The sequence below is a fragment of the Crocosphaera chwakensis CCY0110 genome, from assembly GCF_000169335.1.
GTDB classification, from domain to species: Bacteria; Cyanobacteriota; Cyanobacteriia; order Cyanobacteriales; family Microcystaceae; genus Crocosphaera; species Crocosphaera chwakensis.
On sequence record NZ_AAXW01000010.1, the window covers coordinates 1 to 57671 of the forward strand.

General features: G+C 37.2%; 59 protein-coding genes, 1 tRNA gene and 3 pseudogenes (1 of these 63 running past the window's edge). 31 read left to right on the plus strand and 32 right to left on the minus strand.

Going from position 1 to position 57671, the window contains the following annotated elements:
- Positions 1-547: 547 nt before the first annotated feature.
- Entirely contained in the window at positions 548-817 is a 270-nt protein-coding gene (rpsO, locus tag CY0110_RS08185; RefSeq protein ID WP_008274922.1) for a 30S ribosomal protein S15, read from the plus strand.
- A gap of 144 nt (positions 818-961) precedes the next feature.
- Here rpsO and chlG read toward each other — a convergent pair whose 3' ends face one another.
- The 4 genes from chlG to CY0110_RS08205 form a co-directional block, all read right to left on the minus strand.
- Positions 962-1942: a chlorophyll synthase ChlG gene (gene chlG, locus CY0110_RS08190; protein ID WP_008274923.1), complete on the minus strand. Its 981-nt coding sequence runs from the start codon at positions 1940-1942 to the stop codon at positions 962-964.
- A gap of 135 nt (positions 1943-2077) precedes the next feature.
- Complete coding sequence (locus CY0110_RS08195) at positions 2078-2647, minus strand: hypothetical protein (RefSeq protein ID WP_008274924.1); 570 nt, start codon at positions 2645-2647, stop codon at positions 2078-2080.
- Positions 2644-3318, minus strand: a complete 675-nt coding sequence (locus tag CY0110_RS08200; protein ID WP_008274925.1) for a ParA family protein — start codon at positions 3316-3318, stop codon at positions 2644-2646. The genes CY0110_RS08195 and CY0110_RS08200 overlap by 4 nt, the downstream gene beginning before the upstream one ends.
- 68 nt (positions 3319-3386) lie before the next feature.
- Entirely contained in the window at positions 3387-4619 is a 1233-nt protein-coding gene (locus tag CY0110_RS08205; protein WP_008274926.1) for a site-2 protease family protein, read from the minus strand.
- 562 nt (positions 4620-5181) lie between these two features.
- Here CY0110_RS08205 and hemE point away from each other — a divergent pair.
- Both hemE and CY0110_RS30825 read left to right on the plus strand, forming a co-directional pair.
- On the plus strand, positions 5182-6246 hold the full coding sequence (gene hemE, locus CY0110_RS08210) for a uroporphyrinogen decarboxylase (protein WP_008274927.1): 1065 nt from the start codon (positions 5182-5184) through the stop codon (positions 6244-6246).
- 73 nt (positions 6247-6319) lie between these two features.
- Positions 6320-6544: a hypothetical protein gene (locus CY0110_RS30825; RefSeq protein ID WP_008274928.1), complete on the plus strand. Its 225-nt coding sequence runs from the start codon at positions 6320-6322 to the stop codon at positions 6542-6544.
- A gap of 7 nt (positions 6545-6551) precedes the next feature.
- On the opposite strand, the gene CY0110_RS08220 is transcribed toward CY0110_RS30825, so the two are convergent.
- The gene (locus tag CY0110_RS08220; protein WP_035798884.1) at positions 6552-7016 is read right to left on the minus strand and encodes a single-stranded DNA-binding protein; all 465 of its coding nucleotides are present in this window, start codon (positions 7014-7016) and stop codon (positions 6552-6554) included.
- A 138-nt stretch (positions 7017-7154) separates the two neighbouring features.
- Here CY0110_RS08220 and CY0110_RS08225 point away from each other — a divergent pair, with 138 nt between their 5' ends.
- The 5 genes from CY0110_RS08225 to CY0110_RS08245 all read left to right on the plus strand — a co-directional run bounded on the left by CY0110_RS08225 (position 7155) and on the right by CY0110_RS08245 (position 9396).
- Entirely contained in the window at positions 7155-7430 is a 276-nt protein-coding gene (locus tag CY0110_RS08225) for a hypothetical protein (protein ID WP_008274930.1), read from the plus strand.
- 85 nt (positions 7431-7515) lie between these two features.
- Positions 7516-8226 carry a cytochrome b/b6 domain-containing protein gene (locus CY0110_RS08230; RefSeq protein ID WP_008274931.1) on the plus strand — a complete coding sequence of 237 codons (711 nt, stop codon included), beginning with the start codon at positions 7516-7518 and terminating at the stop codon, positions 8224-8226.
- Positions 8227-8333: 107 nt separating this feature from the next.
- Positions 8334-8717, plus strand: coding sequence for a hypothetical protein (locus CY0110_RS08235; RefSeq protein ID WP_008274932.1), 384 nt, complete (start codon positions 8334-8336; stop codon positions 8715-8717).
- A gap of 65 nt (positions 8718-8782) precedes the next feature.
- Positions 8783-9145, plus strand: a complete 363-nt coding sequence (locus CY0110_RS08240) for a SpoIIAA family protein (protein ID WP_008274933.1) — start codon at positions 8783-8785, stop codon at positions 9143-9145.
- A gap of 56 nt (positions 9146-9201) precedes the next feature.
- Positions 9202-9396, plus strand: coding sequence for a hypothetical protein (locus CY0110_RS08245; RefSeq protein WP_008274934.1), 195 nt, complete (start codon positions 9202-9204; stop codon positions 9394-9396).
- A 4-nt stretch (positions 9397-9400) separates the two neighbouring features.
- Here CY0110_RS08245 and coaBC read toward each other — a convergent pair whose 3' ends face one another.
- The 3 genes from coaBC to CY0110_RS08260 all read right to left on the minus strand — a co-directional run bounded on the left by coaBC (position 9401) and on the right by CY0110_RS08260 (position 11670).
- Positions 9401-10630 (minus strand): bifunctional phosphopantothenoylcysteine decarboxylase/phosphopantothenate--cysteine ligase CoaBC, encoded by a 1230-nt coding sequence (coaBC, locus tag CY0110_RS08250; protein ID WP_008274935.1) that lies wholly within the window; start codon positions 10628-10630, stop codon positions 9401-9403.
- A 2-nt stretch (positions 10631-10632) separates the two neighbouring features.
- On the minus strand, positions 10633-10845 hold the full coding sequence (gene isiD / locus CY0110_RS08255; RefSeq protein WP_008274936.1) for a protein IsiD: 213 nt from the start codon (positions 10843-10845) through the stop codon (positions 10633-10635).
- A gap of 201 nt (positions 10846-11046) precedes the next feature.
- Entirely contained in the window at positions 11047-11670 is a 624-nt protein-coding gene (locus CY0110_RS08260; protein WP_008274937.1) for a M23 family metallopeptidase, read from the minus strand.
- Positions 11671-11865: 195 nt separating this feature from the next.
- Here CY0110_RS08260 and CY0110_RS08265 point away from each other — a divergent pair, with 195 nt between their 5' ends.
- The 5 genes from CY0110_RS08265 to CY0110_RS08285 all read left to right on the plus strand — a co-directional run bounded on the left by CY0110_RS08265 (position 11866) and on the right by CY0110_RS08285 (position 19590).
- Complete coding sequence (locus tag CY0110_RS08265; RefSeq protein WP_008274938.1) at positions 11866-12240, plus strand: hypothetical protein; 375 nt, start codon at positions 11866-11868, stop codon at positions 12238-12240.
- A 33-nt stretch (positions 12241-12273) separates the two neighbouring features.
- Positions 12274-12738: a peptide-methionine (S)-S-oxide reductase MsrA gene (gene msrA, locus CY0110_RS08270; protein WP_008274939.1), complete on the plus strand. Its 465-nt coding sequence runs from the start codon at positions 12274-12276 to the stop codon at positions 12736-12738.
- Positions 12739-13074: 336 nt separating this feature from the next.
- Entirely contained in the window at positions 13075-15294 is a 2220-nt protein-coding gene (locus CY0110_RS08275; RefSeq protein WP_008274940.1) for a PhoX family protein, read from the plus strand.
- 186 nt (positions 15295-15480) lie between these two features.
- Positions 15481-17190, plus strand: coding sequence for a GAF domain-containing sensor histidine kinase (locus CY0110_RS08280; protein ID WP_008274941.1), 1710 nt, complete (start codon positions 15481-15483; stop codon positions 17188-17190).
- Positions 17191-17325: 135 nt separating this feature from the next.
- A complete protein-coding gene (locus CY0110_RS08285) occupies positions 17326-19590 on the plus strand; it encodes a GumC family protein (protein WP_008274942.1) in 2265 nt (754 codons plus the stop codon).
- A 107-nt stretch (positions 19591-19697) separates the two neighbouring features.
- Here the strand turns inward: CY0110_RS08285 and CY0110_RS08290 are convergent, their stop codons facing one another.
- Positions 19698-20177: a BON domain-containing protein gene (locus tag CY0110_RS08290; protein ID WP_008274943.1), complete on the minus strand. Its 480-nt coding sequence runs from the start codon at positions 20175-20177 to the stop codon at positions 19698-19700.
- 355 nt (positions 20178-20532) lie between these two features.
- On the opposite strand from CY0110_RS08290, the gene CY0110_RS08295 reads away from it, so the two are divergent.
- The 3 genes and pseudogenes from CY0110_RS08295 to CY0110_RS31630 all read left to right on the plus strand — a co-directional run.
- Complete coding sequence (locus tag CY0110_RS08295; protein WP_008274944.1) at positions 20533-21555, plus strand: daunorubicin resistance protein DrrA family ABC transporter ATP-binding protein; 1023 nt, start codon at positions 20533-20535, stop codon at positions 21553-21555.
- A gap of 74 nt (positions 21556-21629) precedes the next feature.
- Positions 21630-22520 (plus strand): ABC transporter permease, encoded by an 891-nt coding sequence (locus tag CY0110_RS08300; protein WP_008274945.1) that lies wholly within the window; start codon positions 21630-21632, stop codon positions 22518-22520.
- 113 nt (positions 22521-22633) lie between these two features.
- Positions 22634-22753, plus strand: a pseudogene (locus CY0110_RS31630) (hypothetical protein); the annotation flags it as partial.
- Here the strand turns inward: CY0110_RS31630 and CY0110_RS08305 are convergent.
- Positions 22712-23041, minus strand: coding sequence for an immunity 53 family protein (locus CY0110_RS08305; protein ID WP_008274946.1), 330 nt, complete (start codon positions 23039-23041; stop codon positions 22712-22714). The pseudogene CY0110_RS31630 and the gene CY0110_RS08305 sit on opposite strands and share 42 nt — an antisense overlap.
- A gap of 176 nt (positions 23042-23217) precedes the next feature.
- Complete coding sequence (gene uvrC, locus CY0110_RS08310; protein ID WP_008274947.1) at positions 23218-25050, minus strand: excinuclease ABC subunit UvrC; 1833 nt, start codon at positions 25048-25050, stop codon at positions 23218-23220.
- A gap of 229 nt (positions 25051-25279) precedes the next feature.
- Between uvrC and CY0110_RS08315 the strand changes: the two genes are divergently transcribed.
- Positions 25280-26875 (plus strand): choice-of-anchor W domain-containing protein, encoded by a 1596-nt coding sequence (locus CY0110_RS08315; RefSeq protein WP_008274948.1) that lies wholly within the window; start codon positions 25280-25282, stop codon positions 26873-26875.
- A 176-nt stretch (positions 26876-27051) separates the two neighbouring features.
- On the opposite strand, the gene CY0110_RS08320 is transcribed toward CY0110_RS08315, so the two are convergent.
- Together CY0110_RS08320 and CY0110_RS08325 are read right to left on the minus strand one after the other, a co-directional pair.
- Positions 27052-27861, minus strand: coding sequence for a hypothetical protein (locus CY0110_RS08320; protein ID WP_008274949.1), 810 nt, complete (start codon positions 27859-27861; stop codon positions 27052-27054).
- Between the two features lie 596 nt (positions 27862-28457).
- Entirely contained in the window at positions 28458-29459 is a 1002-nt protein-coding gene (locus tag CY0110_RS08325) for a lysylphosphatidylglycerol synthase domain-containing protein (RefSeq protein WP_008274950.1), read from the minus strand.
- Between the two features lie 265 nt (positions 29460-29724).
- Between CY0110_RS08325 and CY0110_RS08330 the strand changes: the two genes are divergently transcribed.
- Complete coding sequence (locus CY0110_RS08330; protein ID WP_008274952.1) at positions 29725-30747, plus strand: long-chain acyl-[acyl-carrier-protein] reductase; 1023 nt, start codon at positions 29725-29727, stop codon at positions 30745-30747.
- A 124-nt stretch (positions 30748-30871) separates the two neighbouring features.
- A complete protein-coding gene (locus CY0110_RS08335; protein WP_008274953.1) occupies positions 30872-31849 on the plus strand; it encodes a J domain-containing protein in 978 nt (325 codons plus the stop codon).
- 231 nt (positions 31850-32080) lie between these two features.
- Here CY0110_RS08335 and CY0110_RS08340 read toward each other — a convergent pair whose 3' ends face one another.
- The 5 genes from CY0110_RS08340 to petC all read right to left on the minus strand — a co-directional run bounded on the left by CY0110_RS08340 (position 32081) and on the right by petC (position 36583).
- On the minus strand, positions 32081-32890 hold the full coding sequence (locus tag CY0110_RS08340) for a metal ABC transporter permease (RefSeq protein ID WP_198139125.1): 810 nt from the start codon (positions 32888-32890) through the stop codon (positions 32081-32083).
- 86 nt (positions 32891-32976) lie between these two features.
- Positions 32977-33756: a metal ABC transporter ATP-binding protein gene (locus tag CY0110_RS08345; protein WP_008274955.1), complete on the minus strand. Its 780-nt coding sequence runs from the start codon at positions 33754-33756 to the stop codon at positions 32977-32979.
- A 12-nt stretch (positions 33757-33768) separates the two neighbouring features.
- The gene (locus CY0110_RS08350) at positions 33769-34728 is read right to left on the minus strand and encodes a metal ABC transporter solute-binding protein, Zn/Mn family (protein ID WP_008274956.1); all 960 of its coding nucleotides are present in this window, start codon (positions 34726-34728) and stop codon (positions 33769-33771) included.
- A gap of 225 nt (positions 34729-34953) precedes the next feature.
- On the minus strand, positions 34954-35928 hold the full coding sequence (petA, locus tag CY0110_RS08355; RefSeq protein ID WP_008274957.1) for a cytochrome f: 975 nt from the start codon (positions 35926-35928) through the stop codon (positions 34954-34956).
- A 112-nt stretch (positions 35929-36040) separates the two neighbouring features.
- On the minus strand, positions 36041-36583 hold the full coding sequence (gene petC, locus CY0110_RS08360; protein ID WP_008274958.1) for a cytochrome b6-f complex iron-sulfur subunit: 543 nt from the start codon (positions 36581-36583) through the stop codon (positions 36041-36043).
- Between the two features lie 459 nt (positions 36584-37042).
- Between petC and psbV the strand changes: the two genes are divergently transcribed.
- On the plus strand, positions 37043-37525 hold the full coding sequence (gene psbV / locus CY0110_RS08365) for a photosystem II cytochrome c-550 (protein ID WP_198139127.1): 483 nt from the start codon (positions 37043-37045) through the stop codon (positions 37523-37525).
- Between the two features lie 165 nt (positions 37526-37690).
- A pseudogene (locus CY0110_RS08370) lies at positions 37691-38391 on the plus strand (rhomboid family intramembrane serine protease).
- Between the two features lie 509 nt (positions 38392-38900).
- Here CY0110_RS08370 and CY0110_RS08375 read toward each other — a convergent pair.
- Positions 38901-39245 (minus strand): PilZ domain-containing protein, encoded by a 345-nt coding sequence (locus CY0110_RS08375; RefSeq protein WP_008274963.1) that lies wholly within the window; start codon positions 39243-39245, stop codon positions 38901-38903.
- Between the two features lie 204 nt (positions 39246-39449).
- Here CY0110_RS08375 and CY0110_RS28500 point away from each other — a divergent pair, with 204 nt between their 5' ends.
- Both CY0110_RS28500 and CY0110_RS08385 read left to right on the plus strand, forming a co-directional pair.
- Positions 39450-39608 (plus strand): YqaE/Pmp3 family membrane protein, encoded by a 159-nt coding sequence (locus CY0110_RS28500; RefSeq protein ID WP_008274964.1) that lies wholly within the window; start codon positions 39450-39452, stop codon positions 39606-39608.
- 416 nt (positions 39609-40024) lie between these two features.
- Positions 40025-41611, plus strand: coding sequence for a serine/threonine protein kinase (locus tag CY0110_RS08385; protein WP_008274965.1), 1587 nt, complete (start codon positions 40025-40027; stop codon positions 41609-41611).
- Between the two features lie 12 nt (positions 41612-41623).
- Here the strand turns inward: CY0110_RS08385 and CY0110_RS08390 are convergent, their stop codons facing one another.
- The 4 genes from CY0110_RS08390 to CY0110_RS27915 all read right to left on the minus strand — a co-directional run bounded on the left by CY0110_RS08390 (position 41624) and on the right by CY0110_RS27915 (position 43994).
- A complete protein-coding gene (locus CY0110_RS08390; RefSeq protein ID WP_008274966.1) occupies positions 41624-41944 on the minus strand; it encodes a slr1957 family protein in 321 nt (106 codons plus the stop codon).
- A gap of 151 nt (positions 41945-42095) precedes the next feature.
- Complete coding sequence (locus tag CY0110_RS08395; RefSeq protein ID WP_008274967.1) at positions 42096-42662, minus strand: 5-formyltetrahydrofolate cyclo-ligase; 567 nt, start codon at positions 42660-42662, stop codon at positions 42096-42098.
- A gap of 63 nt (positions 42663-42725) precedes the next feature.
- Entirely contained in the window at positions 42726-43190 is a 465-nt protein-coding gene (locus CY0110_RS08400) for a DNA phosphorothioation-associated protein 4 (protein WP_008274968.1), read from the minus strand.
- A gap of 9 nt (positions 43191-43199) precedes the next feature.
- Positions 43200-43994, minus strand: coding sequence for a TIR domain-containing protein (locus CY0110_RS27915; protein WP_008274969.1), 795 nt, complete (start codon positions 43992-43994; stop codon positions 43200-43202).
- 182 nt (positions 43995-44176) lie between these two features.
- Between CY0110_RS27915 and CY0110_RS08410 the strand changes: the two genes are divergently transcribed.
- Together CY0110_RS08410 and CY0110_RS08415 are read left to right on the plus strand one after the other, a co-directional pair.
- Positions 44177-44701 carry a GNAT family N-acetyltransferase gene (locus tag CY0110_RS08410; protein WP_008274971.1) on the plus strand — a complete coding sequence of 175 codons (525 nt, stop codon included), beginning with the start codon at positions 44177-44179 and terminating at the stop codon, positions 44699-44701.
- Positions 44702-44735: 34 nt separating this feature from the next.
- A tRNA-Pro gene (locus CY0110_RS08415) sits at positions 44736-44809 on the plus strand.
- Positions 44810-44850: 41 nt separating this feature from the next.
- On the opposite strand, the gene hisH is transcribed toward CY0110_RS08415, so the two are convergent.
- From hisH to grrA (CY0110_RS08435), 4 genes are all read right to left on the minus strand, one after another.
- Positions 44851-45480: an imidazole glycerol phosphate synthase subunit HisH gene (gene hisH / locus CY0110_RS08420; RefSeq protein ID WP_008274972.1), complete on the minus strand. Its 630-nt coding sequence runs from the start codon at positions 45478-45480 to the stop codon at positions 44851-44853.
- Positions 45481-45620: 140 nt separating this feature from the next.
- A complete protein-coding gene (gene grrM, locus CY0110_RS08425) occupies positions 45621-46805 on the minus strand; it encodes a cyclophane-forming radical SAM/SPASM peptide maturase GrrM/OscB (RefSeq protein WP_008274973.1) in 1185 nt (394 codons plus the stop codon).
- Between the two features lie 8 nt (positions 46806-46813).
- Positions 46814-47212: a GrrA/OscA1 family cyclophane-containing rSAM-modified RiPP gene (gene grrA, locus CY0110_RS08430; protein WP_008274974.1), complete on the minus strand. Its 399-nt coding sequence runs from the start codon at positions 47210-47212 to the stop codon at positions 46814-46816.
- A gap of 67 nt (positions 47213-47279) precedes the next feature.
- Positions 47280-47576, minus strand: a complete 297-nt coding sequence (gene grrA / locus CY0110_RS08435) for a GrrA/OscA1 family cyclophane-containing rSAM-modified RiPP (RefSeq protein ID WP_232285699.1) — start codon at positions 47574-47576, stop codon at positions 47280-47282.
- 154 nt (positions 47577-47730) lie between these two features.
- Between grrA (CY0110_RS08435) and grrP the strand changes: the two genes are divergently transcribed.
- Together grrP and CY0110_RS08445 are read left to right on the plus strand one after the other, a co-directional pair.
- Positions 47731-48627: an extracellular substrate binding-like orphan protein GrrP gene (gene grrP, locus CY0110_RS08440; protein WP_232285700.1), complete on the plus strand. Its 897-nt coding sequence runs from the start codon at positions 47731-47733 to the stop codon at positions 48625-48627.
- Positions 48628-48849: 222 nt separating this feature from the next.
- Positions 48850-49566: a PEP-CTERM sorting domain-containing protein gene (locus CY0110_RS08445; protein ID WP_008274977.1), complete on the plus strand. Its 717-nt coding sequence runs from the start codon at positions 48850-48852 to the stop codon at positions 49564-49566.
- Between the two features lie 62 nt (positions 49567-49628).
- Here the strand turns inward: CY0110_RS08445 and panB are convergent, their stop codons facing one another.
- The 3 genes from panB to CY0110_RS08460 all read right to left on the minus strand — a co-directional run bounded on the left by panB (position 49629) and on the right by CY0110_RS08460 (position 51957).
- Complete coding sequence (gene panB / locus CY0110_RS08450) at positions 49629-50408, minus strand: 3-methyl-2-oxobutanoate hydroxymethyltransferase (protein WP_008274978.1); 780 nt, start codon at positions 50406-50408, stop codon at positions 49629-49631.
- A gap of 72 nt (positions 50409-50480) precedes the next feature.
- Entirely contained in the window at positions 50481-51170 is a 690-nt protein-coding gene (gene bchM / locus CY0110_RS08455) for a magnesium protoporphyrin IX methyltransferase (protein WP_035798909.1), read from the minus strand.
- Between the two features lie 61 nt (positions 51171-51231).
- Positions 51232-51957, minus strand: coding sequence for a Stp1/IreP family PP2C-type Ser/Thr phosphatase (locus CY0110_RS08460; protein ID WP_008274980.1), 726 nt, complete (start codon positions 51955-51957; stop codon positions 51232-51234).
- Between the two features lie 202 nt (positions 51958-52159).
- Between CY0110_RS08460 and CY0110_RS08465 the strand changes: the two are divergent.
- A pseudogene (locus CY0110_RS08465) lies at positions 52160-52432 on the plus strand (four helix bundle protein); the annotation flags it as partial.
- A gap of 161 nt (positions 52433-52593) precedes the next feature.
- On the opposite strand, the gene CY0110_RS30830 reads toward CY0110_RS08465, so the two are convergent.
- Complete coding sequence (locus CY0110_RS30830) at positions 52594-53154, minus strand: PEP-CTERM sorting domain-containing protein (RefSeq protein WP_008274982.1); 561 nt, start codon at positions 53152-53154, stop codon at positions 52594-52596.
- 80 nt (positions 53155-53234) lie between these two features.
- Positions 53235-54761 (minus strand): IS5-like element ISCysp17 family transposase, encoded by a 1527-nt coding sequence (locus CY0110_RS08475; RefSeq protein WP_008274984.1) that lies wholly within the window; start codon positions 54759-54761, stop codon positions 53235-53237.
- Between the two features lie 1123 nt (positions 54762-55884).
- Here CY0110_RS08475 and CY0110_RS08480 point away from each other — a divergent pair.
- The 3 genes from CY0110_RS08480 to gmk all read left to right on the plus strand — a co-directional run.
- The gene (locus tag CY0110_RS08480) at positions 55885-57000 is read left to right on the plus strand and encodes a glycosyltransferase family 4 protein (protein ID WP_008274987.1); all 1116 of its coding nucleotides are present in this window, start codon (positions 55885-55887) and stop codon (positions 56998-57000) included.
- A gap of 179 nt (positions 57001-57179) precedes the next feature.
- Positions 57180-57452 carry an extracellular matrix/biofilm regulator RemA gene (remA, locus tag CY0110_RS08485; RefSeq protein ID WP_008274988.1) on the plus strand — a complete coding sequence of 91 codons (273 nt, stop codon included), beginning with the start codon at positions 57180-57182 and terminating at the stop codon, positions 57450-57452.
- Between the two features lie 20 nt (positions 57453-57472).
- Positions 57473-57671, plus strand: the 5' portion of a protein-coding gene (gmk, locus tag CY0110_RS08490) for a guanylate kinase (RefSeq protein ID WP_008274989.1). 356 nt of this gene lie beyond the right edge of the window; only the first 199 of its 555 coding nucleotides appear in the window; it begins with the start codon at positions 57473-57475; its stop codon lies beyond the right edge, outside the window.

Below are 57671 nucleotides of genomic sequence, written 5' to 3' on the forward strand. Positions count from 1 at the left end.
AATAATTCCCTAACCGAACGGTTTGATTATTGGTAATATCGGGTAGAATAAAATCAGGAGCTTTACTTCCTAATAAAATTTCGTTAGTGGCAGGAATGGGTAAAAAGTTATTAAAAAAACGTTGATTAAATAAACCTGTAAAATCTGTAGATGTTAACATGATTTTATTTTTCCATTGATCAATAGAGGCTCAACTTAACAGTTTTTGTTAAAAAATTAGAGGGTAAAAGCGCACTAGAGAGTGCAACACCCATGGGCATATCTTCATCATTTTCACTCATGGTATTGAGGGAAAATGAATCCAGCAAACTATCTGAGCCATATAAGTTATGATAAACAGTCTCTAACTGATTGAGAATGACTTGTGACTTCAGGACACTAATTAGGCAAACGAGCCATTAAGTTTACTTGTTCTCATCCAAGATGGCAATATACGCGAAATTTGTATCACGTTTCATTCAACCAAGATAATTAATAGGGATAAGGGTAGTTAGATCAAAAAATAAATGATATTATAAAAGGCTGCAGCATTTATTGAATAAATTCTATGAGTTTGACCGCTAGCGAAAAACAAATCCTGATCAGTGAATACCAAGTTCACGAAACTGATACCGGTTCAGCCGATTTACAAGTGGCTATCCTTACCAAACGCATTACCCAATTAACCGATCATTTAAAGCAAAATCCTAAAGACCATGCTTCCCGTCGAGGACTACTCAAAATGATTGGTCGTCGCCGACGCTTATTAGCCTATATTAACGGTAAAGATTCCAATCGTTATCAAACCCTTATTAAACGTCTTGGGATTCGTCGTTAGAAAAGGTACGAGGAAGTCTGTATGAAGTCAGAAGTTCCTCGCTCCGCTCCGGCGTGAATGCACAGAAGTCAGAAGTTAGAAGTTTAATTTACAGTTGACATTTCATTCATTGTTCCTCTTCTGTTCTGCTTCTTTTGACTATAGCTAGACTCCTGCATTGCCTAAAGCTAATCCAGCTACCAGCATTCCCAAAACTAAAAAGGGTTGCGCGCTGGCTTGGTATTTCACATCATTTTCCAAAGGATCTCGCAAGAAATACATATCTTGAAAGGTGATTTGAGGAATGACCAATAAGAGCAAAATGGCAGCATAGAGATTTTGATGGATGTAAATTAAATAAGCCCCAATTCCTGCTTGAAAGACATCAATCATAATCACACATACCCACGCTGCGGTATTGATCCCAAACATGACAGGCAGGGATTTTAACCCCAGTTGGCGATCGCCTTCAACACTTTTAAAGTCATTAACCACTGCAATACCTAAGCCAGCCAAACTATAAAATAGGGTCAAAATAACAATAGTCCAGTTTAACTCCCCAAATAAAGCATGGCCAGCCCACCAGGGTAAGGCAATATAACTGGCTCCTAGAGCATAATTGCCTAACCAGCCATTTTGCTTTAACTTCAAAGGTGGAGCTGAATAAATATAAGCCAAGAATGCTCCGCCTAAAGTTAAACACAACATAATGGGAAAGTCATGGCCAACCCATCGATCTAATCCATAACTTAACCCTAGTCCCAACCCCAGTAACAATAAAATTTGTGTCACTACCTGGGGAACGGAAATGGCTCCTGAAGGAATGGGACGATAAGGTTCATTAATCGCGTCAATTTCGCGATCATAGAAATCATTAAGGGTTTGGGTATAGCCAGCCATCAACGGGCCCGATAACAGCATACAAGAGGCTGCCAGCAAAAAGTTTTCTAAGTTCCAGTTGTAATTTCCCGATGAGGCTGCCCCACAGACTACCCCCCAAATCAAAGGTATCCAAGTAATGGGCTTCATTAACTGTAAGCGTAACTTCCAAATAGAAGTTTCTCCAGAATTAGCTCCTTTCATTCCCAATAATTGACGGGTTTTGCTGCTTTTTTCATTAATCTTGGATGAAGTTGAATCAGACATAAGTTAATGGATAATTAATAATGGATGATCAATTAATTTTCAAGGTAACAAGAAACACGGACTTGTTTAAAAAAGGTAAGAATTGAGCATTTCAACTAACAAAAGCATTAAATCCTATATTCAAAACTTGCTTTATTAATCAAACCAGCCAATATCTTCATTGGTCAATGGTTTGCTGGCTGAAGCAGGAGCGGCAAAAGGTTCTAACTCTTTAGCTTGCCGAGTTAAAGCTGTTTCTTTTACTTGCAATTCTTGTCGAGCCGGAGCAGTGGGAACCAGGGGTTTAGGTTCTTCTTGTAGTTTGGCCTGTAAAGAAGCGATTAATTCATTTTTTTCGGCTAATTCTACTGCCAACTCTTCTTTTTGTTGCAGTTGCGTATAAAGTTTTTCCACCAATTGTTTTTGTTCGTTTAATTGGGATTGATAGTCTTCTGCATCTTTTAATTCGTTTTGCAAACGCCTACTTAATTCTCTTTCATCTTTAATTTCAGTTTCTAAGGTTTTGACTTGATTTTGTAAGCTATTGACTTGTTTTTGTTCTTGCTGTAAAGCCTGGTTTAATTCAGTGATGAGTTCATCTAATTGGGCTTTCGTCATACGAGTGCGATTGATAGGAACTGTAGGCATTTGACCTGTTTGAGAAGCGTTTTCTGAGTTGTTTTTGGCTTCTTCTCGTATTAAATCTGATAATTCTTTTTTTGTCATAATTGATTCCAATCCCGTTGTAATTCTTCGACGACTCTGCGATAATCTGCTTGAGCTTCTTTGGCATTTTTGCCACGCCATTCGGTAATAGGAACCCCTTCTAAAACGGCTCTTTCGTGGGCTTTGTATTGACGCACAAAGGCATGGCAAGCAGGAATTCCCAACTCGAGTAAGGTGTTTTGAGCCTCTAGGGTTTCTTTTAAACTGCGAGAGTCTACTTTTGTTAATAATACCCGATGAGCGACCTTTAACGGCATGACTGCCGTTTTGACAGTTTCGATAAGTGCAGTTAAATCCATGGCCGCCGGCGGTGTGGGCAGAATAATATAATCGGCACAGGTGATGACTGAGTTTAGGGCTTCAGACCGTAAGGCCGGAGGAGTATCTACAACAATTAGATCATATTCTTGTACTTTACGCAGTTTTTGCAGGATTTGGGGGTTATTTTCTTCAGTTAAATCAAAATCCATACCCTCCTTTCCTCGTTGCGTCCACCAACTGGCTGAACCCTGTGGGTCAGCATCTACCAGTAAAACGTCTTGTTTTTCAGCTAAAATAGCGGCTACATTCACCGCCGTTGTGGTTTTACCCACACCCCCTTTCCCATTAATGATGGCAATAATGGTGGTTTGGGGAGAGTTTGATTCTGATGCAGAATTCTCCTTGCTCATGTTGCCCTATATCAACCCATTGAGCTATTATCTCATCTCTTGTTCCAATAATTTTCCTGAGTTCTTACTCAGGTGTCAATGGTTTTCACGATCGCGGGTAATTGTAAATAACTGGGATAAGTCCCTTCTTCTTTAATACGTTTAATTTCTGTTTCAGGAATGGGTAACTGATTATAAGTTGCGATCGCTTTGACAATATCCCCCCGATCAATAATTCCTGCTACAGCACCAGCAGGGGACAACACAGTAATATAACGCTCATTGATAGCTTCTAGCTTTTCAATAATGGTAACAACAGAAGTTTTTTCAGTCACTGAGGGAATGGTATTTAAAGGATGAACAATGTCCCATAATGTCATGGTATCCCACTGACTGCGTTCAATCGATTGTAAGTCTTCGATGACAATTAATCCTCGATACCGTCCTTCTGATGCAGCAAAATAGACCATAACATCATGAAGTTCTGTGAGTAAATAGTCTTGGGCAAATTGAGTTATGGTTAGATGAGCATTAATAACGCGAAACTCACGAGTCATAACATCAATGGCTGTAATCGTTAAGAGACTTTCTTGTAATTGAGTGATGCGTTGATAATTTTCTGCATTCCGTCGTACAAACCAACCGATAAAGACTATCCACAGTCCGCTTAAGCTACCGGTTAAGAGGATTAAAAATAGACCTAAACTAATACCCAACCAACCGATTAATTGACCACTAGCGGCCGCCCATCGCACCCCTGTAAAGCGATCGCCTTTTAGTTTCCAGACAATCGCTTTCAGCACTTGTCCCCCATCTAACGGTAGACCCGGAATTAAATTAAAAATCCCTAGCACTAAGTTAATTCTAGCGATATCTTCGATCATATAGACCGATAAACCCCGCACTGTATCTAAGTTTTCACGGGACGGAAGAGTATATAAGAGGGTAAATAGAAGAACCGATAATCCTAAACTCACCAATGGACCGGCAATGGCTACCCAAAACGCTCCGATGGGGTTTTCTGATTCTTTTTCGATAGCTGCGACTCCTCCAAACATAAACAAGGTTATGGAGTTAACATTGATGCCTTGAGCTAAGGCCACTAAACTATGACCTAATTCATGGAGAAGTACCGATATAAAGAGCAATAAAGCCAGCATTAGTCCTGCAATCCAGGCTAACCACCAGAGATTTCCCACTAAGTTAAGTTGGGTGATTTCTTGAGAATTAACGAGAGTAACTAATCCCAAAATAAAGAACCAAGAAGAGTCAATATAAAGGGGAATAGCCAATAAAGAACCAATTTGCCATTTTCCGTCCATGATCAAAGGGAATGTAATTTTTTTATTTTTCTTAACAATTTTTAGCTAATGCTTTGCTATTTTCTAAAATAAAGTCCTCATTATTATTTTAACCTAAATCAGTCTTGCTCTAATATTTAGGGTAGGCTATGCCCACTTTTCTTGAAATTACTGATTTTTGAAAAATCATAAATAGTAAAACCTCCTAACTATATTGGCAATTGACTAGAAAGTTTTGCTCCATATAAAAGTCTAAAAACTTCATATTCTTCAGCAGGTAATGAAACCAATCTTTTGAGGATCTTCTAGAGTAAAAAAACAATTAATTATCATTTTATTACGGAAAATGAATGACTAAATAAAGTGTTTTCTGAAGAGTTCAGTTTTGTCACAAAAAATCGAATAGTTAATAATTAATAATTATTCTGCTTCTGCCTTCTGTACGATAGCGCCGGAACGGAGTAAGGAACTTCTGACTCCTGACTCCTAAATTTTAATAATAAACATTCGTTACAAATGCTATAACACTTGCCACCCCTAATGATAGGCTGAACAATGCACGCTTATTACTGGGGAAGCCATAATGACAGGAGCTAACGATACACCCTATCTTCTTCGTGCTGCACGGGGAGAAATCTTAGATCGTCCACCTGTTTGGATGATGCGACAAGCTGGACGCTATATGAAAGTATATCGGGATTTACGGGAAAAATACCCCAGTTTTCGTGAAAGATCCGAAAATCCTGACCTTGCCATCGAAATTTCTCTGCAACCTTGGCGAGCGTTTCAACCGGATGGGGTCATCATGTTCTCTGATATTTTAACCCCTTTACCTGGAATGGGTATCCCTTTCGATATTGTCGAAAGCAAAGGGCCTGTTATTGATCCCCCTATTCGTACTAAAGAACAAGTGGATAACTTACGTCCTTTAGATCCAGAAGAGTCCTTACCCTTCATCAAAACTATCTTACAAAGTTTACGTCAAGAAGTGGGTAATCAATCCACTGTGTTAGGATTTGTGGGATCACCCTGGACGTTGGCTGCTTATGCTATTGAAGGAAAAAGTTCTAAGAATTATGCCATCATCAAAAGTATGGCCTTTTCTCAACCTGAGATTCTACATAGTTTTTTGAGCAAAATAGCTGATGCGATCGCTGTTTACGTGCGTTATCAGATCGACTGTGGAGCGCAAGTAGTACAATTGTTCGATTCTTGGGCTGGTCAACTGAGTCCCCAGGACTATGAAACCTTCGCTTTACCTTATCAACAACAAGTAGTGCGTCAGGTTAAAGAAACCCACCCCGATACTCCGTTAATTCTCTATATTAGTGGTAGTGCTGGTGTCTTAGAGAGAATGGGACAGTCTGGTGTCGATATTGTTAGCGTTGACTGGACTGTGGATATGGCCGAAGCCAGACAACGGTTAGGTAAAGACATGAAAGTACAGGGAAATATTGATCCAGGTGTCTTATTTGGGTCCCAAGACTTCATCAAAGCGCGTATTCTCGACACAGTACGCAAAGCAGGAAGAGGTGGCCATATTCTTAACTTAGGTCATGGCGTTTTAGTGGGAACTCCTGAAGATAATGTTCGTTGCTTCTTTGAAACCGCGAAGCAAGTGGATCAATTATTAGCTGTTCCTGTGTAGTTATTTTTAATTATTATCATTTTGTAGGGGTTCACAACTGTTGACCCCTATATTAATTTTTTGATATGAAATAATGCACATTATTGCAGGCAAACCAAGTAATAAATTTGTTGCTAAATATCCTGAAAGTAAAACTTCTTTACTACAATGGTATCAAATTATTAGGAGCAATAATTTTTCTTCACTAGATTTAAGTAGTTGTTTAACTTCATTATCTAATCATTTTGTGTCTAAGCTTATTAGGGGTTTAATATTATTAAACCCCGCAAAAATTGTTTATATAAAAGAGATTGATTAGAAATTAATTAAAAAGGAATGGGATCATCAGCTTCATTATCTGAGCTGGGGGTTGCTGTTTCTGACTCATCCATATCATAGTCATCTTCATCATAATGATTATCCATCGATTGGGATGATTGAGCAGAATCAAAAGAAACCACATTATCCGCAGAAGAAGACTCGCCGACCCCATCTAAAGGATAAAAGCGAGAAATAACTAATTCTGCCCGTTTTTCCTTGAATCCTTCTTTACGTTCAAACGTATTCATAGCTAAACGACCTTCTAAAATTAAGCGATCGCCTTCGGTGCAACTTTCTTTCATCTGTGTTGCTAAGCCGCCCCATCCGACAACTTTTAAGGTACAAGGCGCATCTTCTTTTCGTCGTCCTTCAAATTCTACCAACATTTGCGCCACTTCTGTTTGGTTATCTGGGGTATAGCGTAATTCAGGATTACTAATGACTTTCGCCATTAACACGCAAGTATTCATTTATTCAACTTCCAAGATCAACGGTATTACTATTTTATCCTTTAAAGTCTCATTCTTAAATCACGACTCTGCACCCTTCCTACACTCCCCATTTTTAACCCATAATAAGATAGAAAGCATTTACCGCAAGGAGCCTTAATGATTAGTATTGATTTAGCCCTAAAGTACACCCCTCTTCCTATTTCGGTGCAACGTAAAGAAGTTGAAGATGCACAAACACTTTATGATCAAATTGTCAATGCCATGAAATCAGGAACCTCTCAGTTAATTGAGTTAACTTGTGAGAAACAAACGGAAAAGAAAGTAGCAGTGATGAGTGATCAAATTAGTGCTGTCATCCTTTCTCAAAAAGATGGTGGTGCTGCCGCCGGCAGGGTTCCTGGGTTCTTTTCTATGGTTGAATCAGAACAATAGATAAATACACAGGCAAAAGGAAAAAGAGATAGTTATTATCTTCTTTCTTCCTTAAGCCTATCCTATGTAAGCATTCTTTATCGTCATGAAAATTATACAACCTTATCAACCTTTATTACTCCGCATAGTCCACGGTTTAACTGCTTTATTTCTCATCCTGGCGATGATTACCGCTTACTGGACTTATGATGTTTATGACGGTAGATGGGGACAAATTCCTTTACCTAAGTTTGAAGAAATCGAAGGAATTCATGGGACTTTCGCACTTTGGACTTTATTGATTTTTCCTACTTTAGTTTTTTATGCGTTTCATCAAGGCCGAAAACGTTTAATTCAACGAAATACTTTTTCTAAGTTAAGCCATGTTTCTCAAAAAGGTTGGTCTTATCATCTTCATCGGGTTATTAATACCTTGATGCTTTTTTCCCTGACGTTTGCAGTTTTTACTGGCAAAATGATGGATGAAAAATGGTTGCCTAATGGAGAACTTAATCATAGTTGGTATTTAGCTCATTTATTATCCTGGCTAATCATGTTTATTAGTTTAGCCGGTCATTTATTAGTCAGTGCTAAAGTGGGTGGATTACCTTTTTTTGTTTCTATGTTTAACTGGTTCTATAAACCTCAAGATAGTCCTGTGCAATGGCGAAATAATCTTAAAACTTATTGGCAGAATATAAATTTTTCATGGGTTAAACTGTGGTGGAAGCAAACTTACTGGATAAAATGGCTAGAATTGCTTATTTGGCTTAGTTTAGGTGCTGCTTGGATACTTGCTCTAATTAAAGAAGCGTAACCCTAATAAAATAAAAAATGATTATAATAGAAATATAGAGTCGAATAAGATAAAACCATCGATTTCTAGCCTTCCTTGTCAATAGGTTGTCATCAAGGAGGTAAGTCATGACACTAATAATTGAACGAATTATCGCTAGTTTTTTAATGATAACGGGTTTATCCTATCTGTTACAAAGTTTAGTTTGGAAAGATTTAGTTAAAGAACTATTAACAAAACAGACTTGGTTAATCTCCTGGTCACTTTTGTTCCTTCCTTGGGGGTTAATTGTGGTTTTTGGTCATAATCTTTGGACGACTAACTGGACAGTGATGATTACTATGGTTGGGTGGTTAGTTACCATTAAATGTATTCTCTATCTTCTTGTTCCTGGTTGGGCAAATTTCGTTAAAAATTGGTCTGATGAATTTTTACAACGCTATATTAAGATAGCTGGAATAGTCGAAACTATCTTAGGAGGTGGTTTACTATTCTTAAGTTTTGCTCAATAATCTATAATTTATTAAGTTTTGGTTAGAAAACTTAGGGTGTTAAGTTAGTTAAGGAGGGTCTGATAATGATTAATTTTTTAACAGTAAAAAATGATTTAGTGTTAGCTTTAGAAGCAGACGGTAAAGTTACTGGAGATGATTATCAATCAGTGATTATTCCTGCTGTTGAAAATAAACTCAGGCAGTACAAAAAAATCCGTTTATTGTATGAACTAGGAGATCATTTTTCTGGGTTTGATATTAAAGCTATGTGGGAAGATTTAAAACTAGGTTTAACTCATTGGTCTGATTTTGAAAAAATTGCCCTAGTTTCCGATATTCAGTGGATACGAATCGTCACTAAACTATTCAGATTCATTTTACCCTGTCCTGTTAAAGTTTTTCATAATGAGCAACTTTTACAAGCAGAGGAATGGATAAGTGGTTAAGTTGCGAATGATTACTTTTTTCTATTATTTTTCTAGAAAAAATAGGAGATGAAACAATGAGTAAACGAAGAAATTCAGAAGTTCTTAGTTCGTTAGCTGCACAAGTTTTAAGTGGTATGATTGCTAATCCTCATATCTACTCAATGGTTAGTGATGAAGGTGCATCCGGGGAACAAGAAAAAATTCTCAGACACACAGCTTTAGAAATAGCTGAAGCTTTGATTATTGATGCCGAAAATCGAGATGAGTAATTAATCACTGTTCAGGACTAATTCCTTTGATTTTTACAAAATCTAATAATCGATGAGCTAGTTCTAATTTAGAGCAAGAATTAATGTTTTTTTGTTGTCCATTAGCATCAATAAAAATAGCTTGATTGGTATTAGTTCCAAACCCTGCCTCTGGTTGGTCGATAGGATTAGCGACAATAATATCTAAATTTTTACGCTTTAATTTTTCTAAAGCAGGATTGACGATATCCCCAGTTTGTGCTGCAAATCCGATTAAGGTTTGATGGTTTTTTTTCAGAGTTCCTAGATTAGCTAATATATCAGTAACTGACTCTAATTTTAATTCAGTAGGTAGCTCTTTTTTAGGTAATTTATAATCCGCATAATTAGCAGGTTTTACATCAGCTACTGCAGCAGACATAATAATAATATCCGACTCAACTAAATGGCTCATGATCACTGCTTCCATTTGGTCAGCACTCACCACAGAGATGAGCTTATAATCAGGAGATAAGGACAGTAATTCCGGTGCAATGGGTCCATGAACTAGGGTAACAATAGCACCTCGATCGCTGGCTGCTTGGGCTAGGGCTAAGGCCATTTTTCCCGTGGAAGGATTACCTAAAAATCTCACCGGATCAAGATGTTCTCTGGTTCCCCCTCCACTAATTAAAATGCGTTTACCTTTAAAATCTTCTTGTCCTTGAGTGTAAGCAATAGACTTTAATTTAGTGATAATTTCCCTCGGTTCGGCCATACGCCCCGATCCCACGCGATCGCAAGCGAGTAACCCTGAACCTGGCCCAATACTATGATAACGAACATTACGCTTCAACTGTTGCCAGTTCCTTTGTATTACAGGCTGTTCCCACATTTCTGTATTCATGGCCGGTGCGAGTAAAATGGGACACTCAGAAGCTAAAACCGTATTCGTTAACAAGTTATCTGCCAACCCATGAGTTAACTTCCCCAAAGTATTCGCTGTCAAAGGTGCAATCAAAAATAAATCCGCCTTTTCTCCCAAGGCAATATGCAAAGGACGAGAATGAGTCCCTTGCCAAAACTCTGCATCAGTGTAGGCTTGATGACGACTGAGGGTAGAAACCGTTAACGGTGTGATGAAACGTTGGGCAGATTCAGTGAGGATAACCCGAACCTCAGCCCCTGCTTGGAATAAAGAAGAAATAACCTCACAGACTTTATAGGCAGCTATACCGCCACTAATGCCTATGAGGACAGATTTAGACTTGAGCATAATTATGCTTCGTCATACGCTTCGATGTCGAGCAAGTACAAGTATGGTTCTGCTAGGTCTTGGCGTTGAAAGGCGATCGCCCGTAATGTATGCCAATCTTTGAGGGCTTCAAAGGGGTTGGTATAGTCATCTTGTTCGAGTCGTCCTGCCAGATCTGCTACATCTTGCTCTGTGAATACAGAAATGTCTTGCCCTGTCAAACTTAAGGTTGTCATCCCGCACCTCCTCTGACGTTGCTAATTCTCCCGTCTCCCCCATTGTACCCTGATCCCTCACAAATCATAGCTTCCTTTCAATTAATCTTATTGTTTCTACTTTTGCAATATTATTGTTTCTTATTTTTTATAAGTTTCATTATATGTCTCTCAAAAATTATAATAAACTACATATTTAGAAGCGTCGTGGGATTTTTCAGTTCAAAGATTCGCTTGACCTCCATACATCTCTTGCAAAACTAAAGCCGGATCGAGGTATTCTCCCCGATATTTTAACCCCCAATGAAGATGGGGACCTGTGGTTCGTCCTGTCATTCCTACACGACCAATTCTAGCGCCGGCGGGTACATCTTGACCTAACCAGAGAACCAGTCCCCCTTCCCTATCCACAAAATAGCGACCTTGGGAACTATCTTCTATCGATCCCATCAAATGACAATAGATATGAGTCCACTGTCCTGATTGAATGGTAATCATGGTTCCACAAGCAGTATGATCTGAAAGAGCAACCACCCTTCCTCCCCACCAGTTACGAACATAACTCCCCAAGGGTGCGGCCATATCTAACCCCCGATGAAATTGAGAGTTTCCTGTAATCGGAGAGGTACGATAACCATATCCAGAAGTATAGGTTTGGAAATTTTCAACGGGAAATGACGCATATTGCCAGGTATTGCTAGAATTAGTCGCCGGGACATACTGAGCTTGGGAAGAAGACTGTTGCCAACCATTAAGACTCATAGGAACCAATAATGCACTTATACCCACCGAAACTAACAAACGAAGTCCTTTGAGACTAGGTTTAATATTTTTTAAATATTGCATGACAGTACCACTCACACCAGATCAGAGGAAAACCAAAAGTTATACGTTAGCTTGCATGATAGCTATTTTTAACCAAAGTTGCCGAGACGACAAGGGAATGTTATCAGTGACCAGTATACAATTGCTGACTTTTTCTCAATCTTGTTAAAATCTAGAAACTGTTAATCCCTTTTTAATCAACAGTTTACATTTATCATGGTTATTGATTTTATTCCCTTTCGCTTTTCTATTGATACCGTTGTTATTGCTGGTAGTTGTTTATGGTCATTATCACTTTATTTAGGACTTTCTTCCATAAGAGAAAAGATTATAGAAGGGTTAAATCGTTGGTTTAATTTTGCTGAGCGATCGCTATATATTTCTCAAGAGGAATTTGAAGAAACTCGTCAAGCAAGGGAATCTCAAAATGCGTTTTATGCTTCTCTTTTTAGCATTTTTCCTTTTTTTATTCTTGGGGGCTTATGTAATTGGGGAGTAGAATTAGGATTAGGTCAAAGTTGGTCAATTAGTATGGGTATTTTAGCTTGTATGGCTTGCGGTGTCTATGAATTAGGCCGTAGAAGTAACTGAATTAATTAATAACTAATAATCAATAATAATTTTATGGATAAAGCAACATTCGGAGCCGGCTGTTTTTGGGGAGTAGAAGCTGCTTTTCGTCAGTTAAAAGGGGTCGTTTTTACTTCGGTGGGGTATATGGGAGGACATTGGCAAAACCCTTGTTATTTAGATGTTTGTGCTAGGATAACGGGTCATGCTGAGGTGGTACAAGTTGAATATGATCCAACAATTATTAGTTATCAAGAATTATTAGAAACATTTTGGAATATTCACGATCCTACCAGTTTAAACCGCCAAGGAGCAGACCGAGGTGATCAGTATCGTTCTGTGATTTTTTATCATAATGCTGAACAAGAAAAAATGGCAAGGGAGTCTAAAAGAAAACTTCAAAATTCTGATCAGTATGATAAAGATATTGTTACAGAAATCAAGAAGGCATCTGAATATTATTTAGCTGAAGGTTACCATCAACAATATTTTGAAAAGAAACAAGAAAAACAAGTTTGATTAATAATTACGGCTTTGCTTTTTAAAAGAACGAAATTGATACTTAAGGTAAACAAAAACATATTCCATTCATTCGTATTCTAACGACTGCTAGTTAATTGGCAACCGCAGACAAAATAAAAGCTAGAGAACAAAAAAATAAGTCTTGAGAAACAACTAAGCTGTTACCCACTAGAAAATTATAAGTTACAACAAAGTTTAAAAGCAAGAATAATATCAACATTTTTTTATACTGCTATTAAAATTTGAAGCAATTATTAGTTGTTGGTCATGTAACTAATATAGGCTATCATATCTAGTTTAGAAACCAAATATTGACAAGTTTAAGAGAAGTTTATGGTCATAAAAAGACGGGATCTATTGAAATTTTTAGGGGTCACTACAGGGACAGCCCTATTATCTCAAGCAACTAAGGGTTTATCGAGTCCTTTGGTGATGGCGAATCAAGGTAAAGATAAGATTAACAAAATCATTCAAGGTAGCGAATCATTAACTTTTACCCCTGTTAAAATACCAATTCCTTTAGCCAGTGACTATTTAAGCGATGAACAACAAAAAGCAGTTTATAAGACTTATGAAGTCATTGATGATGTGGTCTTACCAGAAGGATTTACCTATGATGTCATTGCCCAATGGGGAGATAAAGTAGGTAACTCTCGCTTTGGTTATAATAACGATTACTTATCCTTAATAGAAACTAAATCAAATGAGGGATTTTTAACCATTAATTTTGAATATATTAGTGGGAAAACTTGGAGAGAAACTTCTGAAAAAGTAATAGGTAAAACCCTCCCTTTTCAAGACGTAAAAGAAGTCGCAGATAAAAACGATGGCAAAATAAATGCGTTTAAATTAGCTAACGATGATCCCCTCAAAGCTAAAATAGAAGCGATCGCCTCAGAAGCATTAATTGATCAAGGAATAGGAGTTATTTCCTTAAGAAAAAATGCTCAAGGAGAATGGCAACGCACCTATTCAGAAGCCGATAGACGCATTACCGGAATATCTGGGTTAGAAGATGGTCATTATCTTAAAGCCACAGGACCAGGGGTAAAAATTTTTGAGAAAACGAATAAACTAGGTTATGAGGACAGTTTAGGCAGTAAAATTATCGGAACCTTTCAAAACTGTGCCGGGGGAACTACACCCTGGGGAACTGTACTGAGTGCAGAAGAAAATATTCAAGATCAAGTTCCTGAACCCGTAATGGCCGATGGTTCCTCTTTAGATCCCTCTGAAACCCCTTTTTTGATGACCGAAGAATATCTCGATGGACGGGGCAATGCGTTTGGTTTAGCTGGTAATAAATATGGTTGGATGGTAGAAATTGATCCCAGTGATAAAAACGATTATGGGACAAAACATACCTGGTTAGGACGTTATCGCCACGAAGCAGTGGCCTTTCGTGCTGAAACAGGTAAAAAATTAGCCGTCTATTCAGGATGCGATCGCAGAGGAGGCCATCTTTATAAGTTTGTCTCAGATGGCAATATTAGCGAGCCTCAAGATAAGAAAAACTCTAAATTAATGAACTCAGGAATGTTATACGGTGCTGTATTTAACGACGACGGAACTGGAAAATGGGTAGCGTTAACCCCAGAAACCCCTATCAATCCTGTGTTACCCTCAACTGTTCAAGGAGGTTTAGTCACCTTACCTAACAGCGATCGCACCTTTGGGGGAATGATGAAAGTTACCGACGATCAAGACATTATCCCCTTCAAAAATCAATTTAAAACCTTAGGGGATCTTTATGTAGGAACCTCAGAAGAAAAACAAGGGGCGATTTTAATCGATGCTCATTTTGCAGCCAGTGCAGTAGGAATAACCTGTACAGCCCGTCCAGAGGACACAGAAATCGACACAAATGGGGTTTTATACGTTACCTTTACCTCTGGAACCCCCGGAAGTGACGGTGGACCCGATAAGGCAGTATTTCAGGGTCCTAATGGGGAAATGAATTATGAATATGGCTGGATCATGAAAATTATAGAAGATAAAAATAACCCGGCCGCTATGAGTTTTCGTTGGGATATCTTAGCCACAGGAGGAGAACCTGCTCAAGGAGGAATGGGGTTTGCTAACCCCGATAACCTGATGTTTGATAACCAGGGAGACTTATGGATGGTTACCGATATGTCCACCAGTAGCCATAACCAAGAAATTAAAGATCGCGTTAAAGACGGGGAACCAGTGAGTACAAAAAGTCTGGTGGGGATCTTTGGGAACAATACGCTGTGGTATTTACCCCTTCAGGGAGAAAATAAAGGAACGGCTTTTCCTTTTGCCATTGGACCTATGGAAGTAGAAATGACCGGACCCTGGTTGACACAGGATCAACAAACCCTATTTTTAGCGGTACAACATCCAGGAGAAGCCTATGGAACCCGTCAAAACAAGGCCAGTGAAGTACGAGAGTTTTCTTTGTTGACTACCTCAGGAGAAACATTTACGCAAACCCGAACCGTTCCCTTGGGTTCTAACTGGCCCAGTAAACAGGCTAATGATCCTCCTCGTCCTGCAGTTATTGCCATTAGAACCAGTAACAAAATTTAGCAGCATCCGACCGAGGCAACAACCTCGGTCATATCTTGAAGTTGATAAGTTTATCTAAGTTTTGGGGCATATTTAGTGTATCGGGATATGACAATGAACAACTTCACTCAGATCAGAGAAACATCCTTTTCTCTCAATGTTAAATTTTATGTCTTCCCCAATTCTGCCCATTTTAAACAATGACCCATGGAATCCTTGATCAAACTACACAACTCTCAGATTCAAGCCGATGAAATGTCATCAAATCCCATAACTGACCCTGCTTTCTGGCAAGCATTGGAAACTGAGTTAGTATACGTTCAAGATAAATCAGGAAAATACTTGTCATTTTACGGGGATTTAGGGCAAGAATTAGCCATTGAACCAGAAGATATTATCGGCTTTTTTCCAGAACAAAGTCTGAAACCAGTATCCCCAGAAGCTTATTATGAAAGAATTAGAAGGGTCTTAGAAAGAAAAATACCTGAACAGTGTTATTGTCAATTTGAATATAAAGGTCAATCCTTTCCCCTAGAATTAGTTATCAGTCCTATCTTTAAGAAAGCAAAGCCAGTAACCACTGTGTTAGTGATGGGGCATTGCTTACAAAACAACGATCTGAGTTTAATTAATAATTCTGCTTTACCTACTCATCCCGATCCCTATCAAAAACTCCTGACCAAAATTGCTAGAAAAATTAGACGGACTCTAAATTTAGAAACCATTTGGCAGCAAACCGTAGATAGTCTCGGAGAAGCTTTGCAAGTTAGTCGTTGCCTGATGGTTGCAATTGGATCTGATCAAGAATATTTAGACATCAAAGCAGAATACTGTGTTCCCTATTGTACTTCACAGTTAGGAAACCGTTTCAGTCCAGAAAAAGACCCTTGGTGGCAACAAGCCTTAAACCAACGAGAACCCGTAATTTTTGAACACTTAGTCGAAGATGGCTATCAAATACAATCGATTTTAATTATTTCGACCTTTTATCAAAATCAACGCAATGGGTTAATCTGTTTACAACAATGCGATCGCAGTCGGTATTGGTGTCCTGCCGAAATCGAACTAATCCAAGAATTAGCTGACCAAGTGGGAACCGCGATCGCTCATGCTACTCTATATCAAGAACTCGAACAAGCCACCCTCGCAGCAGAAGAGGCATCTCGACTCAAAAGTGACTTCTTAGCCAGTACCACCCACGAATTAAGAACCCCTCTTAATGGGATCATTGGTTTCCTTAAACTGATTTTAGACGGTATGGCTGATGATGCCCAAGAACAACAAGAATTCCTTGAAGAGGCACACAAATCAGCCCTACATCTTCTCAATCTCATTAATGATATTCTCGATATTGCCAAAATTGAAGCTGGTAAAATGGATCTTGAATTAGGGTCTGTCGAACTAGCTGAATTATTCCAAGCGGTTGATAACTTTACTTTACCCCAAGCTCAACGCAAGCATCTAGCGTTTCGCAGTAAACTACCGAGTACCTTAACCCCCATTATGGTTTATGGTAACTATCAGCGACTACTCCAAGTTATGTTCAATTTAGTCAGTAACGCCATCAAATTCACCCATGAAGGCAGTATTGTGGTCAACGCAGAAATCGTCAAAAAGAAAATCAAATATCAAGATCAAGAATTTCCTGGTCTAGTTAAAGTCAGTGTTACTGACACCGGTATCGGGGTTTCCCTCGATCAACAAGCCAAACTCTTTGAAAAATTTGTACAAGTGGATGGGTCCCACACCAAAGCTTATGGAGGAACTGGACTGGGTTTAGCCATTTCTCAAAAGCTAGTGCAAGCGATGGGGGGACAAGTGGAATTTTATAGCATGGGAGAAGGACTCGGTTCCACGGTAACTTTTACCGTTCCCCTCGAGCAAATGCCAGTAATTAAAACCGTAAAATCCTCTTAAACGCAAACTAAAAACTAACTTGACCGAGATTTCTGCCTTTTGCCTTTCCAATTCTGCCTTCTTTAACTGAAACAACTGTGATAAAAACGGATGCTAAAATTGAACTATTATTTAATGTCAGCAATAAGGTGATCCGTGACTACATCATTACCAGACTTACCAGTGGAAGAACTTGAAGAAGGAGGTTCCTCCGAGAACAAAGGTCTTAACTTTCGCCCTTATTTACGAACTTTTTTGAGAAAAGCTTGGTTAATCGGTGGATTGACCTGTTTGACAACTTTTGGAGCCTGGATGTGGAGTAGCCAAGATCCTTATACTTATACTGGCAACTTCTTTTTATTGGTAGAACCTATCACTGCTAGTGGTAAACTTACAAATCCCACTACCCTCGCTCGTACTGAGGGAGTTCCTCGTGATGATTTATTCGCCTTAGATTATCCTACGAATCTTGTCTTCCTCACCAATCCAGGAATGACTCGTCAAATTGCTCAAGAAGTCCATGAAAAAGACCCCATTCGCCCAGTACCCGCCATCTGGAAAGATTTGCGAGAAAATTTCGAGGTAACTCGCGCTCAAGTGGGACAAGGAAGGGGATCAGAAACAAAAATATTTCAAGTCTCCTATACAGGCAAAAATCCTCAGGAAGTTCTAAACGTCCTCAAAACAGCATCTGAGACTTTCCTTGAATACAGTTCTGAAGACAGAGAAACCAATATTAAGGCGGGGGTCAAGTTTATTGATGAACAACTCCCAGAATTACAACAGAGATTAGAAAAACTCAAAAGTAGACAGAAAGAATTACGGCAAAACTACGACTTAATTGATCCACTGCCAAAAAATCAAGAAGTCCTCACTCAAATTAGTAGCTTAGAACAACAAAAGTTAAATCTCAACACTCAACTTCAAGCTCAAAGAAAACTAGCTAATTCCCTACAACAACAACTAAGATTATCCTCTGATGAAGCCTTTGCTGCTGCTACCCTAAGTCAAGATCCTACCAGAGTAGCACTCCTATCTCAACTGCAGGAACTCAACAGCCAAATTGCCGTTGCCTCAGCAACTTTTACCGATAATAGTCCCCAAGTTCTAGACTTACGAGAGCAAAAACAAAATATTGAAACATTACTTAATCAAACCACTCAAGAAATTATTACCAAAAATGGGTTATCCGTTTCCCCCAATTCAAACGCATTAGAATTTCAAGATCCCACCCGTCTCGGACTCATTCAACAGTTATTAGAAACAACTAATCAAATTAAAAGCTTAGAGGCTCAATTAGAGTCTATTGAACCTACTAGACAACAACTTGAACAACAGGTTAAACGTTATCCTAATTTAATTAATGAGTATAGTGAGCTTGAACGTCAAATTCAACTGACAGAAGAGATTCTCAATAAATTGCTCCTACAACGAGAAACCCTCAAAGTTGAGGCAGCACAGGAACTTCCTTGGGAATTATTAGGTGAACCCCAAATTCCTTTGGATGCACAGGGAAATCCGATCGGATCTCCCCCCAGTCGCAAAAAGAAACTCCTAGCAGGGGCCATGGCAGGTCTTTTATTGGGGAGTGGACTCGCATTTCTTTGGGAAAAACGCCGAAATGTTTTCTATACCGCCGAAGATATTTCTCAACTGCTAGGTATTCCCTTACTAGGTGAAATACCCAAAGATGATCGTGCTGTTTTATCTGATGGGATTTCTGTTTCCCATTTACCCCAAAAAAAACCAGATATTGTCGAAACCGTTCCTAATGATAACCATCACGAATCAACAGAAGAAGAAGCTTTATTTTTACCAACCCAAGACTCAAGTTTTCTCGAAGCATTTGACGATCTTTATCTACAATTATATATACAAGAGCAAGGGACTAATCTTCGTTCTTTGATAGTATGTTCTGCCGAACCAGAAGATGGTTGTTCAACTATAGCCGTTAATTTAGCCATTAACGCAGCGCAAAAAGGTCAACAGGTACTATTAGTCGATACTAATTTTTCTCATCCTCAACTCCACAATCTATTAAATGTTTCTAATCACAAAGGACTGATAGATGTGCTTGAGGGACAAATTTCACCCCAAGCTATTATTGAGTCGGTTCGAGATATAGATAATTTATCTGTATTACCCATGGGAGAAAACCTCAAACCTTCTCGAAAATATTTGTGGTCTCCCAAGTTTAATAGTCTTATCGAAGAATTAGGCAAAACCTATGATTTAGTCATTTATGATACTCCTTCCTTTTTCCTCAGTTCCGATGTTAAATTTATGGCTAAACAAACTGATGGCATTCTTTTAGTAGCTACGATTCAAAAAACACCTCAATCTCTCTTTAAAAAAGCAGTTAAAGAAATTAAAAAATTGAATTTACCTCTGTTAGGTGCTGTTGCTAATCATCGAATTTAATACAAAGAAAATTAGAGAAAAGAGTTATTAACTCTCTACTCTAACTCTATATTACTTAATTGTCAGAAAGCAATAAAAACAATAATTGCTATTGACTGATAACTTTTCTAACTATTAGCGTTTTCTAATCCTAAATCAAATGTAATTTCATGAACTCCAGGAATCTCTTTGATTTGACTAATCAAATTTTGAGCGTCTTCTTTATTATCAATTTGTCCTGAAAGTCTCACAGAACCATTAGAAACAGCAAAGACAATCCTACCATCTGTTTTTTTGTCAATGGTTTGTTTAATTACATCATCGCTGACAGGGTTTTGAACTTCGTTCGTCCGTTCTGCATATTCCAAACCGCTATAATGTCCTCCACCTGGATTTAATTTAAGGTCAGTTTCGTCAGCAGAAACAGTCTCGTCTTTAGCTCCTAATGCAGCTATTTGAGTATCTGCTAAAGCAGGGGTAATAGTTGTTAACAACAGAAGGGTCACAGCTAATGACACTGATGCTAAACGCAACGCTGGAAAACGTTTCAATAATAAAAGCCCACTAACACCTAAAATAACTAATAGTGATGTTCCTAATAGAATCATAATATTATCTCCTAGATAAACTACTTTAATTCTTAATACACAGCTTATCTAAACTTATTTACTGTTTTAATCTCCTTAAAGATAGATTCTTGCTAAATTATGTAATCTTTTGAGTTCCTGAAAATATCTGTCAAACGAAAGAAGACAAAACACTAAAACAAGAGTTAACGATTCAGTAGTCAGGAGAATTATCAAGAAGTGAGAAATCCCGTATATTTAGATATTAGTCTAATATTTTTTAATTTTTGCTTAAGCTCGAAAGAAGACATTAAACTAGCAAACTAAATAAAATAGTAAAAGACTATCAGATAAAATTGAATGTATATCAAGCATCATCTAAAAATCAGACAGATTTATGAATAATCCTATCGTTGTTATTGACTCCCTTAAAAAAAATTATGGTACAGTAGAAGCCCTGAAAAACATCACGTTTACCATTGAAACAGGAGAAATCTTCGGGCTTTTAGGGCCTAATGGATCAGGAAAAACCACGACCATTCGCTGTTTATGTACCCTAGGAAAGCCCGATAGTGGCAAAATTGAAGTTAAAGGGGTTTCAGCCCTAGACAAGCCTAAAACCGTCAGAAATCGCTTAGGCTATGTTGCCCAAGAAGTAGCTCTAGATAAAATGTTAACCGGGCGGGAATTACTAGAATTACAAGCAGATTTATATCATTTGCCAAAAAAAGCAGCAAAAACAAGAATTGAGCAATTATTGAGCTTATTAGACTTAGAAGAATATAGCGATCGCAAAACAGGAACCTATTCTGGAGGGATTCGCAAACGTCTCGATTTAGCCGCCGGACTTCTTCATCAACCCGATGTATTAGTGTTAGATGAGCCAACCGTAGGATTAGATATAGAAAGCCGTTTCATTGTTTGGGACTTCCTTAAACAACTCAAAGCAGCCGGAACAACGGTGTTAATAACCAGTCATTACCTCGAAGAAATCGACGCATTAGCCGATCATGTGGCTATCATCGATAAAGGAGAAGTTATCGCCTACGGAACCCCATCCCAACTTAAAGATCGTTTAGGGGGCGATCGCGTTACCCTGAGAATAGAAGAGTTTTCACCCATAAACCAGGCCGAAAAAGCCAAAAGTGTCCTAGAAACCTTACCTTTTGTCGAAGAAATTATTATTAACCCTTCTCAAGGAAACTCTCTCAATTTAATTGTTTCAACAGGTAGCAATTCCTTGAGCAAAATTGAGCAAACCTTAGAACAAGCTAACTTACCCATCTTCAGCTTAGCCCAATCTCGTCCTAGTCTTGATGATGTTTATTTAGCAGCAACAGGACAAACTTTAATGGATGCAGAACTCGCTGCAGCAGGTAGTCGGGATCTCAAAAAAGAGAAAAAACAACAAATGAGTTAAACAGTGATCAGTTCTCTGTCTTTTGAGAAAAATTATATGATCAAAATAACCTTGAAGAATCATCAATAAATAATATGAGTCAAACCATTACACCGTCTCAAAATAAGAACAGTTTAGCCCCTAGTGTGATCAGTGATATTCAACCAGAGGGAAACTGGTTATCCGAATTTTCTCAAGAAACCTTAGCCATGACGAAGCGTTTATTTATTCAACTACAACGCCGTCCTTCAACTTTAATTGCAGGCATTATTCAGCCGTTTATGTGGCTTGTTTTGTTTGGAGCTTTATTTTATAACGCACCTCAAGGATTATTCGGCGAGGATCTCAACTATGCTAAGTTTCTCTCCCCCGGAATTATCGTTTTTACTGCTTTTTCTGGGGCATTAAATGCAGGACTTCCTGTGATGTTTGATCGAGAATTTGGCTTTCTCAACCGTTTACTGGTTGCGCCGTTGGCTTCTCGTTATTCTATTGTGGCTGCTTCTACTTTATATATTATTACCCTGAGTATCATTCAAACGGCAGTTATTGTAGGTGCTAGTGCCATGTTAGGGGCAGGTTTACCTAGTTTAGCCGGTTTAGGAGCGATCGCTTTAATTGTCTTTTTAATCGTTGCTGGTGTGACAGGATTAAGTTTAGGCTTAGCTTTTGCTTTACCAGGCCATATTGAACTGATTGCTGTCATTTTTGTGACTAATTTACCCTTACTCTTCGCCAGTACCGCCCTTGCGCCTTTATCCTTTATGGCAGGATGGTTAAAGATAGTAGCGAGTTTAAACCCCTTAACCTACGCCATTGAACCCATTCGTTACATCTATCTCAATGGACAATGGTCTTTAGGCAGTGTTGTCATAGAAACTCCTTGGCTTGATATTAATTTTCTTGGGGTTCTCTTCTTATTAATAGGGTTTGATGTTTTGATTTTATTAACCATTCAGCCTTTATTACGTCGCCGTTTTGCTTAGTCTTCAAGATAATAATAGACTTACTACTTCTGGCCTTTTGCAGTCATAGACTTCTACAAAAGGTCTTTGATTATCTTTTCACTACCGTTTGATATCAATCCAATGTCCGTCGAGCTATTTTCGACGAGAGTATTTTGGTTAGAGCTTCCTTCTCCGAATGCAACTTGGACGATACTTCTTTTGTCAACGTTTTATTCTTTATCATCAATTTCTTCATGGTGCCAATCTTTTGATTCAACCCAATCTCGAAATATATTCAAAATCTCTAACAAATTAAGAGAACCACCGGCTCCCTGAAACTTTCCATTTTTTAAAAGACAGCTAATCCAGTCATTATCAGAGCGTTTGATTTTGACCTCATCAAATTTGTAATCCTCAAATTCTGTTTCCAATAGATCAATAAGGATCAGCCAACCCGGATTATCTAGAGTTTTTATTTCAATTCCATAAGTATGCTCCCACTCCCCATCACATTGAGACCTATACCAATTTTGTAACCAAATAAAAGAGTTATTTTTCATAATTATTTGGGAATCTCATGAGAGCCTGCGCTTCTAACTCCTCCTATTATAGAATTACCTTGTATATGAGGAGTGTTTATATATTGCTTAGTCACATTATTATAGTATGGTCGCCGATCTTGTAGCTACTAGCTTATCCCGAACTGACTGCTGAGTGGTGAATACTGAATGCTTTTTTAATTAGGGTGAAAATAATCATAGATTTCTGTTGCTAAAGCTTGACCAATTCCTGATACTTCTTGTAACTTTTCAATAGAAGCTTCTCGAATGTAATCAATGGAATGAAAATGAGCAAGAAGTTGTTTTTGTCGGTGAAAACCCAACCCTGGAATATCCTCTAAACGAGAATGACGGCTTTTTTTCAACCTTTGTTGACGATGAAAGGTTACAGCAAATCGATGAGCTTCGTCTCGAACTCTTCTTAATAGTTGAACCCCTGGTTGTTCGGGATGAGATGTTACAGGTTTAGATTCTCCTGGTAAGAAAATTTCTTCTCTTTTTTTAGCTAAACTAATCACTTTTAAAGGAGGAATAAGATTCATACTTTCTAAAATTTCTGTTACCGACGAAAGTTGGCCTTTTCCCCCATCAATCATAATTAAATCGGGATAATCTTCTAACTTTGATAACTCAGTTTTTGATTTGTTTTGATAAGAACGAAAACGGCGACTTAACACTTCGGCTAAACTGGCAAAATCATCAGAATGACCTATGGTAATCTTGGGATTTTTTATTTTGTAATGACGATAGGATTGTTTAGCAGGAACTCCATCAATAAATACTACTTGAGATGCAACTGGATTTGATCCTTGAATATGGGAAATATCATACCCTTCAATACGATGGGGAAGACTCGGTAAATCTAATAATTGAGCTAAATCTTCTAATGCTAATAAATTTTGTTGAGCATGACGTTTTGTATTTTCTAATTCATAGCCTGCGTTACGTTCTACTAAGCGAATTAACTCTGCTTTTTGTTGCTTTTGAGGTACGATGATGTTGACTTTTTTTCCTTTTTTATTTCCTAACCAATCCCTTAAAATATCAGTTTCAGGAAGTGGGTACTGTACTAAAATTTCACTGGGAACTTCTACCGAATCAACTTGTAAATAATGTTCTTCTAAAACCCGTTGTAAAATACTTTCTGGCGTGCCTGAAACCGTATCAGCAAAAAAGCCTAACCGTCCCACTAATCGTCCTGCACGAATTTGGAATAATTGAATACAAGTGTAAGTCTCATCCGCAGCTAAAGCGATCGCATCTCTGGAAATCGTATCATCAGGTAACGTTACTTTTTGATCAATTCCTAAGCCCTTAATGGCTTTAATTTGATCCCGAATTTGACCAGCTTGTTCAAACTTTAACTGACTGGCTGCTAACTCCATTTGTGCTGATAGTTTTTGTAATAATTCCTCTGTTCTTCCCTGAAAGATCATGGCTACTTTTTCTACTATTATGTGATAGTCTTCAGGAGAAATTAACCCTTGACAAACCCCAGGACAACGGCCAATATCATAGTTTAAACAAGGACGATCCTTAAATAAAGGTCGAGGCCGTTGACGGAGAGGAAAAACCCGCTTTACTAAGCGTAAAGTTTGACGAAGTAAATGGGTATCCACATAAGGACCATAATAGCGATCGCTTTTGTGATTTAAGCGTCGTTTGCGCGTAATAAAAATCCTAGGATAGGCTTCAGACCAAGTAATACAAATATAAGGATATTTCTTATCATCTTTGAGTAAAACATTAAAGTAGGGTTGATGTTGTTTAATGAGATTAGCTTCTAAGGCTAACGCTTCGGCTTCGGTATCCGTGACAATAAACTCAACATTAGCTACCTGTTGAACCATCAAAGCAATGCGAGGACTATGATCTTGGCTAGGCTGAAAATAGGAACGAACCCGCGATCGCAGTTGTTTCGACTTACCAATGTAAAGAATATCACCTTGAGCATCTCGCATGAAATAAACCCCAGGTTCATTGGGAACTGTTCTTATCTGATTGTCCAACGTTTGCGAAAGTGCTAACAAATAGAAAAATCTCCCTAACCAATTCTTTATCTATGTTATCTATGTTAAATAGTTAAATAGAAATTACGCTATCTCGCCAAAATATAGTTTGTGTGGCAAAATCTAAACAGCCCTTGAAGCACTCCGTCACGAAAGGTTATCATATCTTTTTGGAAATGCTAAATTTATTCCCTAATCGTAGCCTATTTAAAGAAAATCTATTAAAACAATGCGTACTCTAATCTCATCTTTAAAAATAGCAACAAGCAGCTTCATCTTAGGTTTGACTGTTTTCAATATCAAGCCATTAGCTGCACAAACCCTCTTTCAGTCAACAATTATCGCTGGTGCAGATAACTATTCTGATCCCACTAACATGGGCATTAACTATGGAACGTCACCTTTCATTCAAGTCGGTAGTAGATATGATCCAAATGATCCCAATAATCCACCCTCTGGTGGGTCACCCAGTCGACCACTAATTCTCGAAGAAGTCGGTTATATTAACTGGAATCTGAGCAGTATTATTAATGATATTAAGACTAATTATCCTGGTGCTTTTTTGGGTAATGTTGATGCTGTAGTAACTTTGACCCATACTAAAACCGATCCTGATAACCCTAACGACACCGATCCAAATTACCCCGATGGACGATTTTTTCCAGACTTACCTAGAATCGATAACATCAATGCCTATCAAGTGACAGGAAATTGGAATGAAAACAATGCGATTAATACAAATAATCGCCCTGCACGGAATAACTTAATTTTATTCGATGGTAATATCGAAGCTAATCCTGATGCTGATGGGGATAACTTAGAGAATAGTTACGGAGGAATTGGACTTAATCAAGTAGTTAAAAGTATTTTAAACAATAATCTTGATGATGATTTAAGCAATGACAACCCTAATCTCTCCATTGCCTTAGAAGCTACTGAAATTTTTGAAGCCACTGATTTTGGTTTTTATGCTCTTGAGAGTTTCTTCTCCCAAAATGGAAATGATGACTCTGTGAAGCCTGAAATCACTCTAAGATATGAGCTATTGCAGGAGGGAACCAAAGTCGAAGGAGGACCTAATTTCAAAGCTACAACACGAGGCGGGGGTAGTGGCAATCTTAATGGCGATTGGGAATTGGGGGTTTTTTTAGGGGACAACCCAACCAATGATCCAAACACAACCAAAAAAGCAAACTGGGTATGGACCAATGATGAACTGGTGGACTTTGAGTTAGTTTGTAACCCGAATACTGGTGGCGTTACCTTGACGTTGAGCAATGGTCAAACCACAGCAACGACTCCTGCTTTGATGAATAATCCCTGCGACAAGATTGACGGATTAAAGATTTTTTCCACTGCTCGGACTAATGGTGCAGAGATGGAGATTATTGTCGACGAGTTTACTACTCTCAATGATAACGTCATTAATGTCTCTAATTTGTCTGCGTTAGCTCAAGACGGTTCTGGACTGGTTGAAGATTATTTTGCTTTTCCGGGGGTGATAGAAGGACAACTAGGAGCCAAAAAAGTCAATGGGACCGTAAGGATGAAGTGGGGACCTGGAGGAGCGCCTCAAAATCCACGATCTGGAAGCAACAATCAATCTTTTCTCATTCCTTTAACTAGAATTCTCAACCCCGATTCACCTCCACAATCTCTACCAGAGTCTAATCAACCAACCTCTGAAGAGATCCAACAACAAAGACTTGAATTATTGTCAGAGGCATCTCCCAACGTAACATCTGTTCCTGAGTCTAATTCGATAGTTGCTTTGGTCTTTTTTGCAACAACAGGGGTCGGAGTAAGATTACTTAGCAGAAAATAAGATAAACGTTAGCCTAACGTAAATTAAATAATCATCCCACACGGTGTCGTCCCAGACATTTATGGGGAGGTCTTAAAAAACCCACTTTGCTACAAGCTCAAGGTGGGTTTTTCAATTCAGATGTATTGGCTATCGTGATTGATTATACCAATACCAATTTTCAAAATTTATTGGTATTACTTTTTAGTTTGGCGTTTCGTTAACAAGATACAACTTCCTGTTAAAATCACAGCGATGGCACTAGAAGATTCAGGTACGCTAGGGGGTTGGGGAGGTTCCGGTGGCTTAATCGTCGTTTCACCAAGGAATTCAAATAAAGTGTACATCCGAAGATTAGTTGCTCCAACAGTAACAGTGTTTGTGTTGGGTTCCCACATACCATTAGTCTCATTGGAGTTACGCACATAAGTAATATTGCCATTGAAGCCTGTGGGTATTAAATATTCATCGTCTATTGGATTATTCTGGTTTGGTGTAAAGGGGAAACCTGGACCAACAGGTAACTGTGGTACTCGAAGAGCCGAAATGTCTGCTGGAGGACTGACATTAGCATTAGTCGCTACTTGCGTATTAATTGCTTCATTTATTGCCGTTTGAGTTAAGATTACCTCGGTGAGATTATTAGGTTGATTGCTCCAAAAACATAAGCCTTGACCTGTACCCAGATTAGGGGTTCCTGAAGCGCACGAAGGAGTAAAATTTATTCCATTAGGATTACCAAAAATATTAGTGAAACTACCATATCTAAAAGTAACATTATAGGATTTAAGAACTTTATTTTCAGTTAATTCACTGTTAGGTGTCTGACAAATAGTGGCACCACTAATACAAATTTCGAGATTATCAATACTGAGAACATTATTTTGTTTATTGGTAATGGGATCCATAGGATCACCAAAGTTTACTGTAACTGCTTCAGCAGAAGAAATGACAGCAAAACTAAGAGTTGTTGAAACCCAATAAATTACTCGCTTAAGTTTTAACATAACTTTTCCAATTAGAGATTACATTTTCACAAAGACAAGAAATGAGGAATTAAGTAATCACAAGAATGGCCATAAACAGACTCGACAAAAAAGTATGAACAACAAGATCGTTGAAAATACTGTAGAACTGGCGAAGATTTTAGGCCAACTCCTTATATTCTTAATTCCGAGAACGTGTCCCTTCTGATTCCTATATTTCCCCAAATGCTCAGGAATCTAACACTCTTATAGCATTGCCCTTGAAATATATAATCTAAAAATAGCTATTTTTTTATTTTTGAAATACGAATAAATCAAATTGAAACTATCAGTAATTTTTCTATAAAAAACTTATATTTATTTTTTACAAATTCAATATTTATCAATAATAAAACATCTAAGTTTAACCAATTTAATAATAGTAATAAAAAAATTAGTCAATGTTCATATATTGCATTACTCATTTACCTTTGTTAACATAAAAAAGCAAGTTACTAGAAAACACGACATTCTACATCCCACTACTGAAGCGCGTGAGATGTAGAATTATTGAATTGAGTTCAAGTAAAAATTGTACTAAGACAGATAAAACGGTAATGTATGTAAGGGTCTAATGCCTACTCAATATTGACAGTTTCTCGGACTGGGGTTGAGAGGCTAGAGACTGATTCAGAGTCAGACTCTTTCTTATTAAAGAAATTATGGAATTCATATTTTCCCAGGAGTAAAGCTGCTACCATTAAAGGAATAAAATAATAAATGCCACGATAAATTAATAAGGTTCCTAATAACTCTTCTGAAGCAATAAAGGGAGCTAATAATAACATCATAACCGTTTCAAAAACCCCTAGTCCTCCTGGAACATTACTCGCTAATCCAGCGACTTGGGCTAACATATAAATCCCAAAAAAAGCAGAATAAGATAACGAAACCGAACTATGTAACAGCGTATAGAAAACACCAGCAGCGAAACACCAATCTAAACCAGAAACCACTAATTGACCAGCAGCCAAGGGAAAAGGAAGATGGGGAATAATCCACTTACCAATCATTAAAGGTTTTTGACGAATTACTGTCAAAAATAAATAGGCTAAAGTAGTGACTAAGAAAATGATTCCCAAGGGACGAACAGAGATAAAAGGCAAGTCTAATAATTGGGGAATAGCTAAAGGCTCTTTGAGAAAGATAACACTACCGACTACAAATAAACCTAAACAAAAAGATAAGTTACAAAAAGCAGAAATTTGGGCGATTTTTATCACAGAAAATCCCCAAACCGAATAGAAACGATAACGAATCATGCAACTGCTTAACACAGCAAACCCTACACTATTACTGATCCCAGAGCAGATAATACCCACTAACGCTTTTTTGGGATAAGGAAGAGACTGACGAACATAAGCTAAGCCTAAACATTCGTAGCCTGTCATGATAGAATAATTAACCGCCATTAAAGCGATCGCCAGGACAATATGAGTCGGCGGAATATTGGATAGACTATCCCAAAAATTTTCGGCTCGATAATGCTGTAAATTGTGCTGTATTGTCCATAAGGATAAGGCGAATAGCCCTAAACTTAAACAAGGAGGAAGCCAACGGAAAATAGGATTTTTAGTCATAAAAAAGAGTAAAAAGACCTAAAAGAATGTATGTGATACCCTAGAAAGCTAGATCAGAATTTTTAGTAATCCCTTCAGAACCAGTATTTTTTTAGATTTCAAGGTGGCGATACTCTGTCGTTTTACTGATCTTACCCCCATGATAAAGGTTATCTGCTTCTAAAAACTGATCAATGAGCAAAAGATTAAGGTAATATTGTTAAGAGTCTTAACTTTTACCTATAATGTAGTCTCTTTTCTGCTTAATTATTATAAAGAATAATCAATGTTTGGTCTGATCGGTCATCTTACAAGTTTAGAACACGCCCAGTCCGTTGCTGATGCTCTTGGCTATCCTGAATATGCCAATCAGGGCCTCGATTTTTGGTGTTCTGCTCCACCACAAATCGTAGATCACTTTCATGTTACCAGTGTTACAGGACAAACCATCGAAGGCAAGTATGTAGAGTCCTGTTTTTTGCCAGAAATGCTAATGAATCGACGGATTAAAGCAGCAATTCGCAAAATTTTAAACGCGATGGCCTTAGCGCAGAAAAACAGCATTAATATCACAGCATTAGGGGGTTTTTCTTCGATTATTTTTGAAGAATTTAATCTCAAAGATAATAAACAAGTTCGTAATGTCTCTTTAGAATTTGATCGCTTCACCACAGGAAATACCCACACCGCCTACGTCATTTGTCGTCAAGTTGAACAAGGATCAGCTAAACTAGGCATTGATTTATCTAAGGCAACCATTGCTGTTTGTGGAGCAACGGGAGACATCGGTAGTGGAGTATGTCGTTGGTTAGATAGAAACACGAATACCCAAGAACTTTTACTCATTGCTCGCAACCAAGAACGATTAAAACGCCTACAGGATGAGTTAGGACGGGGTAAAATTATGGGACTAGAAGAAGCTTTACCCGAAGCAGATGTGATTGTTTGGGTAGCAAGTATGCCTAAAGGCGTAGAAATTAATCCCGAAACCCTCAAAAAACCTTGTCTAATTATTGATGGTGGTTATCCTAAAAATTTAGATACAAAAATTAAACATTCCGATGTTCATATCCTCAAAGGGGGAATTGTTGAACATTCTTTGGATATTGACTGGAAAATTATGGAAATTGTCAGCATGGATATTCCTTCCCGTCAAATGTTTGCTTGTTTCGCCGAAGCCATTTTATTAGAGTTTGAACAATGGCATACTAATTTCTCTTGGGGACGGAATCAAATTACGGTTACTAAAATGGAACAAATCGGGACAGCATCTGTTAAACATGGCTTTCAACCTTTATTAAATTGGTAATTATCACAGAAAGCAGGAGGCAGAGAGAGGATAGGAGGTAGGGTGTTAACCCTAACTCAAGTTGACAAAATGTCAGCAATCCTTGTATTTTTTTTATATTCTGCACTCTTGAAGGGGTTTAATTATGGGAGTGGTGGCTTTTGTTAATGATACTTTTTCTAACCTGTTAATCTGGGGATTGATTTTTATTGGAGTTTCTTGGATATTATCCGCAGCAAAACGTCACAAGTCTTCCCCTCCAGTGTTGAGGGGTCAACATAAACCCATCGCTTGCTTACTAGAAGATACTCCTCAGCATTATTTGAAAGGACAATCTTGTCCCTTAGCTACCCCCTTACTCACGCCTTTAACCTGTCTATTAGAAGATAGTCCCCAAACTGTGCTAACAGGACAATATTATTCCTTAGCTACGCCATTACTCATCCCCTTAACCTGTTTATTAGAAGACACCCCACAAACTGCTTTGACTGGTCAATATTATTCCTTAGCTACTCCCTTCGCTTCACTATGGGAAATGGGTTGGTTGTCTTTTTATCGTCAACGGTTAGGACAACCTGGGTTTAATTATTGGCAATGGATAAATTATCCTCTATCTACAGAATTTTCTTCTGAATTGGCCAATTTATTGCAGTTAAAAGAACCATCAACTTTAGTTAAAGGAGTTTTAGAATCTTTGGCCGAAGAATATCATACCTTTTGGCAATGGGATAAACTTTGTGCCTTTAGACAATGGCATCAAGAAAGTGTAGATATTTTAGGGTTAAATGCTCTTAAAGCTATTTATTATCGCTGTTACGGCATATCGTGGGAAAAAGTTAAATTAATCTTGTGGGATAGTTCTTTAGTAATTGATCCCATCTTGCTTGATCCTGCCTCATCTTGGTGGAAAGTATTAGGCATTACTGCGTTTTCTCCTCCGAATAAAGTTGAACAAGCTTATAGAAATTTATTGCGATCGTGGCATCCTGATCGCACGCACCATCCTCTGTCCCATCAAATTACGGCACGTATTAATACCGCTTATGAAGACTATCAACTACGTCGCCAACGGAATGCTGAAAGACTTGAATCTGTGGGAAAATGGTTTAATTCTCTTCGCTAGATTGACTCTTGCTTCAAAACATGAGGACGTCTGCCGACATTCCTAGAAGATGGTGATATTCCCATATTTTTAAGAGTGGCGGATGGTAATGAACAGGATAAGGAAAGAATCTGATATTAAATCGCTAATAAAAGATTCTAACGCAAAAATAGATTAATCAAAAGGGGCAATAGGATAATTAGTTTAACCCCTTCTTGAATAACTTTTGGTGATTGTTCATTAGTCCTAAAATTATCTTGAATTTTGTAATATTTTAACTCCCAAACTGACTAAATAAACCGTCCCAGAAACTAAAATAATGGTTGCACCGGATGTTACATTAAAGAAATAAGATATGATTAATCCTACAGTTGTAAAGAACATACCTAATATAATAGATGCTATAATAATATATTTAATATCCTTCAAAAATTGACCAGCGATGGCAGCCGGAATAGTCAACAAAGCAATCACTAAAATTAACCCTACAACCTGCATTACCATCACCACTGTTAAAGCGATCGCTCCTACTAACAATAAATATAAATTATCCACAGGAACATTCCGAGTTATCGCAAAGGTAGGATCAAAAGAAATAGCTAAAAATTCTTTATAAAACAAACTGACAATTAACACAATAATAATATCTAACACTAACATTATGATTAAATTTTCTTGAGAAACGGTTAAAATACTACCAAACAAATAACTCATTAAATCCGCTTTATACCCTGGCGTTAAATCAATTAAAATAATACCAATTCCCATCCCGACTGCCCACATTACTCCTATCAAACTATCAGCCCTTTGTTCAGTTTTCCTAACAACTAAACCCATAGCAAAAGCAGACAATAAAGCAAAAAAGATTGCGCCAAAAATAGGATTAAAGTTTAAAAAATACCCTAATCCAATACCACCATAAGCAGCGTGAGCAATACCTCCACTAATAAAAACAATACGATTAATAACGACAAATGTTCCAATAATTCCACAAGCAATACTAACTAATACCCCTGCAAAAAGAGCATTTCGCATGAAATCAAATTGTAATAATTCCCAAATTGTTTCTAAACCTAACATTAATAACAAAAAAGTATGTTAAAATCTTTATACAATAATTCTCAAATTGACATAATATCAATTATTAACTATTCATGATAATGTAACGGACAATCATGGTTAGAAAGAACCCGATGGGGAACCCCATGAGCGATCAAATCCACGGGACATTGATAAGTTTGTTCTATTGCTTCGGTACTCAAAGGAGGATTACCATGAAAAAAGAGACGATGGTTAAGACAGCCTACAGTTTTAACATAGGCTGAAATTGCCCCAATATCATGAGAAATCATGACAATAGTAATCAATTGATTTAATTCTTTCAACAACTCATAAATGCTGGTTTGTCGTTGGGGATCGACACTAGCCGTCGGTTCGTCTAATAATAGTATACGAGGTTCTGAGGCCAATGCCCGCGCAATATACACCCGTTGACGTTGTCCCCCGGACAATTCAGCAATGGGTCTATCCCGTAATTCTAGCATTCCTACCTGTTCTAAGGTACGATTAACGATAATTTCATCTTTAGAGTTATAACGCTGCAATAACCGCCGTTTTCCCAGTCTTCCCATCCTGACAACATCAGCAACACGGACAGGAAACTCTCGATCTAATTCTACCAATTGAGGAACATAACCGATATAACGTCTTCCTTTACTAACCGTATGTCCTAAAATTTTTACAGTTCCTTGATAAGGTTTCATTAGTCCTAATAAGACTTTAAACAAAGTAGTTTTTCCTCCCCCATTAGGACCAATTAAACCGACAAAATCTCTTTCATAAATCGTCAAATTAATATCTTCTAAAATGGAATCTTTCTGATTATATTTTGCCCAAACATTACTAAGATTAATAACTTCAGTTTTCATAAGGTTATATAATTAATTATTTTCTTTTTTTAAAACTTTTTCAAATGTTTGAGAAACTTCCAATAAATTGCTACTCCAATCTTCAGCAACTGGACTAATTAATAATACTTCTCCATTAATTTCTTTGGCAATAGTTTTGGCTGCTTGACTACTTAATTCTGGTTGAGCAAAAATTACTTTGATGTTTTCTTTTTTCGCTTCTTTTATTAAGTTTCCTAATTCTGCTGCACTAGGTTCTTGTCCTCCCACTTCAACCGGTACTTGAGTTAAGTTATATTCTTCAGCAAAGTAACCCCAAGCTGGATGAAAAACAATAAATTTACGTTGTTTGAGATCAGCTAAATGCTCTTTAATTTTATCGTCTAATTCTTCAATTTCTTGTAAAAAATTATTGAGATTATTCTGATACATTTCTTGATATTTCGGATCAAGTGTAACTAAAGTTTCATAAATTTTTTGTGCTTGAATTTTGACTAATCTGGGCGATAACCAAATATGAGGATCAAGGGTATTTTCATCTTCATTATGGTCATGATCATCACCGTGGTCGTGATCGGTCATGGTTAATCTTTCAATTCCTTCGCTTGAATCTATTGTTAACAGTTTTGGGTTAGCTTGACTAATGCGGTTCATCCACACCGTTTCAAAGGGAACGCCAATACCAATATAAGCCTCTGCTTCACTTAATGCTTGTAGTTGTTGGGGTTTGGGTTCATAGGTATCAGGAACTGCCCCTTGTTGAACCATTACGTTAACTTTAACGCGATCGCCCCCAATTTTCTTAACAAAATATTTCTGGGGAATGATACTCACAGTAATATCTAATTGATCTTGATGGTTGGTTTGTTCTTGATTATCATTCTGATTTGTTTCGGAGTTAATCGGATCGCTTGAACTACATCCCGTGATGCTATTTGCCCCTAGGATCACAGTTAAAAGGACTATTGATAACCACTTCTGAGAAGATTTCATAGATTAAGCCTAAAACAAGAACAATAATCATTATCACTATTAAAGCATAAAAAGAACAGACAGGGTTCACAAGTCAAAAGTTAGAAGTCAAAAGTATTACATCTTCCTTAAGTAAAAGGATTCAGAAAGCGAGTGCTTTATTTTTGCTTTTTGCCTTTTTACTTTGCCCGAAAGGGAGCGGTGAACCCGTCTGTTAAAACAGAGTGAAACTGAGTTTAAACTGAATTAAAAGTTCATTTCAGCAGCTTGTACTCGTTCGACTTGTTTCTTCTTAATCACTAAGAGAATTTGGGCTAACATGATGCCAGCTAAGAAGACCATTAACCCTGTAATGCGGCCAGGACTTTGAAGGACGACTTCTGTATCTTTTTGTCCAAAACCACCTACATTGGGATTATTGGTTAAAGCTTGTCCTGCTTCGACTTCCATGCCTTCAGAAACCATTAATTGAGGACCGGCGGGAATAGTTTCGTCTATATCCCCCTCAGCAGTAGCAATGGTAACGACGTAGCCACCACCTTCTTGATCGCTAATTTTGCTAATGGTTCCAGCGTTAGAGGCTTTGAAGACATTATTATTGCTAGGTTGTCCTGTGGGATAAATTTGACCCCGGCCACGGTTAGCTCCCAGATGAACTTGGTACTTACCAAAGTTAACATTTTTATCCTTAGAGGGATCAGGAGATAAGACAGGGAAAATAATCTCTTGATATTGTTCTCCAGGTAAAGGACCAACGAGAACCACATTCTCTTGACCTTCGCTGTAAGATTGGAAATAGACACTACCCATCTCTTCCTTGATCTCTTCAGGAATACGCTCATCAGGAGCAATTTTAAATCCGTCAGGTAGCATTAAAACAGCCCCAACATTGAGGCCACCTTTCGATCCATCTCCTAGAACTTGTTGAGAGTCGAGATCATAAGGAATTTTGACCACAGCCTTAAACACTGTGTCAGGTAAAACAGATTGAGGAATTTCTACTTCAGCAGCTTTTTCTGCTAAGTGACAGTTAGCACAAACGATGCGCCCTGTTGCTTCTCTAGGGGTTTCTGGGGCTGTTTCTTGGGCCCAGAAAGGATAAGCGTTAGCATTTGGGACATTACCTATGAAGAAGGTAAGGATTACTAGGACGATCAAGAGCGATCGCAGTAAAATTTGCTTACCCTTAAACCAAATTGCCGAAAAATCGGATATTCTCATTGCTCAGTCAAATTTATGTAATTCTTAAACAGTAAAAGGGGTTATCAGTTATCAGTTATCAGCTATCAGTTAAATTTATTACTCACTGCTCACTGTTCACTGCTTACTGAAATTAAGCCCACCAGGGATCTTGTTCGGTACGAAAATCAGTTTCCGTCCATTCGCTAAATAGGACTTTATCACCCTCAGTCACATTCACATGGGCTAAAGCCAAAGATAGAGGAGCCGGGCCTCTTACCACTTTACCCTGAGCATTGTATTGAGAACCATGACAGGGACAGATAAACTTATCTTCGCTGGCATTCCAAGGAACTACACAGCCTAAGTGAGTACAAACAGCGTTGATACCATAGTCAGCGATGGCATTTTCTCCTTCTACTACTAGGTAAGTGGGATCACCTTTTAACCCTTGGGCTAAAACGCGATCGCCTGCATTATGATTCGCCAGAAAATTACTAGCCATAATGTCATTACCAAGAGCATCTTTAGCGGTGATACCACCGCCAGCACCACCACTTGAAGGGGGAATAAAATATTTCACCACGGGATACAATGCACCAGCAGCAACTCCGGTGATGGTTCCAAAGGTGAGTAAGTTCATAAATTGGCGACGCCCCATATCGGGGACATCAGAGGAACCAGATACTTGTGTCATAACGATTGATGGATCTAGGTTAGTTGATAGGTTGAGAATTCAATCTCAGCGATAATTACAGGTTGTACGTTTTAAAAGAATATGATGGCAACCATGTTTTAGACAAGCAGATTACTAAAATTTTCCTCTCTCTTGATCTAGAGGTTTGGGTCGTCTACAAAGTCCACCTTAAATTATTACAGAAATTCGTTAACAATACATAAGAACTTTAAGTGGAGACGAGAGGTAAAAACGCACTTATGAGGTAAGGAGATCAGCTAAAGAGCATTTATGAGAAATTTTCTTTAAGAATTATGAAGTTTATTGAATGGAGAAAATCAATTTTTAGCTCTGGAAAAATCCCCTATTCCCCATAGATAAGGGAAGTTTAAGGATCATGAATTATGGTATCGTTGATATTGCCGTAATGCGTGCAAAGATTAATATACCCACAAAATCATAATTTGCAGGAGAACAATGGTGAAACGATTTATTCTGATGGCGATCGCTGCTATCTTTTTCTTTTTACAATTTCCCATCCATAACGCCAGTGCTTTAGAATTAACCGAGGAAACTCGGACTGTCCCCTTAACTGAAGAAGGGGAAACAACAACTTTAAGCAGTGAACAGATCACCAATGGTCAAAGACTATTCATTCGTGAATGTACCCAATGTCACTTACAAGGAAAAACCAAGACCAATAATAATGTTAGTTTGGGATTAGAAGACTTATCCTTGGCTGAACCTCCTCGTGATAATGTATTAGGTTTGGTTGATTATCTGAAATATCCCACCAGTTACGATGGAGAAGACGACTACACAGAATTACACGTTAATGTTAGTCGCCCTGATATTTATCCAGAATTGAGAGACTTTACCGAAGACGATCTTTATGATGTGTCTGGTTATATTTTAGTCGCCCCCAAATTAGATTCTTATTGGGGTGGATCAATTTACTTCTAAACCGAGTCATAGAGGCAATTTAGTTCACTTTCGTAATCTTCTCTCTAGCTTGTCTAGGGAGATTTTTTTGTTTTCTAGAAACTCGTACAAACGAAATGTTAAGCTAAGTTGAAGTCAAAAAATTAATCATTTTACTTCTGACCTCTAAATTCTAAATTCTCAAATATGGTTCCTTTAAACGATAATAACCCCACCCAAAGAACTGCTTATGTTACTTATGGATTGATTATTGTTAATATTTTAGTTTTCTTCAAAGAAATTAGTTTAAATTCTGAGGAACTATCGCAATTTTTTCAATATTATGCCATTGTCCCAAAACAGTTAACCGCAGGGTTTAGCGGGGTAGATTTTTATCATCCCATTCCTGAATGGATGACCTGATTACTTCTCAATTTCTTCATGCTGGCTTTTTACATATTGCCGGAAATATGTTGTTTTTATGGATTTTTGGCAATAACGTAGAGGATAAATTAGGTCATGTAAAATACTTATTATTTTATTTAACTTGTGGCGTGTTAGCTGGTTTGAGTCAATGGTATTTTGCCCCTTATTCTGAGATTCCTTCTTTAGGGGCTAGTGGGGCGATCGCAGGAGTGATGGGAGCTTATATTTTACGCTTTCCCCAGGCACAAGTGTTAACTTTAATTCCTTTAGGCATTTTTATTACCACCATTAGAGTTCCGGCAGTCTTCTTTTTGGGATTTTGGTTTTTGCAGCAAGCTATCTATGGGTTTGCCAGTTTAAATGTTCAAACCAACGTAGGAATGGAAGGCGGTGGCGTGGCTTACTGGGCTCACGCCGGAGGCTTTGTATTTGGATTTATTTTAGGCCCATTATTAGGATTATTTAACGATAAAAATCGTTAAATTAAATAGCAACATCCTCTTCTACTGCTCGGATAGTTTCTGTCGACTCATTAGTAAATAATGCAATTCCAAAAGATAAGGTACCCACTAAATCCTGCGGTACAAAAAGCAGAAACAGAATGAAAAATGGCAGCCCACAGAGGATTTTCTACATTAGGTTGTAAAAAATATAAGTAAAGTCCAATGGCTCCCATTACTTCTATAATTTTTGAAAAATAAATTCCAACATTATATTATTGACTTTTTTAAAAGTCTATCTGTCTCAAGATATCATTTTTAATGAAACAAAGCTGGCTTAAAAGGTAAAATAAGAAGAAAATAAAATTTTTCGTAAATAGCTATTTTTTACATTTTTTAGTTTTTTTTACTAAAATTTATGCTTTTATTTCTGTTTTATGAGAAACTCCTAAACCCCTGTTCTCTGTTCCCCATTTCCTACCTTCATCAGCTAGTTTTATCGAAGATGCAAGATATGAGTCGACACTCATGTACTCGAATACAATTAAGCTTTAATTTGATTTGATTAGATATTTAACACCTATTCTGGTAATATTATTGTCCAATCTTTTTAACCAAACAATTTGGCATAAAATAGGATCAATTCCTTGCATTTTTAAATTACATAATTGACCAATATATAATTTTTTCTCGCCAATAATAATTAATCCACAACCACTAAAAGAATCATCAATAATCATTCCTTTGAAAGATTGTTGTATTTCCTGTCCATCAATTAATAGTTCAATAGAAGCTCCTTGACTATTATAATAACGTTGATCTTTACGTTTATAATAACGTTGATCTTTACGTTGATTACATAAAGAAAATAAGATTTGATTTGAGGTTGTTGTCATTGGTAATGAATAAGATATGATTAATACTATTATTACGGATAATACAATTATCGATAATGATTTTTAATGTGGCAATCAGGAAAATCACTGATAATTTGTTACTTAGATTACACTTTTTCCTTATTAAAACGTTAACGTATCCCGATCTTGACAAGTTACCTTGTTTCAGGAATAATTACTGGTGTATATATACCTAAAAAAAACATGGATGTCGTTCGCATTATCTGTGCCGTTATTCTTCCACCACTAGGAGTTTTCCTACAAGTGGGTATCGGACCACAATTCTGGATCAATATTTTATTAACATTATTAGGTTATATTCCTGGTATTGTTCACGCAGTGTGGGTAATTGCTAAAAAATAGTTGATTCTGAAAACTAGAATAATAATTATATTTTTATCGACAAGTTTATTTTATGAACTTGTCTCTTATGCTGAGAAGACTCGCATCTTAAACTAGGTTAAAACCAGTGAATGAGTTAATAAAACTTTGTAAGATAGGACTTTTCGCTTTTTTAACCTTGATTGTTTAAACTACATTTATTCAATTTTTTTATTAGTACAAGATAGGAGAATAAATAACAAAAAGAAATTAAAATCTTCTGGCTTATACTGGTATATCAATTCTGAAAAAGAAGATAGCAAACCAAGAGACGTTAGGAGTGAGTCTCTCTATAAAAATGTCTTGTTGACATTGAGAGAATTGATATATTAAGTCACTTTATCGGATTAGCTAGAATAAAGCTTAATTGTCTGACTAGGGCAATAAGAGGGGGTACCATGTCATCATTACTAAACTATCGTTATCAAGTTGTAGAAAGTTTGGCAAAAGGAGGATTTGGAGAGACATTTCTCGCCATTGATACTCATATGCCCTCAGAAAGAAAATGTGTTATTAAACAATTGAAGCCGGCGGTTCAGTCTCCTGTGATACCTGACTGGTTAAAGGAAAGATTTGCCAAAGAAGCAGCTATTTTAGAAGAATTAGGAGAAAGACATCCTCAAATTCCCACCCTATACGCCTATTTTTCAGAGGGAGGAGATTTTTATTTAGTACAAGAATGGATCGAAGGCGAAACCTTAACCCAGATTCATCAAAGACAAGGGAATTTGTCACCAGAGCAAGTTAAAGAAATCTTAATAGGAATCTTACCCATTCTTGACTATGTTCATGGTTGTCGCATTATTCACCGTGATATTAAACCGGATAACATTATTATTCGTAGCCATGATAAAAAGCCTGTTTTAATTGATTTTGGCATTGTGAAAGAAAGTGTCGCTACGATAATTCATGGTAACGGCAATACGCCCTATTCTGTGGGACTGGGAACCCCTGGTTATATGGCCTCAGAACAAGCTGCCGGTCGTCCTATTATTTCTAGTGATTTATACAGTTTGGGACTGACTGCAGTTTTTTTACTAACGGGAAAAACTCCTCAATATTTAGCCACTGACCCCAATACTGGGGAAATTTTGTGGCGAAAAGAAGCCCCAGATATTAAGTCTAGTTTGGGTAATGTTATTGATCGTGCCATTCGTTTTCATCCTCGCGATCGCTTTTCTACAGCCAAAGAAATGCTAGAGGCCCTAAAAGTTTCTCAGACTCTCCCCACTGCAGCGACGATAGCCATTGGACAACAAAATTTATCTTTATCGACTGGTTCCCCAGAAATCACCAGTACCACTAACCCACCAGAAACAGAAGCAGAAGCAGATACCCCCTGGGCCTTGTTGGCTTTAGGTTCATTTTTGGCGGCCAGTGCGATCATTGGTGGATTGATCTTAGGGATCACGTTAGCAACAAAAGAGCGATCGCAACCAACATCCTCTCCCTCTGCTTCCCCTGAGTCTCAATCAAGTCCTCAACCAGAATTTTCCCAACCTCAACCGAGATCCCCTCAACCCATTCGTCGTCCTCGGCGATCTCAACCATCTCCGAGTCCTACCCCAGAACCGCCTCCGACTTCAACCTCAGAATCCTCTACAACTCCAGAGGATAAAGTGTCTCCGAGTCCCACCCCAGAATCCTCTACAACTCCAGAGGGTAAACCGTCTCCGAGTCCTACCCCAGAACCCTCTGCGACTCCTAAAGCTCAACCGTCTCCCAATTCTACGCCGATTCCAGAACCAACTAAAGTAGTCCCTATTCCTGTTGAACCTCCTCCACAGGTATCTGAACCAAAAGAAAACGCCAATGAGGATAGTTCAGAACCGCCCTTAATTATTCCTAATATTCCCCCTAAACCAGCAGCAGAAAAACCGCCTCAAGAAGAGGAAAATAAATACAATATTCAAAAATATTTTGAGTCTGATAGAGAACAAAATCAATCTAATATCAAACAGTATTTTGATTCTGACAGACCATAATCATTAATTATTTCAAATTTCTTCTACTTCTAGTTTAGCGGAGGTTACTGCAGCAAAGGCAAACGCAAAAATAATGGGCATCGGATTCTGCAATAAATAACTCAAAACAACAGACGTAATTGAGATTAAAATAGCCGAACCTAACCAAGTTTTTTCTTCTGCACAAAATCCTTTTGTTGCTTTAATTAATCTCAAGACTTCTGAAGGAATGGGTTCCGGCATAACTGCGCCGGGAGGAAAAGCCCAATAGTGATTATAACGTTCTCTAAATAAATCTGTCCATCCATTTTCTTCACACCATTCTTGTATCCATTCATCTCTAAAATGTTTCATAATTTCTTTATTTCCTTTAATTTCTCATTAATTCTTGTATAAATTAATCTATTTTTCATAAATTAATCTATAGTTTAGAAATAGTTATTATTCATATTAACAAAACTATTCTGGGTTACTAAGCAACTTAATAAATCTTAATTTGAAAAAATTAAGTACATATGCTTATGATGTTATTTTCTGTACAAATTGCTTGTAATTGTTGGTCCCAGGGTTCACAAGGAAGTTGAGGCAATAGGGCAAATTCAAAGATAATGCCAACAGTGGGAATAGAAGACCATTGAGGAGAATTTAATAAGCGATCGTAGAACCCTCCACCATAGCCTAACCGATATCCATTGTAATCACAAGCCACCGCAGGAACCAGTATTAAATCAACTGTTTCATGACTTAAAATTGGAGCATTGGCAGAAGGTTCTACAATGCCATACTTTCCAGGAATTAGGGGATCTTGAGGTTGCCAAAAATGCCAAATCAACGACTTTTTAACACAGCGAGGAAATCCCCAATTATGATTAGTTGAAAATAGGTAAGTTAAATCAGGTTCTTGACGAATAGAAAAGTAAGCGAGAATCGTTTTTGATTGTTGAAATAGAGGATAATTTTGCAGATTTTTACAGATTTTTTGACTGTTATTTTTCCAATCTAATTTTGATAAATTTTCTCTTTCTTGAATCAGTTTTTTCCTAAGTTGTTTTTTAGTTTCTTTAAAATTCATAATAGCTAATTCTTATTCTTTGTAGTCACACAATAGTTTATATAAAAACATCATAATTTATAACTATAAAAATCGACTTAAATCAAATTCATCCTCTGGGGTATTACTGGGAAACCTTTCTAAATTTAGTAATAATAATAAATGATCTGAATAATCAACAATTCCTTTTAATTCTTCTTGTAATTGTTCTAGTCCACCATTAGCATATTCTTCAAAGATTTGCACTCTTTGATTTTCTGCATCGGTATCATAAAGAGAGAGAACATGAGGGTCATTGGTTTCTGCGATCGCTAATAATTTTATCACAGCATCATAACCCCTAGAAACAAAAATTTCTAAACTAATAGGTGCAGGTTCTTTTGAGATAATATTAAGAGGAATTCGCTTGTTATATTTTCCCCCTAAAGTGGCTGCAAAAGTAATAACATCTGCATAGGTTTGAAAGGGTCCAACCCCTCCACCGAAATCTACCAAAGATTGAACTAATTCTGATTTATCTTTACTAATTCTAATACGATTAATTGCCATTTTTTAAAATTAGATTAATTTGTTTTCAACTAAAAAATTTCGACATTTTTTGGTAATATATAAACCATAAATATTTTTTTCTAAAGCTCCTTCTTCTATTAGTTTATCAAGATAATAATCTAATTCTACTACTGATTGCATATTAGAATAATAATCTACTTCAATATCAGGAGGTCTGAGTGAAACAAAATATTTTTTATCATACAATGTACCATCAAAATATTTAGCAATAGTCCTCAAGATTTTTAGTTTAACTACATTAGATATATGATTGTTTTTTGTTTCTTGAGTTTCTACATTTTGATTAGTTATGACTTCAGCTTTTTCTATATTTATTTCCTGTTGTAAACTACCTAACTTATTGATTGCTTTGCTAATATCAAAACAAGCAGGACCAAGAGCAGCTAATAAATTGTTATCTTGACGACTATTATCATAAGTTGCTGGTGTCACCCCTAATAAATCACTGGGTAGTCGAAAATCTTTTATTCCTCTCGGCATTAATATAAAACATCTTCTTTTTCCTAACTTTGCAATAAATAAACCTAATTCAAAGATCACATTATCTCGTACAGCTTGATATTTTTGTTCTCTAATGTGAGAAATATCATCAGGACTGAAAACAAAAATAGCAAAATCAAACTTATCTAAACTATTAACTAAATCATCTAAAGTATTACTAGACAACTCAAAAATTCCTTGATTCCAAACCGTTACTTCTCCTGTATGATCTAAATTTTTTTGAGCAGCATAAGCAACATCTAAACCTTCAAACGACGAACCGATAAAAACCTTTAGCTTCATGAATCTTGAAACTTTAAACTAACTAAAATAATGATAGTATAAAAATAGTATATCATGCCTAAATATTGACTTAAATCGCCTGTTTCTCACTCTCAACACCCAATACCCAACACCCAACACCCCCCTTTGCTCATTTTTGTGAGAGAATACGTAACTAAATAGGGGTTGTCTCTTTCAATCTAATGGTTTTTTGGAAACGATTGTTTAATAATACAGATATATCAAACACTGATCAGAAGTCCCAGTTTAAAGGGGAACCGGTCAAATTAAAAGGCCAGACTGACGGTCAAACTCGCATTTTTTTCACCAGAGAAAGAGAGATCGATCTCTACGAACTCGAAGAATTATGTGATGCGGTAGGGTGGGCCCGTCGTCCCTTACGGAAAGTTAAACGCGCACTGACCTACAGTTTTATGGTGGTGTCAGCGTGGGAAGTGAAAGGAAACCGTAAGCGATTAATTGGGTTTGCTCGCGCGACTTCAGATCACGCTTTTAATGCGACCATATGGGATGTGGTCATACATCCACGGTTCCAAAGTAAAGGACTGGGGAAAGGGATGATGAAGTATATGATTCGTCAATTAAGAAGCGAGGATATTAGTAATATTACTCTCTTTGCTGATCCTCAAGTAGTGGACTTTTACCGTCGTTTGGGGTTTGTACTAGATCCCGAAGGAATTAAAGGGATGTTTTGGTATCCCGATTAGGAACAGTTTAGGTTATAATAAGAAAGAAACGTTACGGGATGTAGCGCAGCTTGGTAGCGCGCCTGCTTTGGGAGCAGGATGTCGTAGGTTCAAATCCTGCCATCCCGATTAAATCATTTTGTTAGATAACTGCGTCAGTAAACTGTTTATTATCTTTGTTGTTTAACCATTGCTGCAAAATTAGATAGAACTTTTAATCCATTATCCGATGACTTTTCTGGATGGAATTGTACCGCTATCAGATTATCACGGGCGATCGCTGCTGTCACGGTTTGGCTACCATGAGTTACCACAGCAGCTTTGACATCGGGATCAACAGGATCAACATAGTAGGAATGGACAAAATAAACGTAAGGATCGGGGGTTAACCCTTGCCATAAGGATAGATTCGGTTGAGTGAATTGTAACTGGTTCCAGCCCATATGAGGTATGGTTAAATCAGGCTCAGATTGAAAACGACGGACCATCCCTGGAATAATGCCTAAACCTGGTTCTTTTCCTTCTTCTGACCCCTCGAAGAGAATTTGTAAGCCCAAACAAATGCCTAAAAATGGCTTACCTGATGCGATCGCTGTTTTGATGGGTTCTTCTAAATGACGCGATCGCAAATGTTGCACTGCCGGATCAAATGATCCTACTCCGGGCAAAACGATAGCCTCAGCTTCAGCTATATCTTGAGGAGAATCAGTGATTTTTGGCTTAATACCTGCTTTTTCTAGCCCTTTACAGGCAGAGTGCAGATTACCCATATCATAGTCAATAACAGCCAGGAAGCCCATAAACATTCCTTGTGGTTAACATTTCACTAATAATAATGATAGTTGATAGTTAGCGGTTAAACTAAAATTACAAGACTATATTTAAGATTAAGAAATCTAAAACTTGTCCCTATTACCTATTCTCTTTTCCCTGTTCCCTTTTAATTAATCCCAAAGGAATTTTCTAAAGCTTCTAAAACCACATCTGTGACGATTTTAGTCCGATAACGACACGCTTGAGTTTCCGTTGAATTAAACCTACCATTTTCCCAATATTTATTACTTCCTGCACCTCCTCCACAAACCCCAAAATAATCGCAAGTTTGACGACAACTCTCAACGCCTTTTGTCATATCTCGATAAATTTCCTTGAATTTTTCACTCTCGCAAACTGATTCTAAATTATCAGTTAAAACATTCCCTAAAATAAAATTGCCATAGGGTTTAATATCAACTGATAATAATTCAGGATCAAAGGTAGAAAAATTACCCAAATAATCAATATTTAAAATAGCAAAGGGATGATTCATATCGGTTTTGGCCAATCTTTGGTTATCACAAATTAAGCCACAAATTGCCTCAAATTCTCGTACTTTTAATTGATCATTCGTTTGGCTCGTTAATTTCCAAAATCGTTTGATAAACTGATAATATTTTTTTTCTGTCCCAACTTTATCTAAAGAAGAACTTTTATTAATTCCTTCTATTTCTTCCATATTAAAAGCAACATCGGTAATGCCATTTTCCCAGAAAAAGTCGAAGATTTCATCAGCATAATCTAAAGATTCTTGAGTAATAACAGCAATAATATTGAAATAAATTTCATTATCTTGTAAACAACGAATCCCTCTCATAACACTTTCATGGGTTGGTAAACCTGTGGGGGTTTTACGATGAGCATTATGTAAAAAATCGGGACCATCAATACTGATTCCTACACCAATATTATTTTCTTTAAAAAAATCACACCAAGCTTGATTAATTAAGATTCCGTTAGTTTGTATTGAATGATAAATAGGAACTTGTTTAAAATTGTATTCTTTATTAGCAATTTCAATTCTTTTAAATACTTCTTTATAGTAAGAAATTGGTACACCTAAAGGTTCTCCTGCGTGCCAACAAATATCAATAAATTCTCCTACAAAAGGACTGGTAAAAAGAGCTTTAAAAATAGGTTCAATTAAATCAAGAGATAGTCTTTCTTTTAAAGTTCGATTCGGTAAATAACAATAATCACAATTAAGATTACAAAAAGGAGTAGGTTGAATAACCACTAAATTAATCGGTCCAAACGATGAACTATCAATAGATTTATATTTATTATTTCTAGATAAATGTGTTGTCATCTTTCACCTTACCACCGATTAATAAAACCGCCATTTCTCCAAGGACTACGGTTATAAAAACCGCCTCTATCACCCCAAGGACGACCATTCACAAAACCCCCGCCATTACGCCAAGGATTACGGTTAACAAACCCACCACCACCATGACGATTTGCAAATCCACCTCGATATCCATTTCCCCAAGTTCCTCTACGACCATTACCCCAACCTAATCCAATTAAATCCTCATTTTGTTCAGTTGAAATATCAATTCCTCTTTGTTGTATGGCTTCTGTTAAGCGAGATAAACGATTTTCTATACTTAAATTGTTATTGGATAAAGTCCCATGACTTTTTGCCACAGAAGCAGTTAAAGTAGACACTGCTAAAAGAAATCCCACACAAGTAATTTTCGTTTCAATTTGCAAAACAAATGCTCCTAAAACTAACTAACAAATTCTTAAAAAAGATCATAACAAACAACTCTTTTATTAATTAATAACGGTTGTAGAAACCACCGCCATTGCGGAAAGGACTTCGATTGACAAACCCACCACCACCACTGCGATTCGCAAATCCCCTAGCAATTGCGTTTTTATTTTCTAATTGATTAGATATTTTAATCTCTCGCTGTTGTATCGCTTTAGTAATCCGAGATAGACGATATTCAATATTATTAGAAAGATTAGAAACCTTGGTATTAATCGGTTGTTGGGAATTAGCTGTTGCCACAGAAACACTCAACGTTGATACAGCTAACAAGAAACCCATAAAAGTGATTTTAGTCGTCATTTGCACAATATTCGCCCCTATCATACAACTCTGTAAAGAACTCTAGCAAAAAAGAGACTTTAATGGCTATTATTGTTAAATTTGTTTACCTTTCATTTACAGATTGACGAAAAAAAGTAACAATTTTACTGTTTCTTTCTATTTAATAACAAAAATGATGTATAAGAAACTACCATTAATAACTTTAAGTTTAATAACAGCCTTTATTCTTCCGAGTCGAAGTTTAGCAGAAACCGTTATAGAAAGAGTCGCAAGAACAGGAATTTTAAATGTTAGTACGAAAGTCGATTTAGTACCTTATGCTTACGTTAACGATGAAGATGAATTAGTCGGTTATTCCGTAGAACTGATCGAATTAATTCGAGAAACACTCGCTAAAGAAATTGGAAAAGATGTTCAAATTAAGGTCATTGTTGATGACACTTTAGACGAGAGAATTAGCAGCCTTCTTAATCGTGAAGTCGATATTGCCTGTGATACAACTTTTACGTGGCAAAGGGATAGATTTGTTGATTTTTCCTTAGCTTATGGTATTTCTGGTATTAAAGTTTTTGTCAGAGAAAATAGTAATTTATCCTCGCGGGAGTCTTTTAAAAATAAACGAATTGCTATTATAGAGAGTGTTCTCAGTCCTGAATCTATTAAAGTAATTGAATCTCAAGTAACTATTGTGAATGTTGATAGTATAGAAGCAGGAATTAAAGCAGTAGAAGATGGTGAAGTAGATGGATTTGCCTTTGACGGAACCATTTTAGAAGGAACTCGACAGACTTTAACCAATCCTGATGCTTATAAAGTAGTTCCTGATGAATCTTATTTTAAACATGGCATTGCTTGTATGGTTCCCGAACAAGATTCAACCTTTTTAAATTTAGTTAATTTGACCATTGGTAAAATGATGGATGGTTATATTCGGGGTGATTCCCATTATGTAGAAATGGTCAATCGTTATTTTGGAGAAGAGGGTATTGTTCCCTTTGAACCAGCAAGAATTAAAGATTTCTTTGAGATAATAATTATTACCCGTGAACAAATTCCCCCTGAACAATAATTTAACGAGAATTTAACCATAAAATAATCATACAATTGTACGTTAAAAAACTTAAATCATTAACTTGGTAGAGTTTTGAAAAAGTGTACTGAATAAATGCTGTTTTCAGCTTAATTTCTTATTTGATTTTTATTAGATCAAGAAAATATTTAATACTTGAAAAATTGTGAAAGTTTCGATATATTATGGGTAAGTTTTATCCGTTGTGAGGATTATTTAATCATGATGAATCTTTCAAAAGCTGCGATCGCTTCTGGAAGCGTGTTAGTGACTGGTTTGTTAGGCATTACTGCTCAATCTGCTTCGGCTTCAACCATTACCAATGATTCTGTGGTGGGAACTCAGTATGAAATCCTAAGTGTAACTGAAGGAGAACTAATACAATCTGGACAATTTGTCACAACCTTTGAGGAAAACTATGCAGAAGACAATTTAATTCCATATTTAGATGGCGACACAGCGATCGTCGATACTGATATTCCAGGTGGACCGAATTATTTTGACAAAACCATCACCATTACTCAATCAGATATTGATATCATAGGCAACGGAGACCAGTATGGGTGGCGATTTCTTGTAGAGAATAACACCCCTTATGACTGGACGGATTATCACTTTGAGTTTGAGGAGGGAACGCTTGAGACTCTAGGCATAGACACTATATTTGTTAATAGTGATCCAGCAGCAAATGTCATGGTCATGGGTGATGATGTTTGGCTGACCAACTTGGATGTACAAACTGGCGGTAGTCTAGTTGATTTATTAGAAGTCCAATTTTTCTTTGGCGCAGGTGCTGATGCGGTCCCTGATGAAACTTATGGAGTTCGCCAGATTGCGACTACTGATGTTCCGGTTTCTACCCCTGAACCTGGCACTATCTTAGGATTAGGATTGTTAGGTTTCGGTGCATTGTACAAGCGCAAGTTAAACCAGAAATAAGATAATGAAATTATAAAACCTTGTAAGGTGGGCAATGCCCACCCTACAGTTCAAATTCGGTATTAATTTTCAGGAAATTTACCCTCTCGAACATCTTGAGAAAAATCACTAACTGCTTGAGTAACAATGTCTCTTAAATTGACATAAGATTTAGCAAAAGGAGGCTGTTTTTCAGACAATCCTAATAAATCTGCTGTTACCAATACCTGTCCGTCACAATCTGAACCTGCACCAATGCCAATAGTTGGAATAGGTAACTTTGCCGTAATTGTTCTAGCAAGGTTAGCTGGAATATGCTCTAAAACCACAGCAAACGCTCCGGCTTCTGATAAAGCGATCGCTTCTGATAAAATACGTTCAGCATCGGTTTCTGTGGTTCCCTGTTGACGATAACCCAAACGATGCACCGACTGAGGGGTTAACCCCACATGACCCATAACAGGGATACCAATATCACTCAAACGGCTAACGGTTTCGATGGCCGCAGGGTGTCCCCCTTCAAGTTTAACGGCTTGTACTCCTGTTTCTTTTAAAACCCGTCCGGCTGCATGAATAGCTTGACTGACGCTTTCTTGATAGCTGAGAAACGGTAAATCACACACCACTAAAGCTCGTTTAACTCCTCGACGAACAGCAGACGCATGATGTAACATTTCATCGAGGGTAATGGGTAGGGTAGTTTCGTATCCCAAAGCGACCATCGCCAACGAATCACCCACTAGAATAAGATCAATACCGGCTGCGTCTAATAATTGAGCAAAACCATAATCCCATGCAGTCAAGGCTACAATTGAACGGCCTTGTTGTTTCCAGGTAATCAGTTGTTGTGTGGTCAGTCCCATGATCTTCCCAAAATCTGCAAATTAATAGGGGCTTAAATTAAGCCCCTACAGTTATACTATTTCCGTAGTGACTTATTCTTTAACCGCTTCAAGAATTCGAGAATAATAGAAACGAGTGCTAGTCATATCTTTACGTTGAATACTAAAGCCATTGTCTTCTAATATTTTTATGATATCTTTTTCTTTGTGTTGATAGGCGCGGGTTGTTTTACTTGGCCCTGGGAAAAATTCACCAATCTTTTTAAGAAGGGTCAAACAAAGGGTTTTCGGGGCAAAACTGAGGATCAATCGATTTTCGGCCAAAGATGCTAAATGATTAATCATCTTAGCTGCATCTTCAGTTGGATAATGAATTAAAACATCGAGACAAATCACAGTGTGATAGTTGCCGGTTAAACTTTCTAAATCTTGTACTGCAAAGGTTACATTACTAGCCTCTTTGAGAGTTTTTTGCGCTCTTTCTTGAGCTTCTGTGACCATTTTTTCAGAAATATCACTGGCAAAGATTTTTGCCCCTTCTTGAGCTAAAGGAAGGCTTAAACTACCAACCCCACATCCAGCATCACAAATAGAGAGATTAGCCAGATTTTCATCAGCTTTAAGCCACGCTACCACTGTATCGATGGTTTGTTGATGTCCGAGGCGAATATCTTTTTGAACTTTATTAACATCTCCATCGCCATAAATCCTGCGCCAACGGTCGAATCCTGTGGCGTTAAAGTAATCTTTGACAATGGTTTTATCATCAGTAGTGGTATTCATGGATTCAGGAAGGTTTTTTGAAGCACAACTTTTCATTCTACCTGAGTATTTGAAGGATTCATTATTCTTCAACCACCACCACTACGGTAATGTTATCCGAACCGCCTCCATCTTTAGCTGCTTCGATTAAATTTTTAGCAATATCATCACAGGATTCACTATGGTCAAAAATTTCTTGAATGGCAGGGTCGGCCACTTCTTCGGTTAAACCATCACTACACAATAATAAGCGATCGCCGGGTTGAATCTCTAATGTGCCAATTTCTGGTTTTTGAGTATCTTTACGGCCTAAACATTGGAATAAAACGTGCCGTCCGGGGTGAGTTTTCGCTTGTTCTGCATCAATATCTCCCATTTTGAGAGCTTTAGCTACCCAAGTATGATCTTCGGTTATTTGCTCTAATTTACTATCACGGATACGATACAGTCGAGAGTCTCCTACATGGGCCCGCAGAGGTTGTTCTCCGCGAAATAGGACGACTACCGCCGTCGTTCCCATTTCTCCTCGTTCGGGATGATTTTGTTGATCTTCTAATATCCCGTCATTGGCTTTAATAATGGCTTCTTCTAAGATTTCATTGGAAGACGCTTCAGAGTCCCAATACTGTTCTAAATGGTCTTTAATACGTTGGGTTGCAATCAGACTAGCTTCTTGTCCCCCTGCGTGGCCACCCATTCCGTCTGCGACTACAAAAAAACGTCCCTCAGGATCGATGTAAAAGTTATCTTGATTGACCGATCTCAACAGTCCCGGATCAGTTAGACCTGTGAAGCGACGATTCATCATTGGTGAATTAGTTAATGAGTATAAACAAGGGTGGTTTGGCCCGTAACAGAGTTTTAGCAAAACTCCCTACCCTAAAATACTATCAAAAAATTTCCTCTTGGTCATCTGGCTAAAATTCGTTGATAAAAATAAATGTTACTGGTTAAGTGAAGTAAGGGAGCAGGGAGCCTCGGAGCAGGGAGTTGGGAGATAATATTACTAACTAAATGCTCAAATGAGAAGGTCTTCTCGTTCAGTTTGCGCCAATTTAGCTGAAGCTTGGCCAAAACGTCGATATGAAGCTGCTTTCGTAGCGAAACTTAATGATAATGAAGCTCAAGCAGCAGAAACGCAAACATGGTTAGATTTTGCTGTAGAGTGTAAATATTTAGAGCCAGAAATTGGTCAAAAACTATTTAATATATATGACGAAATTATAGCAATTTTAGTCAAAATAATTAATAATCCCGAACCTTGGTTATTAAAAAAGCGTTAATTGCTTTGTTCTCCCAACTCCCTTTGCTCCCTGCTCCCCTGCAGTCACAACGAAGTTTTTTGCTTAACCGAGGAGTATTGCGAGACAACAAAGACAACAAAAAAAATGCAGGTACTAACTTACCTGCAATGACTCAAAGGTTTGCTCTGAATGGATAAAATTTATGCTTTCTCGTTGCTCTTGTTCGCTTTACCTAACTTACGCTTGAACGCAGTTCCAAAACTGATAGCAGCACCGGCACCTAAGATGGTTAGAGGTTCAGGAACGGGTTTATATATTGTTAAATGAGACAGACCAGGTTGGTTACCACCATTATTTAAAATGCCCAAGGTAGACCAATCAAATTCACTTATGTCGCTAGTTTTATAAAGTAAGTAACCCGTAGAAGCTTTAACTGAAAATGCACCAGCACCTGTTAGTCCAGTGCTAAAAGTTCCACTTAGAGTGTCATTACCTCCACTCAAGAAACTGCCAAAACCTTTATCTGACTTGCCTTCTACCACCCAAATACCACCTAAGATAGACTCCAGGTTAGATACACCTGTCCCATTATCGCCAGTATCATTACCACTAAAACCATCTAAGCACATAGGGTCAGATGTAGGATCAGTGCTACCTGGCGGACAATTGAATGAAGCAGCTTCAGCACTGAGTGCATGGAAACCAATAGAAGCAGTTGCTAATACAGAAGCTCCTACTAAAGTTGAAAGAACTTTTTTCATAATTCACTCCGTTTATGTGTTAAGCCGTTAACCCAGTCAAGTTAACTAAGTAGGCTTTGCTGAAAAAGTCACTCAAAAATTTATGCGGCCAAAAGCCAGTAATTTGCCTCTAAATTAATAACTTTAACTGCTATAAAAGAATTTAAAAAATCAGTTTTTGTTATCATTTTTTGCTTGTTTAGTTCAAGTGTTTTACTGGTAACAGAAAATGACAAAAGAAGTAATAATAACTGCCGAAGAAGTTGAGAAAGGTTGATTACTAAAAATGTAATAGCAATAGCAGTTTCTGATGTTTCTTTAAGCTTAGTTTTAACCAAATCTAGACTAAATTTTCTCTTCGCTTGTCCAAACTTTCCTTCAATTCTATTGCGAAATCCCTCATCTATTTTGGTTTGCCTTTTTTCTTCTTGACTGATATTCTTAGGGGGTCTTCCTAGTCCGATTCCACTTAATCTAATTCCTCTTTGCTTACACCAATCTTTATTAGCTTTACTTCGATAAATTCTATCTGCATGAACTGAGGATGGATAGCAACCATAAGTCTGTTTAAACTTTTCTACTTGTCCTTGTAAGTCTCCAGATTCATTAAAATTTTCCCAACTTATTCTATCTAAAAATATATAGTTATCTACATAACTTACTGAAAGTTTAGCTCCAAACTCTGTGGGTTTCCCTGCTTTTCCTCTCACGATAGGTCGAATATGCGGTTGATTTATACTGACAATTCTTTGGGAAACACTTTGAGTTTCTTTTTCCCACATCTGTTGTTGCTGTTCATAAACTTTTTTGACAACTTCTAGAAGATTTCTTTGTCTTTTATTTAGGCTATCTAGGGTAGCCCCCTCTAAGATAAGTTTCTCTATACTGACTAGATTCTTTTTAATATACTTAAGTTGTTTTCTAATCGCTTCTCTTCCCTCTTTTTTAGTAGAACGACGCTTTTTCGCTATTCTTAAATACTCAATTCTTGCTATATTTCGATACGTTCTTGGTTTTTTCTTGAGTCTTCTTTTTATGGATTTATAAAGACTGTCTATTATCTGTTCTGTAGCTTTTCTTCCTTGATTTAATATTTCTAAATCTGTCGGATATTTGATATCACCAGGGGCGCAGGTGGCATCTAATATCAGTTTACCTTTATTTTCCCTCTCTCCTATTTCTTCAGAGTCTGAGCTTGACTTTTCTTCTTTTTGTTCTGTCTTCTCTCTTCCCGTTTTGACCATCTCTTCATTAATTTTATTCACCATTTCTACATTTATCCTCTGTCTAAAATGCACCATCATTGAGGCTTCAAAGGGAGCTTCAAATGTATAGGCTTCTAATCCTATAAAGTATTGTAGATACGGATTTTCTCTTATTTGTTCTACTGTTTCCCTATCGCTTATTCCTAACTGTTCTTTGATTATTAACGCTCCTAATGCCATCCTAAATGGCTTAGCTGGCGCACCTTTTTCTATTTTAAACTGTTTTGCATATTCTTCTTCAAACTCATCCCAAGGTATCAACTCGGCCATGATCACCCAACGATTTTCTAATGATAACTTTGTTCCTGGTAGTAGTTCAAATTTTTCTGGGGTGATTGGCGAGTGCTGTTTCTTACGGTACATTTGTTTTAGTCAACCAGGTGCAAGGGACTTTTACCAATTTTAGAGCTTTTCGGGCAACTTTGGCGGCTTTTTTGTTGCACTTTTCGGGAGATAGATTAGTCTGTAACCTTGATGGATTAACTGTTCTATCCTTTATAAGCAAACTCTAAGTATTGGGAATTTTACTTACGTATTTTCTCCATATTCATCTATGATAAAGACCCAATGTAAACGTTAGTGTTATCGCAAACGTATAACTTCGTGTATATTTTCATGATATTTATCTAAGTAAAAACACTATAGCCGTTCGCTTGTATTAGTTGATCAACCGAACACCGAATAATTATTGGTTAATCGATAAGTTTAGATTATTTATTTTCTAATTCAGTTTTAAAATAAATAATTTTGATAATTTAGTGAGCTTGACAAGTCTTGAGAATAATTATTAATAGTTGACGAATTCAAGCCTTTCTGGTATTCTGTTTGAGAATAAAAATCTGTAGCCAGTATGTCTACTTTTAAAATAGATAGCTGTAACCCTAATTAATTAGTTTGATATCCTTACAGTTACCTATCTTAATTACCGTTTTTTTTCGTATTTTGAGCAAATGTACTAACTAAAATTTTACTGAGCTTGACAAAGAGCAAAAAATATGTATTAACTTTTTGGATTAAATATTTATCTACTAATGAATGATAAACTTAGATAGAAATGCACTAATTCCACAAGCAAAAATAACTCAATATCTATTGGTTAAATTACCTAAAAATGATAAATCAGGCTATTTAGTAGGGTGGGCATTGCCCACCTTACAATGAATAATCTCCTAAGTAATTTTTGTAATGTAACAGAGAAAACAATTTAGTTAACACAAATATTTCAACTAAAATTATAATTATGGAAACTGTTTCAACCACTGAAGTAACTCAAACCTTACCATCAGTCATTAGTAAAGTACAAAAAGAACCTGTTATTATTCGTGGAGCAGCAACTTTTAGATTGATTATTTAAGCTAATAATTGGAAATAACAAAAGGTAGGCAAGAATGTAAAATATTTCACATTTTATATAATGCTCTAACTTGTCCACTCTAAAGCTAAATATGTTATCTTTAAGGGTGACAAAAATTGATTATATTATGTAATGTCTAATTATACCTTTGTTTTCTTAGAAATCTTTTCCCAAGAAGGGGGAATACAAGCTTATGTTAAAGATGTCCTTAAAGCTTATCTATCCCTAATAAAAAACTCTAATCATCCATCCAAAACTGATATTTTTTTATTAAGAGATGCACCCGACTGCAATAACCCCTTAACCAGTAATTTAATTAATTATCATTATTTAAAAACCCTTCCTCTCTGGAAAGGAAGATTAAAATTAGCCATAAACTTATTAACCCATTTAATTCAAAAACGACCTCAAAGAGTCTTTTGTGGACATATTAATTTAGCCCCATTAGTTCAATTTTTTTGTCAACCCTTGGGCATTCCTTACACCGTTTTAACATACGGAAAAGAAGTCTGGAAAACCTTACCTAAAGCGCAACAAACTGCCTTAAAAAATGCCGATTCTATTTGGACGATTAGCCGGTATAGTCGTGATTGTTTATGTCAAGCTAATAATATTAATCTTAACAAAGTAGAAATCGTTCCTTGTATTGTAGATGGTGATCAATTTACCCCAGAAGAAAAGCCAACCGAACTGATAGAAAAATACCAATTACAAGACACAAAAGTATTAATGACCGTTGCTAGATTATGGTCTGGGGACATATATAAGGGCGTAGATGTGACCATAAGAGCCTTACCGAAAATTTTACAATTCTTTCCTAATGTTAAATATGTTGTTATTGGAAGAGGAGATGATCGCCCCCGTTTAGAACAATTAACTAAAGATTTAGGTATCAGCGATCGCGTGGTTTTTGCTGGCTTTGTTGCTACTGAAGACCTCATTGACCATTATCGAATGGCCGACGCTTATATCATGCCTTCTCAAGAAGGATTTGGTATCGTTTATCTAGAAGCAATGGCCTGTGGCGTTCCTGTATTGTCAGGAGATGCTGACGGTTCAGCCGACCCATTGCAAGATGGGAAATTAGGTTGGCGAGTACCCCATCGTGATCCAGAAGCCGTAGCTCAAGGTTGTATTGAAATCTTACAAGGGGATGACAAACGCTGTCAGGGACAATGGTTGCGACAGCAAACCATAGCACAATTTAGTCCAGAGGCATTGTCTCAAAAACTAGCATCCTTGATCTAAGTCAATTGATTATTATCTATGGAATAGGTTAATTATAGGATAAATATGAGAAAAACTTGAAAAGAAACTGAAAAATATCACAAAATATTCCTTTAGACGTTGTAAGTCTCAATTTTAATCGATATCATAGGAAACGTACTCTATTAATTACTTCTCACGCGGTATAACCGTTAATCATTATGGAAAACATACAACTCATCAACATTGGGTTTGGCAATATTGTTTCTGCTAATCGCGTTATCGCTATTGTTAGCCCAGAATCAGCCCCTATAAAGCGTATTATTACAGATGCTCGCGAAAGAGGTCAACTAATTGACGCTACCTATGGTCGTCGTACTCGTGCGGTCATTATTACTGATTCAAGTCATGTGGTTTTATCTGCCATACAACCAGAAACCGTAGCCCATCGTTTTGTGGTCAACAAAGAAACTGCCACCATCAACAGCAATTAAATCCCGTTGGGCTAATTTTCATGGCATCAGGAAAGTTAATCGTATTGACTGGCCCTAGCGGTGTAGGAAAAGGCACCCTAGTGCGTGCTTTATTAAACCGTCACCCCCAACTCTATTTATCAATTTCTGCCACCACTCGTTCTCCTCGTCAAGGGGAAGTAGAGGGTAATGATTACTATTTCTTAAGTAAGAGTGCCTTTGAATCCATGATTGAGCAAG

Bases quoted from the DNA above. Each gene is read 5' to 3' on its own strand.
- remA (WP_008274988.1), top strand. From the start codon at position 57,180: ATGGAAAACATACAACTCATCAACATTGGGTTTGGCAATATTGTTTCT.
- CY0110_RS08390 (WP_008274966.1), bottom strand. From the start codon at position 41,944: ATGAAACATTTTAGAGATGAATGGATACAAGAATGGTGTGAAGAAAAT.
- CY0110_RS08475 (WP_008274984.1), bottom strand. From the start codon at position 54,761: ATGTACCGTAAGAAACAGCACTCGCCAATCACCCCAGAAAAATTTGAA.
- CY0110_RS08335 (WP_008274953.1), top strand. From the start codon at position 30,872: ATGGGAGTGGTGGCTTTTGTTAATGATACTTTTTCTAACCTGTTAATC.
- CY0110_RS08400 (WP_008274968.1), bottom strand. From the start codon at position 43,190: ATGGCAATTAATCGTATTAGAATTAGTAAAGATAAATCAGAATTAGTT.
- CY0110_RS08220 (WP_035798884.1), bottom strand. From the start codon at position 7,016: ATGAATACTTGCGTGTTAATGGCGAAAGTCATTAGTAATCCTGAATTA.
- CY0110_RS08200 (WP_008274925.1), bottom strand. From the start codon at position 3,318: ATGAGCAAGGAGAATTCTGCATCAGAATCAAACTCTCCCCAAACCACC.
- CY0110_RS08235 (WP_008274932.1), top strand. From the start codon at position 8,334: ATGACACTAATAATTGAACGAATTATCGCTAGTTTTTTAATGATAACG.
- CY0110_RS30830 (WP_008274982.1), bottom strand. From the start codon at position 53,154: ATGAAAAAAGTTCTTTCAACTTTAGTAGGAGCTTCTGTATTAGCAACT.
- CY0110_RS08395 (WP_008274967.1), bottom strand. From the start codon at position 42,662: ATGAATTTTAAAGAAACTAAAAAACAACTTAGGAAAAAACTGATTCAA.
- CY0110_RS08315 (WP_008274948.1), top strand. From the start codon at position 25,280: ATGCGTACTCTAATCTCATCTTTAAAAATAGCAACAAGCAGCTTCATC.
- CY0110_RS08275 (WP_008274940.1), top strand. From the start codon at position 13,075: ATGGTCATAAAAAGACGGGATCTATTGAAATTTTTAGGGGTCACTACA.
- CY0110_RS08195 (WP_008274924.1), bottom strand. From the start codon at position 2,647: ATGACAAAAAAAGAATTATCAGATTTAATACGAGAAGAAGCCAAAAAC.
- CY0110_RS08375 (WP_008274963.1), bottom strand. From the start codon at position 39,245: ATGACAACAACCTCAAATCAAATCTTATTTTCTTTATGTAATCAACGT.
- CY0110_RS08295 (WP_008274944.1), top strand. From the start codon at position 20,533: ATGAATAATCCTATCGTTGTTATTGACTCCCTTAAAAAAAATTATGGT.
- CY0110_RS30825 (WP_008274928.1), top strand. From the start codon at position 6,320: ATGCACATTATTGCAGGCAAACCAAGTAATAAATTTGTTGCTAAATAT.
- CY0110_RS08320 (WP_008274949.1), bottom strand. From the start codon at position 27,861: ATGTTAAAACTTAAGCGAGTAATTTATTGGGTTTCAACAACTCTTAGT.
- CY0110_RS08460 (WP_008274980.1), bottom strand. From the start codon at position 51,957: ATGATGAATCGTCGCTTCACAGGTCTAACTGATCCGGGACTGTTGAGA.
- bchM (WP_035798909.1), bottom strand. From the start codon at position 51,170: ATGAATACCACTACTGATGATAAAACCATTGTCAAAGATTACTTTAAC.
- hisH (WP_008274972.1), bottom strand. From the start codon at position 45,480: ATGGGCTTCCTGGCTGTTATTGACTATGATATGGGTAATCTGCACTCT.
- CY0110_RS08230 (WP_008274931.1), top strand. From the start codon at position 7,516: ATGAAAATTATACAACCTTATCAACCTTTATTACTCCGCATAGTCCAC.
- CY0110_RS08345 (WP_008274955.1), bottom strand. From the start codon at position 33,756: ATGAAAACTGAAGTTATTAATCTTAGTAATGTTTGGGCAAAATATAAT.
- grrA (WP_232285699.1), bottom strand. From the start codon at position 47,576: ATGACGACTAAAATCACTTTTATGGGTTTCTTGTTAGCTGTATCAACG.
- CY0110_RS08245 (WP_008274934.1), top strand. From the start codon at position 9,202: ATGAGTAAACGAAGAAATTCAGAAGTTCTTAGTTCGTTAGCTGCACAA.
- CY0110_RS08480 (WP_008274987.1), top strand. From the start codon at position 55,885: ATGTCTAATTATACCTTTGTTTTCTTAGAAATCTTTTCCCAAGAAGGG.
- petC (WP_008274958.1), bottom strand. From the start codon at position 36,583: ATGACACAAGTATCTGGTTCCTCTGATGTCCCCGATATGGGGCGTCGC.
- msrA (WP_008274939.1), top strand. From the start codon at position 12,274: ATGGATAAAGCAACATTCGGAGCCGGCTGTTTTTGGGGAGTAGAAGCT.
- CY0110_RS08330 (WP_008274952.1), top strand. From the start codon at position 29,725: ATGTTTGGTCTGATCGGTCATCTTACAAGTTTAGAACACGCCCAGTCC.
- CY0110_RS08290 (WP_008274943.1), bottom strand. From the start codon at position 20,177: ATGATTCTATTAGGAACATCACTATTAGTTATTTTAGGTGTTAGTGGG.
- CY0110_RS08445 (WP_008274977.1), top strand. From the start codon at position 48,850: ATGATGAATCTTTCAAAAGCTGCGATCGCTTCTGGAAGCGTGTTAGTG.
- CY0110_RS27915 (WP_008274969.1), bottom strand. From the start codon at position 43,994: ATGAAGCTAAAGGTTTTTATCGGTTCGTCGTTTGAAGGTTTAGATGTT.
- CY0110_RS08385 (WP_008274965.1), top strand. From the start codon at position 40,025: ATGTCATCATTACTAAACTATCGTTATCAAGTTGTAGAAAGTTTGGCA.
- grrM (WP_008274973.1), bottom strand. From the start codon at position 46,805: ATGACAACACATTTATCTAGAAATAATAAATATAAATCTATTGATAGT.
- CY0110_RS28500 (WP_008274964.1), top strand. From the start codon at position 39,450: ATGGATGTCGTTCGCATTATCTGTGCCGTTATTCTTCCACCACTAGGA.
- panB (WP_008274978.1), bottom strand. From the start codon at position 50,408: ATGGGACTGACCACACAACAACTGATTACCTGGAAACAACAAGGCCGT.
- CY0110_RS08240 (WP_008274933.1), top strand. From the start codon at position 8,783: ATGATTAATTTTTTAACAGTAAAAAATGATTTAGTGTTAGCTTTAGAA.
- grrP (WP_232285700.1), top strand. From the start codon at position 47,731: ATGATGTATAAGAAACTACCATTAATAACTTTAAGTTTAATAACAGCC.
- CY0110_RS08325 (WP_008274950.1), bottom strand. From the start codon at position 29,459: ATGACTAAAAATCCTATTTTCCGTTGGCTTCCTCCTTGTTTAAGTTTA.
- hemE (WP_008274927.1), top strand. From the start codon at position 5,182: ATGACAGGAGCTAACGATACACCCTATCTTCTTCGTGCTGCACGGGGA.
- CY0110_RS08205 (WP_008274926.1), bottom strand. From the start codon at position 4,619: ATGGACGGAAAATGGCAAATTGGTTCTTTATTGGCTATTCCCCTTTAT.
- rpsO (WP_008274922.1), top strand. From the start codon at position 548: ATGAGTTTGACCGCTAGCGAAAAACAAATCCTGATCAGTGAATACCAA.
- petA (WP_008274957.1), bottom strand. From the start codon at position 35,928: ATGAGAATATCCGATTTTTCGGCAATTTGGTTTAAGGGTAAGCAAATT.
- CY0110_RS08305 (WP_008274946.1), bottom strand. From the start codon at position 23,041: ATGAAAAATAACTCTTTTATTTGGTTACAAAATTGGTATAGGTCTCAA.
- CY0110_RS08225 (WP_008274930.1), top strand. From the start codon at position 7,155: ATGATTAGTATTGATTTAGCCCTAAAGTACACCCCTCTTCCTATTTCG.
- CY0110_RS08410 (WP_008274971.1), top strand. From the start codon at position 44,177: ATGGTTTTTTGGAAACGATTGTTTAATAATACAGATATATCAAACACT.
- CY0110_RS08260 (WP_008274937.1), bottom strand. From the start codon at position 11,670: ATGCAATATTTAAAAAATATTAAACCTAGTCTCAAAGGACTTCGTTTG.
- coaBC (WP_008274935.1), bottom strand. From the start codon at position 10,630: ATGCTCAAGTCTAAATCTGTCCTCATAGGCATTAGTGGCGGTATAGCT.
- chlG (WP_008274923.1), bottom strand. From the start codon at position 1,942: ATGTCTGATTCAACTTCATCCAAGATTAATGAAAAAAGCAGCAAAACC.
- CY0110_RS08300 (WP_008274945.1), top strand. From the start codon at position 21,630: ATGAGTCAAACCATTACACCGTCTCAAAATAAGAACAGTTTAGCCCCT.
- CY0110_RS08350 (WP_008274956.1), bottom strand. From the start codon at position 34,728: ATGAAATCTTCTCAGAAGTGGTTATCAATAGTCCTTTTAACTGTGATC.
- isiD (WP_008274936.1), bottom strand. From the start codon at position 10,845: ATGACAACCTTAAGTTTGACAGGGCAAGACATTTCTGTATTCACAGAG.
- CY0110_RS08265 (WP_008274938.1), top strand. From the start codon at position 11,866: ATGGTTATTGATTTTATTCCCTTTCGCTTTTCTATTGATACCGTTGTT.
- CY0110_RS08280 (WP_008274941.1), top strand. From the start codon at position 15,481: ATGGAATCCTTGATCAAACTACACAACTCTCAGATTCAAGCCGATGAA.